This window comes from Marinobacter sp., from assembly GCF_041595835.1.
Classification (GTDB): Bacteria; Pseudomonadota; Gammaproteobacteria; order Pseudomonadales; family Oleiphilaceae; genus Marinobacter.
Genome location: NZ_JBFHJO010000016.1, coordinates 1 through 57,671, shown reverse-complemented (window position 1 = coordinate 57,671; position 57,671 = coordinate 1). Strand labels below are relative to the sequence as shown.

Sequence of the window (57,671 nt, the reverse complement as noted above, 5' to 3'; positions counted from 1 at the left end):
CTGACGGTTAAAGCGTTGGAAATCAGTGAACCGGTCCAGCGGGATGTTGATCAGAAGAAGGGCGTCCTGGCCTGGGATCGCTTAGTGCCTGCCGGCCAAACTATTAATGTGAAATCTGGCTTTGAAGTCCGGGTTCCGGAAGGGACACAGCTTCCAAGACTGTAGGGGGTAGGAGGAGTCTGCTGCATTCACGCAAAAGGTCATCACCTGCGAGACACTGGGGGCATGGACAACCGGCCTCCATGCTTCATACTATTCAGGGTAATCTGAACTTAAACATTATTTGGTAGCGCATGTCTGGTAAACGTTGTAATAAAGAGGGCTTCATTAAACGCGCCCTGGTAACCAGTTTTTTTTTCATCATCATATTCACGGTTATCGTGTATGGCGCTTTGCAGTATCAGGCGGCCCGGCAGGTTTCGGACTTAAAAGTTTCAGAGCAGGCTAAGGTAAAGCTGACCTCCGGGCTACTGGAACAGATTTTTGGCTACACGATTAATGATTTGTTTACGATCGCTAATCACCCTTCCACTGAGCGATTTAACCGTGAACGAGCAAAAGCTGATGAAGAACTATTACAAAAGATTTTCAGGGCTCAGCTTGAGCATAAGCCAGCGTATAACCAACTTCGATTTCTTGATAGTGAAGGTTATGAATTAATCCGGCTTGATAATTTGTTCGGGCGCACCCTCACGAAAAGTGATGGGGCCTTGCAGTTTAAAGGTAATCGCTATTATTTCGTTGAAACCCTGGCTCTTTCTGAAGGAGAAGTCTACGTATCCCCACTGGACCTCAATGTTGAGAATGGAAAAATCGATATTCCTTACCTGCCGGTGATTCGCTTCGGTGTTCGTGTTTCTGATGAGGAGACTGGTAACCAAGGCGTATTGATCCTGAACATGAAGGGTGAAAGCCTTCTGGAAACGTTCTCCTCAAGTATGGGCACTACCTATCCAGCTTTTTTGCTTAACGATGAGGGGGGCGTTCTTTTTGGCCCGAATAAGAATGATGAATGGGGCTTTGTATTCAACTTGCCGTCTGCTTTCGAGTCCTCTTATCCCGTGGCTTTAAAAAAGATTCTCGACAACGATAGTGGGGTTGTTGAAACGCCTGACGGCCTCTTCATCTTTGAGGCAGTTCACCCGTTAAAGCCATTCAATACGGATTCAAGGGCAGAGCAATACGCTTGGAAAGCGATTTCCTTCGTGCCCAGCAAAGCGTTGCCGTCTTCGAAGCTTTTTAATCATCCCTGGGTCCTCACCTTTTATGTTTCTGGCGTCTTTTTGATTGTTATTGTCTCTTTTTATCTGCAGTTTTTGCTGTTTAAACGCCGTGAGTTGAGACGGGAAAATGAGCATAAATCCAAACGGTTCTGGGAAATATCCAGTGCACTTGGAATCGGCCTGATCGTGATGGATAGTGATGGTCTCATTACTTACATGAACCCAGAAGCTGAACGCATTCTGGGTTGGGACTTCAATGAACTGGTCGCTAAAAAAGGGCACCAGATATTTCATGTTCATGACGGGGATGAATCCACCTGCTCTATCCTCAATGTGATGGGCTCACAGCAGCATTATCGCAGCAAAGATGAGGAGTTTCGTCGTAAGGATAATGTCATCATTCCTGTGATTCTGGATGCGGCTCCACTTACCAGGGATACAGGGGAGGAGGGGGTAGTCATCTCCTTCCTGGATTTTTCTGAAATCAAAACGTATCAGGAAAAGATTCAGGCGCTTGCTTATCAGGATATCCTGACGGCTTTGCCGAACCGCCGGGCTCTTGATGAACGCCTGCAGGTAGCCATCGAACTTTCAGAACGTCATGGGCGATATTTCGGGCTCATGTTTCTGGATCTTGATCAGTTCAAGGCTGTGAATGATACCTATGGTCATGATGCCGGCGACATCCTGTTGAAGGAAGTTTCGACGAGACTGAAGCATATCGTGCGAAAAAGCGATACGGTCGCACGTATGGGGGGCGATGAGTTCATTGTGTTATTGCCTGAGATTTCATCCGTGGAAAACCCCAAAGCCATTGCTGAAAAAATAATTCAGTCCCTTGCTGAGCCGATTATATTACCCCAGGGCGAAGCCCGTGTAGGTGTGAGTATCGGTATTGTTGTTGCCTGTGGAGCAGGCCTTAGCGGTGAAGAACTGATACAGAGTGCAGATGAAGCCATGTATGAGGCCAAGCGCAGGGGGAGGAATCAGTTTTTTATCAGAGATACGGCTTTGCCCGCAGAGCATGCCAGCGGATAACGTTGATCATTTATTCAGACGCATTGGCTCGCTAGCGTATGAACGTGTTCGCCATGCTGGTGATTGCTGCCCAGACCATCAGGAACTCTCTATGACTGTTGTACCATTCGAAGCTTTAGCATGTCCGCTGGACGCGATTCCCCTTGTACGAGAGGGGAGACTATGGCGGTGTGCAACGGGCCATAGCTTTGATATTGCCAGGCAAGGGTATGTTCATTTACTGCCGGTGCAAAACAAACGCTCACGGGATCCTGGTGACAGTAAGTTGATGGTGACCGCACGCCAGCGTTTTCTTGAAGCCGGATTTTATCAACCGATTGCCGATGCGGTTATCCAGACGGCCCTGGACGGTGTAGCCAGTGGCGCTACAGTAAGTTGTCTGGATGCCGGTTGTGGTGAGGGCTATTATCTGCGCCAACTGGCCTCCGCTGCTGGCGAGCACACTTTGTCTTTGCTTGGTTTAGATATTTCTAAGTGGGCAGTTTTGGCGGCAGCTCGTCAGGATGACCGGCCGAATTGGGTTGTGGGTAGTAATGCAAATTTACCGGTGCTTCCAGCTTCTCTTGATCGAATATTGTGTTTGTTCGGTTTTCCTGTGTATCCGGAGTTTGCTCGCGTACTAAAACCAGGCGGAAAGTTAATACAGGTGGATGCGGGCCAGGACCATCTTCGGGAACTGCGAGAAATTATTTACCCTGAAGTCAGAGCAGAATCTAAAAAAGTAGCAGAGGCCCCGGAAGGGTTTCGTCGAATCAGGACAGAAGATGTAAGGTTTTCACTGCATCTTGCGGGTTCGGAACCGATTACGGATCTTCTCGCGATGACGCCCCACCTTTACCGGGCCAGTCATGAAGGCCGGGAGCGGGCTTCAGTTCTTGAGTCCTTATCGCTCACGGTTGATGTCTGCCTGCATACCTTTGAGCGCAATGGCACTGATGACAGAGCTTAAACCGAATCGACTTCCGCGGCTGTTAGTGTGCGATATTGCCCGGGCATCAGCTCAGGGTCCAGTTGAATGCTTCCCATGCTCTCCCGGTGTAATGATGTGATGCGGTTGCCGACTGCACGAAACATCCGCTTTACCTGGTGGTATCGGCCCTCGTAGATGGTGACACGGGCCTGGCATTCGCTGAGTTCTTCAATATGGGCAGGGGAGGTTCTCAGCTGTTCATACTCGAACCAGATACCATCCTTAAAACGTTGATGTGCCTCAGCGGAAATGGGTGATTCGGTAGTGACTTTATACACTTTTGGTTTTTTTATGCGTGGCTCTGTTAGTCGGCGAGACCAATTACCATCGTTGGTCAATATCAGGAGGCCGGTGCTGGCACGATCCAGCCGACCCGCGATATGTAATGCAGTACGCAGGTTCATATCGATGAGTTCGACTGCCGTGGGGTGGGCGTCATCTACCGTAGCACTTAGATAGCCAGCAGGTTTATTCAGCATTAGATAATGGGCAGGGCACGCCGTTCGGATGGTTTCTTCGTCTATAGCCACTGTGCAGAACTGGCTGACTTCGTGCCGAGGCTCCCTGCAAATCCTTCCATTGACCTTAACGTGTCCCGTGGCGATCAGTGCGTTTGCGCGCTGACGGCTGATGCCATTCTGGTTACTGATGATCCGGGACAACTTCATCGGTGAGTTAGCCTGCTTAAATACCTGAATGGCTTTGGTCAGGGGTGCAATTAGGCACCGGTGCCTTTGGCTTTAAGTCGATAAAATTCTTCAGTTACCGCTGCTATAGCTTTCGGACAATACTCCCGTAAACCACCCAGCATGATTCGTTTGGATACATCACCTACGGGTTTCCCGCCTGACATCAGGTGGTAATCAAGGGTGACGTTGCCACGCTTTCCGACAGCTTCGAGATCGGTTTTGTTCAGCTCAAGCTCCGGGCTTGGAGTCTCCAGCTGGCTGAGCGACAGGCTCATGCTCTGGTACATGACCATTGGGCGATCCGGGTTAAACATTACGCCATGGGATTCCATAAGTGGTATGAGGGTGTGGGGGAAGTTTTTTCCCGAGGTAGAAACATAGCAACGGATAAACTCCTCAACGATTGTCTTATCAAAGGTACGATCGCCGCTGCGGTTTACTTCCAGGTAAACTTTACCCGCTTCGTCACAGACCTCGATGGTGCCGTCGTCACTTTCACGAAACTCCAGTGGCACCTCTGCACCGAGCAGGTTAAGGAACTTGAAGGTCATGTTACTGGATAAGCCAAATCGTGATAACACGATGGCAAAAAGAAGATCCCCGGGGACACAGAACCGACGGGCATCCGGGTCGTGAATCGGGTTAAAATCGCCGGCCACTTCCTTGGCAAAAAGGCTGGCCTGCGGAGCTGTAATGAAAATGTGCTTGTCCCGCACGGAGTAAAAACGGTCTAAAAACATAATATTCCTATCCTGATCGCAGAGGTTCCCCTGCGAGTTGGGAACCAACCAGTCCCCGTTTATGTTACAGGTAATTCTACGTTTGAATCGGGTATTTGCCGTTATAGCTATTCGTCATCTGCTTCAGCATCGCGCAGGCGGTCCTGACGCTCTCGCTCTTCTTCCTTCGCGGCTTCAATGACTTCCATTAGCTCGTCGACATCAGCACTTTCGGTATCGTGCTCAAAGCATCCAGTCAACTGGCTGTCGGGGTGCAGGTCACCTGATTCATACAAAGCCCAGATTTCTTTGCCGTAGTCTGTGTTCAGAAGTTCCGGAGCGAAGCGGCCGAAGTAGCGCCTCATGTTGTCTACATCTCGCTCCAGCATTCGTTCCGCGCTATTGTTTCCGGATGCATTAACAGCCTGGGGCAGGTCAATAATGACCGGTCCGCTCGGATCTAGCAGTACGTTGAACTCAGAAAGGTCTCCGTGGATCAAACCAGCACTAAGCATACGAACCACATCTGAAATGACCTTGCTATGGTAAACTCTTGCCTGCTCTGGTGTTAGTACCACATCGTCTAACCTTGGGGCAGCTTTGCCGTCTTCATCGGCAATCATTTCCATAAGCAGCACACCGTCGACAAAACCAAAAGGTTCCGGTACGCGCACGCCAGCTTCCGCCAGGCGGTACAGAGCATCAACTTCTGCGTTCAGCCAGGCATCTTCCTGTTCCTTCTGGCCGTAACGGGTTTTTTTACCCATGGCCCTTGCACGGCGCGTATTGCGTACCTTCCGGCCTTCCTGGTACTGCACGGCTTGTTTAAAGCTGCGCTTCTGGGCTTCTTTATACACTTTTGCACAGCGTACACTGTCGCCACACCGTACAACGAACACCTGAGCTTCTTTTCCGCTCATTAACTGGTACAACACTTCGTTCACCATGCCGTCATCGACAAGGGGCTGTAATCGCTTTGGTATTTTCATAAAACTTTGGGCTGCCTGATTATGTCTGGCCGGTTGATTATATTGGCCGGCATGTCTAAACGTATACTACCTCATATTGATGCTGTTACTCTGATGGTTGAGATAGACAATTAATTTCGATCAGGTTACCTATGTTGGGATCTGGTACAGACCTGAGGTAAACCTTAGCCGATGAAGTCAATTATTCCACTTGAGAGTTTTGTGGATTTGCTGCTGGATGCTCTATGCGTGGTCGACCGAGAGGGCATTATCCGATACGTGAGCTCTGCCAGTGAGAGGGTTTTTGGTTACCGGCCAAAAGAGATGGTTGGCAGACCTATTCTTGATTTTGTTCATCCGGATGATCAACAGAAAACGGCAGATACGGTGGTAGAAATTCTGCGCGGTGATCAGAAGCTGAACTTTGAGAACCGGTATATTCGCAAAGATGGATCCATAGCCCATATCATGTGGTCTGCCCGCTGGTCGGAAGATAAGAAGGTGCGTGTGGCTCTTGCGCGTGACGTCACAGAGCGCAAACACGCCGAAGCCCGGCAGGAAGCTATTTATGCGATTTCGGAGGCGGCACACAGAGCAGAAAGTTTGTCGGCATTGTTTGAGCGTATACACAAGATCGTTGACGATCTGTTGATAGCTCCGGCTTTTACAGTGGCTCTGAAGGCCGTGGAAAGTGACACACTGAATGTTCTGTATAACGCGGATAGAATTGAAGCGGGTATGTCACGAACTGATTATGATGCCGGATCGTTGTGCGCGCAGGTAGTGCAGGCGTCCGGAGCTGTGGCGGTAGGTCATGATTGCTTAGGTGTTCCGCTGGTGTCTTCTGAGGGGGTATTCGGGGCTATTTTGTTGCAGCGGCCTGCGGAAAGCATAAGTTTTTCCGACAAGGATCGAGGCGTACTTGAGTTTGTGGGGGAGCAGATTGCAGCGGCCATTGAGCGAAAAAAAATGCATTCCCAACTTGAGTACATGGCTAGTTACGATCAATTGACCGGGCTACCTAACCGGCATCTGGTTCTGGATCGAATGCAGAATGCTTTAACGAGGGTGGCCAGAGAGCAGGGCGTTTTGGCGGTTCTTTATCTTGATGTTGATAATTTCAAGGAAGTAAACGATACCTACGGCCATGGAGTAGGTGATGAGGTTCTGTCTTTTATCGCCACACGTTTATCGGACTCTGTCAGGGCCTCTGACACCGTCGGACGGTTGGGAGGGGATGAGTTTGTTGTGTTGCTCGATACCATTAAGCATCCCTCTGATGCAGTCCTGATTGCCGAAAAAATCTTCTCGTCTCTCAGCAAACCCTATGAGTTATCGGTAGCGACCCTTAACCTCTTTCCCAGTATTGGTGTTGCGTTTTACCCGGATCACGGTGAGGATCTTGAAACGTTACTCAGTTATGCTGACAGCGCGATGTACCTGGAGAAAAAGAGCAAAGCCTGAATTTGCTACTCCATGCTCTCCATAATTACCTGCATTCTCTCGGAAAGTTGGTTGCTAAGTTGTATCAACGTCTTCATTAATTCCGGAACCAGCTCCCTTTGGTCCTTTTTGTTTAATTCGTCGATGTCTGTTGCGCACTCATGAATCTGGGTATGGAGCGTACGTATGGAGGTGAGTTCGGACATGTCTGCCGGCTGGGCGTCTAGCCAGATTCCAAAGCGACAGTTGTGTGGGTTCATGTCTAAAGGCTGCCTGTTGCCTTGTAAATAATTACGGAAATGCTCTACCCACGCCCGGTGATCCACGCAAGCGTACAGGGCTGGCAACGCTTTGCGAGGTACGGGTTTTACGTTAGCCCAGCTGGAGGGGGCCCGCCATTGTTTACACCATGGTGCCAGGGCATCCTCACACATTGGTTTTGCGATGCCATAGCCTTGACCAAGCCCGCAGCCAATTCTCAGCAACATTTCCGCATGCTGATGTGTTTCAACACCTTCCGCGATCAACTCCCGCTTCAAGGCGTCGGCTAAGCGAATGATCCCGTCGAGAATCGTCAGATCGGCGGGATCCCGCAGTATCCCACTCACAAAACTCTGATCAATTTTTACGACTTCTGCTGGTAGCCGTTTGAAGTAGGTGAGTGATGAGTATCCGGTACCGAAATCATCAATGGCAATGCTGACACCGAGCGCCCGACATTCATTCAGAACATTGCTTACTTTCACCAGGTCTCCTAAAGCGGCGGTTTCAAGAATCTCCAATTGCAGCATGGACGGTGCGAGGTCTGGCCATGCCGATAATAAATTCTTCAAGCGCGCTACAAAGCCAGGATCTCGTAATTCTGTAGCACTAATGTTGACGCTGACAGGGATGCGTAAGCCTTGCTTTTGCCATTTGCTCATAGCACGTAAGGCAGTGTCTATGACCCAGAAACCAACTTCCAGCATCACTGGCGTATTTTCGATCAGGCTTATGAAGGCACCCGGTGCCAATAATCCCCGTTCAGGGTGTTGCCAGCGTATAAGTGCTTCCGCACCGATTATTTCACTGGTACGCATGTTCACTTTGGGCTGGTAATACAGGCAAAGTTCGTCGTTATGCAGAGCATGTCGGATGCGCTCGATGGTTTCGTGCTGACTCCGAATCGTTCTGTCCTGCTCGGCATCGAAAAGATGGAAGCGGTTTTTGCCTGCCACTTTGGCCAGATACATTGCCTGGTCTGCCTGGCGTAATAGTTGATCGCTGACGGTTATGTCCTGTTGAGGATAAAAGGTAACCCCCAGGCTGGCGCTTACCTGGGCAAGATTGTTATTCAGCAGCACGGGTTGGGAGGCCGCGCTCAATAGTTTTTTCAGGGATTGCTCGTAATTGCCGTCAGGTGACATGTCTATCAAAATCGCGACGAATTCATCGCCGCCTAAACGGGCTAATGTATCTTCTTTGCGAATGGACCTTTTCATACGCTGAGCAACAGTGACCAGAACGTGGTCTCCGGCATCGTGGCCATATGTGTCGTTTACAGCTTTAAAACCATCCAGGTCGAGGTACACGACGGCGAGCGTATTTTTTCGCCGCTCAACCATTGCCATAGCTTGTTCCAGACGGTCTGATAGCAGTGATCTGTTGGGTAGCCCGGTGAGAGGGTCATAATGCGCAAGGCGTTCGATTTCCCGTGCTTGTTCTTTTGCCTGGGTAACATCGGTGGTGATGCCAATCAGCCCTACAATTTTGTTGCTGTTTTCATCTTCGTACATGGGGGTCTTGATCTGTAGAAAGGTACCCGGTTTTCCTTGGATGGTTAGCTCCAGTTCCTCGGTTATCCGTTCTCCACAGAGTACGCGGGCATCCGCTTTTTCGATACGATCAAGGCTCGCCTGATCAAAAGCCTGTTCGCCACGGGTGCCAATCAAATCATCCAGAGATACGCCCATTTTTAACAATGCCGTCTGATTGGCGTAGGTGTACTTCAGGTTACTGTCTTTCATGTAGACAAATGTTGTCATCCGGTTCAGGGCATCCCGGAACCGTGAAGACTCTATTAGTGCCTGCTTTAAGCGTAATTCTGTTTTTTTCCGCTCAGTGATGCGGGCCATTGATCCATACCAGATAATGGACCCGTCTTTCTGGGCCTGGGGGATTGCATTGCCAATAACCCAGTGTAGTCGGCCGTCGGAGTGGATGACCCTGTATTCCTCTTGCCATACCGACAGTGTCTGAGCGGATTCCATAATACTTACCCGAATCCGTTCTGAATCCTCAGGGTGTAGAAGTTTTAACGCGGGAGCGCTGCTCTGCTGGACATCTTCAGGGTAAAGCCCGAAAACATCACGAATCCCCTGGCTGGCATAGGGGAAGCATGACCTGCCATCAGGATACAGTTTGAAGGAATACATTAACCCTGGAACCCGACTGGCGACGGTGTCAAAGCGGGTCGATAGCTCGCGAAGGTCCCGGGTAAGGCGTTTGGCGATTTTTTGGGCTTTTTCCTGAGTCCGGGTAAGGGTCAGATAGAGAGACAGAATCAAAATACCCACCAGCAAGAGGCCGGCCCCAACTAACCAGGCGATAAGCAATGACGGCCCGGAGGCTGAGTCTCTCGGGACAAATTCCAGCACCCATTTATGGCCGTTAAAGTCTAGCTCACGTCGTAGGCCTTGTGTGGAAGAGGTTTCAGGTAAGTCCGTGAAGAGCAGGTTGTCGGGAGCCACATGGTCGTCATAGACATACACGCCGATTGCCCTGCGTATGCCTGAATCACGCCCCCAGCCTTCGATAATGCCATCGAGGAGATCATTCATCCGAAATGGACTGTAAACCCACCCTAAAAGGTTGGCTCGCCGCAATTCTGGGGTCTGTAACGAGGCTCCATGCCGATAGACAGGTACATACATTAACGTTCCCGGCTGAGGGTCTATCTCTGTTTCCTGTACCAGGGTTACTTTTCCGGTGAGAGCTGCGAGGCCGGTATCACGGGCTTGTATCATGGCGGCGCGCCGGACCGGCTCGGAAAACATGTCGTAGCCGTGAGCACGCTGATTACGTGCATCGAAAGGCTCCAGAAATACAATGGCGCTATAAACGTCACGTTTACCTTCAGGAGTTACTGAGTAATTGTCAAAGCCTTCGCTGCGCATGAGGTTTTCGTGGCTGATGAGTTCATCAGGCCTGAGAACCGAGCTGAAACCAATACCCTGGACATTTTTCAGGTCGCCGGACGCGCGCAGGGTATCAACAAATTGTTTCCAGTCTTCCCGGGTAACTTCGTTGGTGGCTGCAAAGACGCCGGTGCCGGCTGTCAGAACTAATCGAAAGGAGCGAAGCCGTTCATGGAGTTTCAATGTTAATTGAGTCGCGGCAAATTCCTGCTGTTCATGATCCCGTTGGACTAAAAAATCCCGCATCCAGATGTAAGCCTGGGCTGAAGTTGCCAAAGTAATGAGCAGAATCAGCCAGGCGGTCAGTGGCATTCTGGCAATAAAGCGTCTGAAAACCATTTAGGGTCCTAGGGAGTGAGTTTGCCCGGTATTCTGAAACTTAGATGACGAGTTGTCTGAGTAATTCACTGGCAGCAACTTCCTGGCAACCTGACGTATTCTGACCAGCCCAGAGCGGGCTAAAGTCTCCCGAGTTTTTCGCTTCTGCCGCAGCCCGTAACGGGGCTATAGCCGTTGAGGCCATTGGGAACTCTGGAGCGCTCTCAGATATTGGGCCAAGCTCCTGAATAACTCGGTTCACAATGCCTCGGGCGGCACCGCCGGTGAATAGGTTAGTGAGAGCCGTATGCTGTGATCTGTATTTCAGAGCATCTCTGTGCACAGGTTTCGTGTTGGCTTCGTGGCAAAGCAGGAAGGCTGTTCCCAGTTGTACTCCTGCCGCACCTAGCCTGATAGCGGCTTGAACACCGGGTGAGTCGGCAATGCCCCCCGCTGCAATTACGGGGATATCGAGAGCTGCGACCATCTGAGGTACCAAAGCAAAAGTACCCATTTGCCTCGAAAGATCTTTACTCAAAAAATGCCCCCGATGGCCGCCCGCTTCAAGCCCCTGCGCGATAACGGCATCGGCGCCGTGCTGCTGTAGCCAAAGAGCCTCTTCCACGGTGGTAGCCGTTGAGAGAACCTTGGCTCCTGCCGCTTTCACGCGTTGTAGTAGCGTCAATTCAGGTAACCCGAAATGAAAGCTTACTACGGCCGGCCGGAACTCTTCAACGAATGTGGCGGCCTCAGAATCGAATGGCTTTCTACCAGCTCCGGCAGTAATGGCTGAAGTATCTATCCCTAATTCATCGTAGTAAGGCGCTAGCGCTTCTCTCCAGGCCAGCTCCTGCTGTTCGTTTGGCTCAGGTGAAGTATGGGCAAAGAAATTGAGGTTGAACGGATGACTGGTGCCGGCTTTTACTGTCTGGAGTTCTGACCGAAGCTCATTGGTGTCTAGCATGGCACAGGGCAGGGACCCCAATCCACCAGCATTAGATACGGCAATCGCCATTGCGCTACCCTGAACGCCCGCCATGGGTGCCTGGATAATGGGGAACTCAATGTTCAGAAGGTTTTGCAGGTTCATAGGCCGTGATCCTTTACCAAATAAACAAATTTAACTGCTACTGTGTTCGATTGTGCCATTTGATTGCAAGCTAATCAGTCATATTGATGGGGCTGGCGCTCGATTATCAGGCCAGAGCCTGGAAATGTTTTAGATGGCTGGGGTTGCTGCTAAGAATTGAGAGGGGGAGGGGATTTTATTTTGGTTAGAAATGAAAAAAGGCAGCCGAAGCTGCCTTTTTTATAACGCTAGAGGGCTGTAAATTACAGACCTACTACGTTTTCCGCCTGAGGACCTTTCTGGCCCTGAGTAACGGTGAACTCAACTTGCTGGCCTTCTGCCAGAGTTTTGAAGCCGCCGCCCTGGATGGCGCTATAGTGAACAAAAACGTCCGGGCCGCTTTCGCGAGTGATAAAACCAAAACCTTTAGATTCGTTGAAAAACTTAACAGTACCGGTAACAGTTGACATATATATAATCCTGAACTCAATCATTTTAATGTGCCGTCTAATCGTCTTAGTGACGTTAGATCAGCGGGTTGTGCGGAAACAAAAAACTTGCGTGATCAAAAACAGGACGATGCACTACTGAATACAACAGGTATCGGTCTTATTGATGAATGCTTTGCTAAATCTTTCCAACGACAGCCACTCTACTCCTACCGGAGCTGAATGCAAAGCTATTTTTTATAAGTAGTAACCGTTGAGTAGTGGTGGATGTTGCAAACTACAATGCGCGTATTCATAGTCGGCAATACGTTCCTTTTCGTAAGAATGTTTTTGGAAGGTTTCATTTACCGCGGGTATCCGGTGATGCTTCTGATCTTCCGGTACAGTGGCTGCAGCCGGTTGTACATTTCCAGATACACTTCGGAGTACAGCTTCTCATATAGGGCTGAAGCTTCAGTTGCAGGCTCAAACACCTGGCCTACCCGGGTCATTGCTTGCACTGCGGTTTTGAAATCGGGGTGAAGGCCAAGACCTACCGCTGCATCTATAGCTGCACCAAGACCTGATGTCTCGTATGTATGCGGACGCTCTGCCGGTAATCCGAAGATATCTGCAGTTAGCTGCATGGCGGCGTCACTCTGGGAGCCTCCGCCAGCTACCCGAAGACGTCGGATAGGTTGTCCATTCCGTTTTTCCAGGCGCTCCTTGCCTTCTCTGAGGGCGTACGCCAGGCCTTCAAGTATTGCTCTATACATATGTGCGCGGGTGTGTACGTCACCAAAACCGATAATTGAGCCTTTTGCTTCGGGGCCCGGCTGACGAACACCGGGGCTCCAGTAGGGCTGAAGCATCAGGCCCATTGAGCCGGGCGGTACGGAATTGACGAGTTCGTCGAAAAGGGTTTCGGCTTCTATGCCTTTTTGCTCGGCGATCTTCTGTTCTCGTAAACCAAATTCCCGCTTGAACCAACTCACCATCCAGAATCCCCGGTAAATCATAACCTCTGTCGAATAGTGTTCCTGTAATGCCGAAGGGTAGGGCGGCATAAAACGGGTTGGTTCAACATATTTGGGATTGGTGGTGTTAATGGTGGCTGTTGTTCCATAGCTCATGCAGGCTATGTCGGGTGTAAGGCCTCCTGACCCCAGAATCTCACAGGCCTTATCCGATGCGGCGGCAATAACAGGCAAGGATCTTGTTAGTCCGAGGTGTTTGGCCGCTTCTGGTAAAAGCCTGCCCAGCGGTTCCCCTGGCTTTACAAGTTCGGGCAGCATATTTCGTGTTATTGGCGTTACCTGCCATTTGAAATCCCGCGGGCCCGCCCACTGGTGTTTTTTGTAGTCGAAAGGAAGGTAGCCGACCTGGCTGCCCGTGGAGTCACGGTATTCACCCGTCAGCCGGAAGTTCAGATAGCCCGACAAAAGCAGGTATTTATGGGTGTTGGCCCAGATGTCAGGTTGGTTTTGAATTATCCAGTTAGCCTGGGTTTTTTCTCTGAAGCGCCGGATCGGTTCTTCGGCTCTGATGAGTTTAAATAACAGTCCCCATGGCCCTTTCACCGGGCCATTCACGCTGGCGTGGCGCTGGTCTAACCAGATAATGGCTGGCCTTAAGGGGTTCCCGTGTTTGTCCAGGTTTATTACTGTGCCACGTTGCGTGGTGACAGTAACTCCTGCTACTTGTCCGGGCTGTGCACTGGTGTTGCTCCATAGTGCACGGCAGGCCTGGCCCAGGTTTTGCCAAAAATACTCAGGGTGCTGTTCGGCCCATCCGGGTTGCTCTGAAAAATACGGCTCGATATCCTGTTTGCCCTTACCCAGAAGGTTGCCGTTCTTGTCGAATAACAACGCACGGATACTTTGGGTGCCGTTGTCGATGGCAAGAATGAGTGGTTCGCAGTCCATCTCAAAGCTCCCAGCTGTCAGGCAGGCTGTAAGCTTTACGGTACAGCTCCAGATAGCGTTCGACTTCTTGTTCCCAGTAAGCATCGCTCCAGCCCAGAAGCGACTGGCAGTATTCACGAACATCTGGCAAAAGTTGCTCTGCACCGTCAGGGCAGGTGAGGCCAAGTCGTGTTCGGCGCAACATTAAGTCGTCAAGATGGACAACCTGTTCATGTTGGCAGGCCCACTTAAGCTCCATCCATAGAGTGTTTGTGTTGCCCACCCGGTCATAGGCTTTATATTTCAATAAACCCGGGAGTTCCTGACCGTAAAATCCTTCCAGCCTTCTCCAGTTAAGGTGGCTGATTGGATCTGGTTTCGGTTGGTGTGGAGGTTTCGTGAAGACGGGGATTTGATCGTTTCTCAGTATAGATGAATCATTATTAAATGCTGTCAGTAAAGCTTCGCGGGCGATCTGGCGGAAGGTGGTCAGTTTTCCTCCAGAGATGCTGACCAGGCCGTTGTCATACCGTAAAGCATGCTCTCGGTTTTCTTTTGAGGGGGCTTTTCCTTGCCCGTCAGTAACCACGGGGCGTACGCCGGCCCAAGTGGACAAGATGTCGCAGGTCTGAATCCTTGCTTCCGGGAATAGCTGGGTTGAGACGTTAAGGAGATAGGCGACCTCAGGTTCAGTAATACTGGGCTCCAGATTCAGGTCTTCGTGGTGATCCAGGTCGGTTGTCCCAAGCACTGTCGTGCCCGACCAGGGAAAGGCAAAGACCGGACGTTCGTCGTTTGGATGTAGTAATGAGACGGCGCAGGTTACCGGTAAGCGCTGCCAGGGAATGACCAGGTGGCTGCCCCGAAGTGGGCGAATGTTTAATGGGTTTTGATGCTGGCCCTGTTTTTGAAGCCTGTCTGCCCATGCACCCGTAGCATTGATGACACGGTTGGTCTTGATGTGGATAGCGTTTTCAGGATTTTCGCCTTCAGGAATTAAGTCGATGCCGGATACGTGGCCATCCTTCCCTCGTGTTACCCGGGATGCGGCAACGTAATTAATGCAGGTTGCGCCATCCAGTTGCGCTTCTGCGATAAGTCTTTGCACTAAACGAGCATCGTCGGTCAGAGCATCGGTAAAGCTGCTCGCTGCGATCAGGTTTTCCTGAGTGAGCCCGGGGGCCCATTGTAAGGTTTGTGCTGGCGTCAGTTTCTGCCGGGTACGCGCGCCGGCGAGCCGGTCGTATACTGCGAGAAGTATCTGAAATAGCCGGGGGCCAGGAAATTTTCCGTGGTAATGAGGCATCAGGAATGGGATCTGGTCCACTAAACCGGGGGCTTCTTCCATCAGGCGTTCACGCTCACGCACAGCTTGCCTTGTCAGCCCTATATGACCGCTACCCAGATAGCGCAGCCCTCCGTGCACCATTTTGGAGGATCGGCTGGAGGTGCCCCAGGCAAAGTCTTTTTGCTCTACCAGTAGAGTGCGTAAGCCGCTACCTGCAGCTTCTCTAGCCGTGCCTGCTCCGCTAACGCCTCCGCCAACCACCACAACATCGAATTGCTTGGTCGCGCTTTTAAGCGCATTCAGCATATCTTGCCGCATCATAGTCCTCTCGTGCTCAATCTAGCAGAGTCGTTGGATTCAGGCGTTTTTCCGGGTCAAAACTGGTGGTTAGCGCCCGAATGGCGCGCATGCCAAGCTCGCCTTTTTCAACAGGTAAAAACGGCGCGTGATCTTTGCCGACCCCGTGCTGATGACTGATTGTTCCACCGTTACGCACAATGATTTCTGATGTTGTGTTTTTAAGATGTTGCCACCTTGCCAAGGTTTCCGGATAACTATCTGCAACCCGGAAAACGTACGTGGTATAGATTGAACAGCCTTGGCTGTAAAAGTGGGAAAGATGAGTGAAAACGTGAGATTTTTCGTGTTTATCATCCAGGCCCGTCCGCAGGCTCTCTTCCATTTTTTCGAGAAGTGTATCTACATTCTCCCAGTTCGTGGCGGTTTCCACGGTGTCAACGGCATAGCCCATTTGCCAGAGCGCTTCACGAAAATAAGGCATGGTGAAGCGTTTTTCTGCCCACTTGGAGCCCAGTTTGGTGCCGGTGTATACGCCATCGTATTCTTTACAAACCTTTCGCGCTTGTTTCAGGCTTGCCTCGCACTGGGCTTTAGAGCCGGTCACACCAAATGTCATCATACATTTGCCGTCATTGGTGCCGCGAATAGACAAATATTTTTCGAACAATCCGATCATTGTTGGATGTCCGGCTAAGGCAAGCTGGGTTTCTGTTTCAATAGCATTGCTGAGCCTAAGCATTGATAGCTGTATTCGGTTCTGAACAAGCTTTCTTGCTGCTGTACGCGCTTTTTCCCAGTTTGGGAAAAACACAACGTGGAAGCTTTCGCAGTCAGGAAGGCGAGTAATGCGCGCCTTTACTTCAGTGATCAGTCCTAAACGCCCTTCAGAGCCTAAAATCATTTCCCGAACATCAGGCCCAGCGCTGGATGCGGGAATAGTGGGAATCTCAAGGGTGCCTTGTAGTGTTTCGATACGACCGCCGGCAAACAACTGTTCGATTCGTCCATAGCGCAGGGACTGTTGGCCACTGGAACGGGAGGCTACCCAGCCACCAATGGTGGAGAGTTCAAACGATTGTGGAAAGTGACCAAGGGTATAACCATGTGCACGAAGCTGGGATTCTACGAGTGGCCCAGGAGTACCGGCCCCGAAAGTGGCTAACTGGCTCTCTCTATCTAAATCGATCAGGCGGTTCATTCTGGCCATACTTACCGTCAGGACGGGCTTGCCCTGATCAACCGGATTAATGTGGCCTGCGACGCTGGTACCTCCACCGTATGGGATCAAATCAATGTCATGTTCCTGGGCGTACTGAAGAAGGCTTCGCACATCAGAATTAGTGCAGGGAAATGCTACGCCGTCTGGAAAGGTGCCAATGTCACCGCTGCGTAGAGCCAGCCAATCGGGAAGGCTTTGCCCTCGGGCGTGTCGAATCCTTGTTTCCGGGCTGGTATCAATCAGCGTAATTAATGTATCAACAGAAGGAAGACGAGACGCCGGAACCCGGGGGCAGATTTCGTCGAGTGATACATCACTGAGAGCTGAGGGTCTTCCGATTCTGCTGGCAAGAAATTCCTGGCCACCCTCCGGGATATCCAGATTGAATTGATCATCACCCCATCCGTTCCAACGTCGCATCAGTTACTTCTCCATGAATACATTATTGGTTGGCATTCTATAGGTAGAGTGGGAAATCCGGATGTCGGTGTGCGACATCATCAATGTCATTTACCGACATCTGGTAAAAAGGGTCAGGGTTGCAGTGATTTGGTTAACCGGTGGTTCAGGTCTTGCCAGTGTTCAAGTTTTTCGGAATCGCCGATTCTTGGTCTGTCACCTGATGATTTGTTTAACCAGAGTCCGTCACCGTTAAAGCTGTAAACAGGTTCAAGATCAGTGCGTTGTGACGCAGTTTTAATCTCATTTATAAGATTGTCCAGGATCAGCGGTTCGGCATCGGGGGTTTTGTACCACGCCAGGACCATATGGGCCTGATTGAGCTCCAGAGCTTTAACGTAGACGATGCGAAGTTCTTCGTCTGGTACACCTATCTCGCGCAATGTGAGGTATTTGGCGATTGAGAAATCTTCACAATCACCGCCGTTAGTGGTCAGAAGTTCAACTGGGGTAGCCCAATAGTCCTCTTCACCCCAGTGGCCGATGTCGCTGACGAAATGAACCCGGTTGAAGAAGGAGTTTACTAACCGAAGTTGTCGATCGATCGGGGCATTCGCGGCAAGTATCTGCAGCCTTTGCCAGTTCTGGAGGCGCTGGTGTGCTTCCTGGCCAAAGTCTTTGAGTACGTAATCCATCAGCTTGTCGCTGAGCTCCAGGGCGCTAACAAGGGAGACAGCCACCAATAAAGGGAGGAGAAGGGAACGGCGGGGTAGGAGTCTGTCAGCCGTTACCATAGCCAGGCCTCAGTTATTGTTCCGGAGCCGCTCGCGCAATTGCTCCAGACGCTGCCGGATTTCCTCACGCCTCTGTTGTTCACCTGTGGATTGAGTGCCGGGAGTTCGCTGGGCTGCCTGCGGCTGAACTGCTGGTTCGCGATCGTCGTTGTCTGCCATCAGGATGCCTGTGGTTTCCTCGGTTTCAGGGAAATACAGGTTTTCAAGTTTCCCCTGGCGCTCAATGATCACGCGGTTAGGGAAAACGGTCCGAAGTGTGGCATTGCCAGGCAGCTCCCTGCCAACCAGATAGGCCTCGGTTTTGCCTTTGTCGTCTTCAATAAGTGCGCTGCCAGGAAACTCTCCCTCAGCAGCCAGAACACCTCGCAAGGAGAGCCTGAGATTGGTCTCTGGAAGGTTCTCTGTATTGGAATCCGCTGCTGTATCGTGTGAGGAGGGCGAGCCAAACATTGCCAGGCTGGCAAGATCCACGTGAGGGACTTTGTTAGCCAGTGTGGTCTGGATGACCGAACTCTGGCTTTGTTTCGGCAGAGATGCCCGCTTTTCTGCTTGCCAGAATTGGTATCCTTGCCACAGGGTAGCGCCCACCATGGCTGATGCGACAGCAAGAGTGAGAAGCAGTGGAGTCGTTTTGTTGTTGGCAAGCATGTATTGTCCTGAATACAGTCACGGGATCGTAAAAAGCCCACAGGTTATCAGACTGGAACTCTTTAGTGGCAGTATAGTGTATAGAGTTGTTTAGTGGTTCCCATTCCTGTGGTAGCCTTTTTGTAAGCTGACAGGAACACGGGTTAGGTGAGTACACTGGCCCTATAAAAAAACCAGTGACTAGACGGATGTTAAGAGGAAAAGCTTGATCACCGAGACCGATATTCAGCCGCAGGATTCGCCGCTGGGCAGACTTCCTTTCACCTTTGCAAAACGTAACGGCGTTATCCTTACCCGGAACGAAGAAGGTGAACCGGTTATCCTTGTCCGGCCTGGAGCCTCTCATACCGCGCTTGCCGAGGCAAATCGTGTAAGTGGTGGTCGTGCGCGTTTTACTTCCATAGAGCCCGGCCAGTTTGATCAGGCGCTTAATGCGGCCTACCAAAACGATTCCGCTGAAGCGATGCAGATGGTAGAAGGTATCGGCGATGATATGGATCTTGCCTCTCTGGCAGACTCAGTTCCTGAAACTGAGGATTTGCTTGAACAGGAAGATGACGCACCTATTATTCGCTTGATCAACGCGATTCTTACCGAAGCGGTTAAAACCAGTGCTTCAGATGTTCACATCGAAACTTATGAAAAACAGCTGATCGTGCGCTTTCGTATTGATGGTGTGTTGCGAGAGGTTGTGCAGCCTAAGCGTGCTCTGGCACCGCTACTTGTTTCCCGTATCAAGGTTATGGCTAAGCTCGACATCGCTGAAAAGCGGGTCCCCCAGGATGGACGAATCGCCCTCCGGGTAGCCGGCAGGGAAGTGGATATCCGGGTCTCGACGATGCCGTCTTCGAGCGGCGAACGAGTAGTGCTTCGTTTGCTGGATAAGCAGGCGGGTGCCATCCGCCTGGAGTCATTGGGTATGGGCGAGCAGGACCTGAAAGTCCTGCGTAAACTGATTCATCGCCCCTACGGTATTTTGTTGGTTACCGGACCTACTGGCTCCGGTAAATCCACGTCTCTTTATGCGGGACTTCAAGAAATTAACGATCGCAGCCGGAACATTCTGACTGTAGAAGACCCTATTGAATATAACTTGCCTGGAATTGGCCAGACTCAGGTTAATCAGAAAGTTGACATGACGTTTGCCCGGGGGTTGAGGGCGATACTTCGTCAAGACCCTGACGTGGTTATGATTGGTGAAATCCGTGACCTTGAAACCGCCGAAATTGCCGTGCAGGCCAGTTTGACCGGTCACCTGGTACTTTCAACGTTGCATACAAACACCGCAGTAGGGGCTATTACCCGACTGATGGATATGGGGATTGAACCCTTCCTGATTTCATCCAGCCTTGTGGGTATTGTGGCTCAGCGATTGGTACGAGTGCTCTGTGACCAGTGTCGTGAACCCTATATCCCGACCGAAGAGCACTGTGAGTTCTTGCAGCAGGATCCCGGTAACCCGCCTACTATTTTCCGCGCGAAAGGTTGCGAACACTGTAATCAGCTGGGCTACCGGGGCAGGGTTGGTATCTACGAAGTGGTGGAGATTACAGAGGCCATCAGTGCTCAGATTCACAAACGGGCAGGGGAGCTGGAGCTTGAACGAGAGGCTCGCAGACATAGCCCCAGTATCCACGCCGATGGCGTTAAGAAGATTCTGGATGGTGTGACCACTGTGGAAGAAGTTTTGCGCGTAACCCACCGGAGTCAGTAACCCATGCCAGCATATGAATATAAAGCGCTGGACCAAAAAGGTAAGCAAAAGCAAGGTGTGGTTGAGGCCGATGCGCCCAGAGCGGTAAGGCAGCAACTCCGTGAAAAAGGCCTCACGCCCCTGTCCGTTGAGCCAGCCGTTGAGAAAGAAACCCGTAACAACCCTCTGAGTAGTCGTGGAACGCTGAACGCTGCAGATCTCGCGCTGATAACACGGCAACTGGCGACTCTGATACAGTCCGGGATTCCGATCGAGCAGGCTTTAAGTGCCACGGCCCAGCAAACGGCCAAGCCCCGCATACGAGGTATGTTGATTGCCATTCGCTCGAAGGTAATGGAAGGCTACACGCTGGCGGACAGTTTCGGAGAGTTTCCCAAAGCATTTCCCCGGCTTTACCGTTCTACGGTCGCTGCGGGAGAACATGCAGGCCATCTTGATCTGGTGCTTAATCGTCTTGCGGATTACACCGAAAGCAGGCAGGAAGCCCGTCAAAAAATTCAGCTTGCCGCTATTTATCCGATCATTCTAAGTGTTGTGGCAATTTCTATTGTGGTGTTCCTGCTCACCTATGTAGTGCCTGACATTATCGAAGTGTTCCTGAAACAGGGGCAAGATTTGCCGGGCCTGACGATGGCCATGTTGGCCGTGTCGGATTTTTTAGGCGCTTTTGGTGTCTACCTATTAATCTTATTGGCATTGGTGGTCATTGGGTTCCGGATTGCGCTGACAAAACCGGCATTCAGGATAAAGTTTCATAAACAGCTTCTACACTTACCGCTTTTTGCCGGGATGGTCCGTGGTGTTAATACGGCCCGTTACGCCAGCACGCTGAGTATTCTTACTACAAGTGGTGTGCCTTTGGTGGAAGCCATGCGTATTGCGGGTGAAGTGTTGTCGAATGACTTCCTGCGCCAGGAGCTACGTGAAGCCGCCCGTAAGGTCAGCGAGGGTGGTTCACTGCACCGTGCACTTGACCAGACGGGTTACTTTCCGCCGATGATGTTGCACATGATTGCCAGTGGTGAGTCCAGTGGTGAACTTGACAGCATGTTGGAGCGTACTGCGCGAATGCAGGAAAATACGCTGCAATCTAAAATAGCGGCGATTGTTGGTTTGTTCGAGCCTATGATGCTGCTGATTATGGGTGTTGTTGTGCTAATTATTGTATTGGCAATTATGTTGCCGATTCTGAATATGAGTAATCTGGTGGGCTAAGCATAGTCCGGGGATCATCTGAAACGTGAAAATCAAGAACCACGAGTAAACGACGAGTGACATTATGAGTAAGAAACTGAACCGCAACATAGCCAGCGCCAAGGGTTTTACACTGATCGAAATCATGGTTGTTATGGTCATTCTTGGTCTGTTGGTAGCCATTGTCGCCCCCAATATCATGGGCAGAAGTGATCAGGCCAAAGTCACTGTAGCTGAAACTCAGTTGAGCAATATTGCTAATGCGTTGGACTTGTACCGTTTGGACAACAGCCACTACCCATCTACACAGCAGGGGCTGGAAGCCTTGGTTAGAAAGCCGAGCGGCAGTCCTGAACCTAAAAACTGGAATCCTGACGGTTATCTGAAGTCAGTTCCGGAAGACCCGTGGAATAATGAATATCAATACGTGAGTCCGGGCACATCAGGCGCTTATGACCTCTACTCATTTGGTTCGGATGGCCAGGAAGGCGGTGACGGTGATGCTGCGGATATCGTTTTCGAATAACGGGAAGTAATTTATTGTGCGCACCAGGGCGAGCCATTCCGGTTTTACACTGATCGAAATACTGGTCGTCCTGGTTATTGTCGGGCTGCTGGCGTCGCTTGCCGTTTTTAATATGGGGAGCAGTTCTCAACAGCGTGAACTCGAGAATAACGTCAGAGAGCTTTATCTGCTGATGCAGACGGCTTCCGAGCAGGCCATTCTTGATAATTTGGAGCTTGGCCTGTTGCTGGAGGAGGATGGCTACCGTTTTGTGGCTTTTCAGGACGATTCCGGTCAATGGAAACCTTCCGGTGAGCGGCTGTTCAAAAAGCGAATGTTACCGGAGTGGCTTACGCTTACCGAATTTGTGGAAAGCGACGCACCCCGCCTGGCTACCGCTGAGGATATACTCCGCCCCAACGTCGTGTTCTTTTCAAGCGGCGAAACAACCCCCTTCGAGATTGAATTCACCATTGGCAGAAATTCTGACCTGATGCATGTGATTGCCTCTGATGGCGTATCCGAGCTGGAATGGCGACGGCCAGGTTCCGGAGATGAGCAATGAACAGGCGAACCAAAGGATTTACGCTGCTTGAGGTACTTGTTGCGCTGTTGGTTTTTAGTCTGATTGCGACGGCTGCAGCGGAAGTGGGGAGTCAGTACATTGCAGGTTTTGAGCGGGTTCGGGACAAAACCCTGGCTGGCTGGATTGCAGAAAACCGCATCAATGAGCTGCGATTGCAGGAAACACTACCGGGTACATCTGAAAACTCTGTTGATACAGACTTTGGCTCGTATCGTTGGCAGGTGACCACGGTTGTTCAGGATACGGCAGAGCCCTCTATGAAACGGGTCGAAGTGACTGTGGCCAAGTATCCGGCAGAAAAGGATACACCGTTCCCGATACACACGTTGTCTGCTTTCCTGGGAGCTAAGTAATGCAGGCCGGCGGCACCTCAAGAGCACAGATGGGCTTCACCTTGATGGAGATGCTCATCGCTGTAACCATTACTGCTGTTATTGGCCTGGGCGTATGGCAGGTGGTTAGTGGTGTAGTGAGCGCCAGAGATAGAGTCAACGAACTGGCCGATCAGTTTGATGGACTGCAAAAAGCCATGCTACTGCTTGAGCGGGACATTACCCAGGTTGTGAACCGGTCATCCCGAGATGTCTACGGTGATTTTACACCGTCGCTTTCTTCCCGGGATGATGCCTTCAAGTTATTGATCACGCGCCAAGGCTGGCGGAACCCGTTAGGCCTCCGGCGCAGCTCTCTTCAGCGTGCGGGGTGGGAGTTCACCGGCACAGAACTTCGGCGCCGTTACTGGCCGGAGGTTGACCAGGGGCAGGAGGACAACAGCCGAGACGTTTTGCTTCTGGACAATGTGCTCGAATTTCAGGTTCGGTTCCTTGACGAGGAACATAAGTGGCATAACCAGTGGCCGTCCGATGAGGTGCTGGCTAATACGGATCAGGGAGCACGGCCAGACATAGCATTACCTATAGGCCTGGAAGTTGTGCTTGAGCACGAACGTTTTGGTGAGATCGTTCGCTTATTCAGCCTGCCAGATTTTGTACAGGATCAGGCTCAGGCTGTCGTCAACCAGCAGCTGGAGGCAGTAACTGAATCCGGCACTGATGAAACAGCCGAAGAAAGCTCGGAGAATACTCCGTGAATCAGTTTCAGGGGTTTGGAATCAAACGTCAGGCCGGTGTTGCGCTGATTATGGTGTTGCTGGCCATGGCGCTCGTTGTCATGCTGGCAACTGGTATGATGAAGCAGCAGAGCTTACGGGTTTATAAAGCCAGCCACTATCTGGCGCAGCAACAGGGCCTCAGTATTGCACTGGGTGCTGAAGAGTTCGCCAAAAGAATTCTGGTTCGCGATTACGAAGAAGATCAGGAAAACAGCCTGATGGTGGACAGCCCGGATGAGTTCTGGGCCATGCACGCAGCCATTCTGCCGCTTGACGAAAACGGTGTTGCGGAAGTGCAGATCGATGATCTTGGCGGGCGCATAAACCTGAATGATTTAGTTGCCCCGAATGGGCAGGTGGATCCTCTCACTAAAGACCGGGTGTCTCGGCTGTTAATTGCGCTGGGCATTAATGATTTGCATGTTGATACGCTGATTGACTGGATAGATGCGGACGATCAGACCGCAAGTGCCTATGGTGCGGAAGACGGCCAGTATCTGATGGCGGAGCCCGGATTTCGGGCAGCCAACCAGCCCTTTACGTCAGTCACTGAGCTTCGGTTGATTGAGGGCATGACAGAAGAGATATATGCAGCTCTGCGCCCACATGTGACGGCGCTGCCCGTAAGCGGCATCGGTATCAACGTAAACAGCGCAACCGTGCCGGTGCTGATGTCACTTCATTCGGAACTGAATGAAGCGCAGGCTGAATCGATCATCGCAAAGCGTGAAGAAGAGCGCTTTGAGAACCTTCAGGACTTTCTGGCGATGCCCGAATTTTCGGGATTAGGGCTTAAAGCCAACGGTTTAACTCTTCAAACCAGGTTTTTTGAAGTTGTATCACGGATTACCTACGATAATCGTGTCGTAAATATGATTAGCACGGTGTTTCGTAATCCGGAAGGTGAGGTCCGGACTGTTCATAGGGATACCGGACAAAAGAACAGGATCTCCAAGGAACCTTACACTTTCTCAGAAGGATAGCCATGTCTTATCGTCTTTATGTACGGCCGTTACCGCCATTTGCGGACCCGGAGCAGAACCCGGAGGCTCAACTTTATTGTTGGGTGTTGCTTGATGCTGGCGGCGATGCTCAGGCGCATGGCAGTGCTGACCCTCGCGAAACTATTGAGCAGACATTAGCGCAAAACGCTCTCGACAAGGTGTTATTGACAGGTCTTGTTCCTGGTGATGAAGCTACGTTTTGTGTGGCTGATATTCCCGCTAAGCAAAGCCGCTTCATACAGCAGGCATTGCCCTACGCGGTTGAGGAACAAATCGCCCAGGATATCGAAACTGTGCATCTGGCTTTGGGGCCGCACACATCGGAGGGATATCTGGTTGCAGCTATAGATAACGCTGTGATGCAAAAATGGCATAGTCTGTTTTCAGGCTGGAACCAGGTGCGTTTGGAGGCTATTTATCCAGATGCCTCGTTGTTGCCAGCACCGGAATCCGGCTGGATGATGTGTCTGGATGGCGATTTCGTGATGATGCAAAGTCAGCGCGGCGAGTGGCTCAGAATGCAGGTCGATAATTTGCCTTTATTTGTCATGACCATGGCCACGCCTTCCTCAGAAGAGGTTGTTGCAGAAGTTCCAATACAGTTATATGGGCTCAAAGCAGAACTGGACCATCAGCAAACATTGATCGATCAGTTGTCCGCCGCATCTGGCAGAATGAGTGTTCATCAGAAACCTCTGGAATTTTCTGTATTGGAATTTCTGGCCTGGGCGCACCATCAGCACTTGTGCCAGCCAGTGAACCTGTGCCAGGGCCAGTTTTCTGTCAAAATTTCAGGTTCAAACCCCTTCAAACCCTGGAAACCGTTGATTGCCGTTGCGTCGCTCTGGTTTGTCATTCAGCTAGGACTGGATATCGGCATGGGCATGTATCACAAACAGCAGGCTGAAGATCTTCGGGCTGAGGCTATGGCAATTTACCGGCAGGCTTTCCCGTCAGACCGCAGAACTCATGCTGGGAATGTCCGCCGGGTTATAGAGGGCCAGCTACGGGTGGCAGGGTCTCAGGGGCTGGATGCTGATTTCATTACCCTGATGAAATTTACCGGTGATCAGTACAGCCGCTTGCCGGGCTCTGGTGCCGTTACGTTTAATTCAATCAACTACAGCCGGAATCGCGGTGAGTTGGTGGTTGATATAAGGGCGGACAGCTATGATCGGCTGAGCCGTTTGCGTAACGGACTGGCAAACGAGGGGCTGCAAGCCCAGATTGGCTCGGTGGTTAATGAGTCAAATGGTGCTCGCGGCCGCTTGACGGTTTCAGGAGGGTGAACAGATGCTGAAGCGGATAAAAGATCTGCCGGCTATTGGTAAATTGGTTGCCAGATACGATCAATTGCCTACCAGAGATCGGCAGGCGCTGCTCGTTCTGACCGTGGCGTTGGTTGTTGCGATACTGTATTTTGGCATTTGGCGGCCAGTGGCTGAGTATCATGACCGTGCAGTTGCCAGTCGCGATAATGCAGGTGCGTTGCTGGCCTGGATGCAGGCCAACGAAGCAACCATCAAAAGTCTTGGTACTTCAGGTGGCGGAGGCTCTGTTGCGACAGGTGTCGAAAAGCCTGAGGATGGCCGTGCACTGATGGCGTTGGTTACCCGCTCGGCGGGTGAAGCCGGGCTTTCATTGCAGCGCTTCGAACCGACGGGTGATGATGCTATAAGGGTATGGATGGAAGCGGCCCCGTTTGCCGATGTTGCAGCCTGGCTTGAGCGCCTGGATGCTCAGCACGGAATAATTATCGAGCAAGCCGCGATGGACAGAGGTAATGAACCCGGTAAAGTCTCAGTCAGACTCACTCTGGCCATTTGATCCGACCAATCTATTGAAAGAAAAACAGGAGTTCCTGTGTCTGAGAACCACGATTTTGACCTGATTATCATTGGTGCCGGTTCTGGCGGTGTTCGTCTGGCAAGAACGTCTGCGCAAAAGGGGGCGAAGGTAGCGGTAGTTGAATCGCGTTACCTTGGTGGAACTTGTGTAAACGTTGGCTGTGTTCCCAAAAAACTATTCGTTTACGGTGCTCATGTCAGGGATGATCTGGAAGATGCAGGGGGGTATGGCTGGAGCATACCGACTGAAGATGTAACCTTTGACTGGCCAACACTTGTCGCCAATAAAAATGCAGAAATCGAACGCCTCAATGGTATTTATGGGCGCATGCTCGAAAATGCGGGTGTGACTATTATTGAAGGCACAGCCAGCATTGTTGATCCTCATACTGTTGCGGTAGGGGATAATCAATACAGTACAAAACATATTACAGTAGCAACAGGAAGCTGGCCTGTCGTACCGGATATTCCTGGCAAAGAGTGTCTGCTGACCTCCAATGAAATGTTCTACCTCCCGCAGCTACCCAAACACGCGGTTGTCTGGGGCGGAGGATACATTGCTGTAGAATTTGCAGGGATTCTGGCAGGGCTGGGTGTTGAAACCACATTGCTATACCGGGGCGATTTGTTCTTGCGAGGCTTTGACGGGGATGTCCGACGATTTGCCGAGCAGGAAATCCGGAAAAAAGGTATCGACCTGCGTTTCAACGTCACAATCAACTCTATCGAGTCGGATAATGCGTACTATAAGGTCAATCTGAGTGATGGTGCGACTTTAGAGACTGGACTGGTTATGGCAGCAACAGGTCGCCGTCCACTGGTTGATGGTCTTGGCCTTGAAAACGTTGGTGTAGAGCTTAACAACTCGGGTCACATTGTTGTTGATGAGCATTTTCAGACGGCTGTTCCTTCCATTTCAGCGTTGGGTGATGTTATTGGAACGCCTCAGCTGACGCCGGTAGCTCTGGCTCAGGCCATGGTTTTGACCCGGCGTTTATTTGGTGATGGTCAAGGTGAGATGGATTACAGCTCAATTCCTACAGCCGTATTCTGTCAACCCAATATAGGCACGGTAGGGTTGACCGAAGAGGAAGCCCGTGAGGCAGGGTATAGTCTGCGAATCTACCGTTCCGAATTCCGGCCGATGAAATACACACTCAGTGGTCGTGATGAGCGATGCCTCATGAAACTGGTGGTTGATGATAAAACTGACAAAGTATTAGGCGCTCATATGGTTGGCCCGGATGCTGGTGAGATCACCCAGGGACTGGCCGTTGCTATCAAGGCGGGAGCTACCAAGGAGCAATTTGATGCCACTCTGGGCATTCATCCGACGTCCGCAGAGGAGTTCGTGACGATGAGGGAGCCGGTGGCATAACCATAACCTGGCCGGCTTGGTTTACAGATAATGTAAGGGCAGCCGGTCAGTTATTCGTTCTCGTGTTCCTGAAAGTCTTCTTTTCCCGGCAGGTCAAAGGGAATTTCAAATCGAAATGAAGAGCCCTGTCCCATGTCGGATTCTAAATGCACATACCCACCCATCAGCTCAACCAATCGTTGAACCAGTGACAGGTTGAAACCTGCTCCGCCGTATGTGGAAGTGCTGTTTCCGTGATGATTATCGGAACTGGTGAATGCACTGTGCAGGTTGCCTGAAGCCATCATGCTTGTACTGGAGTCGCGAACGGTACAGGTAATCAGAACGTGTCCAGAGTCAACCTCGACCCAATTTGTCCGAACAGAAATGAAGCCATCGTTGGTGAGTTCCAGTGAATTATCAAGCAGGCCCGCGAGAACTTGCCGGACTCTGGGGGCGTCACCCACAACCAATGGTGTTTCTGGCCAGTCACCCAAGAAATGTAAATCTAACGCAAGCTCCTGCTGCTCGGCCGCGTGCCGGTACGATGCAATACAATTTGTAAAAAGTGTGCGCAAGTCAAATATCTTGGCATCCACCGCCATACTGCCACTGTTAAGGTTTGCATAGTCCAGCATGTCGGAAATAACGGTTAGCAGATCCTGTGCGGATTGCTTGGCTGTATTGAGGTAATCAGATTGCCGTGTGCTTAAAGGTTCCTGCTTGATATGATCGATCATTCCAAGGACACCAAGTAACGGCGTGCGTAGCTCATGACTCATGGTAGATAGAAACTCTGATTTTACCCGACTAGCATGCTCTGCGTTATCTCGTGCAGTTTCTGAAATGGCGAGGGTATGGTCTCTGGCGGTTTGCAGGTTTTTGAGGTGTTGAGCGAGCTGATTAAGTTGTTCCTGGATATCAGCGATTTCTTTGGCAACACCTTTACGAACGACTGGTTCGACGCTGTAATCGCCGACAATTAATTTTTCAACTCTGCTGACAAGTTGTTGCATAGGACGCAATATATTGCCCAGGAACACGTTAATCAGAAGAATGATAAGCAGCAGCATTCCTCCGCCTACCATGATGGATGACCACCAAATGTTTCGTTGCCTGATTTCAAGCGCTTTGGGAGTTATTCCGACCTGTACGGTTCCAACCTTGACGGCTCCTGAGCTGGTATTCCACCCTGACTGATACCAGTGAGTTGTATTATCATCACCCAGTGCCAGGGGTTCCTGAAGAATCTCAGCTTCATACACGTTAAATCCATGGTCTCTGTGGGCTTCAGCGGGCCTGGCTACTTTGCTGACGAACCCGAGCTCTTCACCTATCACATCCGTTACCTTGATCCAGTCCGCATCGCTGTGTTGCAAAGACTGAGCTAAAACCTGTTCAAGAGCAAAACGGTTGCCAGAAAAGATTGCGTATTCAAGTACTGGAGCAAGGTTGTCTGCCAGCATTTGACTGTTTCGGGACATATCGTTTCGAGCATCATCCAGGCGCACAGAGGTGAAAAAGGCCATCAGGACAATAAACATGAGTACTGCCGGCAATGCGCCCAGAAGCAGTAATCGGCGAGAGAGAGTCATTGATCTAGTCCAGTCATTTGACTGACTCCTGTGCGGGCTGTCGGAGAAGTTCCTCTACAGTCTTTGAAAGATACTGGCGATCCGGTAAAGGAATGTTCAGAGATCTTCCAACCTGCTCATTAACTTCGACGCTAAATACGTCCGGGTGATCAGGAGCTGGGAAAATTCCAATATCTAAATAGCTTTCAAGGAATTCAGCAGCTTTTTTAGCCATGGAGGAAAAGGGCGGATAACTCGATGCAAGGGCCCCGGCTTTAACATAGGCTTGGCTGGGGCCAATCAGAATCTTATTACGTCGATACGCTGTCAGAAGGATATGTTTAATATTTGTCGGATTGTAAATCTTATGGTCGGGCCCACCTAGCAGGAAGTCCCCGTAATTCAGTGCTCGAACAAGAGTCGAAATTAATTGCGTTTTGTTATCGACGATAAAAACCTGGCCCTGAAGGCCGTAACTTGGCAGCACGTCTATCAGTGAATCATAGATATCAGCGTTTTCCGGGCTCGCCATGATCGCCACTTTGGTGGCTTGCGGAAGGATGGCTTTACCCGTAAGGGCTTGACGCACCAGCGGTACATTATAGAAAACTGCCGTAATTCGTCCTTCTGAGGTACGGGCATAATCGGATATGAAATCATCTTCAACCAAGGTTGCGATGATCCTGGCATTTGGGTTGCTCTGGTGAACCCGAGTGAACGCATCAGGACCAATGGTAATAACTGGCTCGTCATTAAGGTAAGGCAGCTGGTTATCGGAAAGGGGAGTTAGTGCAAGATCGCTTCGGATATGACCGGCAATGAGGTCGGTAACATGTTTGTCCAGGGCTGGATTGCCTGAACTGGCTACAAACGCGACCCGGGGAGCATTTCCGTCAGGGAATGCATAGGAATTTATGGACCAGGCAAATAAAAGTATGAAAGCCATGAGCCAGGGCGGCACTGCTTTACACATATCTCCAGTTTTGCCTGATCCTTCAGAGTGCAGTTTTAGGTTCATACCATCCTGATTGGCAATCTGTTTTGATATTGACCTGTTCCATCCCGAATCAAAACCGGACACCCGCTTCAAGGAAGAACTGGTTGTGATCTTCAATGTTATTGTCAGAACTCAGTTCCGGCTCACGGTTCAGATAGTGCTGCATGGTGAAGGCGACCTCTGCGTTATAGCCGTGCTGGAAGAAGTGCTTGGCAATACGCGCATCTATTCGCTCAAACTGGTTGTGAGTCCGGATGAACTTGTCTGCCCAGTAAAAGGCAGAGGAAATTTTTAAATCAAAGGGCAGGTCCTGGATGATAGTAAAACTACCTGAGTGCCTTACCGACATCCGAGTGAGAAGCTCTGCCTGGTAGTCTTGCTCAGCGATGTCTATGTCACCCGATGCGTCGACAATAGGTTTTCCGGTGTACCAGGTGTCCTGATCAAGGTATCCATAGCTGGCGCGCAAAGTCGTACTTGGATATTCCAGTGTAGCTTCCACCTCAAAACCTTTCTGGTCGACCGCAACATTGTTGCCAAGAGTCCAGTTTTTGAGCTGGATTACACCACTGATCATATCGCGCATCTGATCTTTAAACCCGCGAACTTCCAGAGAAAGCAATGCGGTATTCATGGGGAACTGACCGAAGTAACTTATCTCCCTTGAAATAATGCGTTCCTCTTCCAGCCGCTCACCTAGAGTCGACAGCTCGGGGGCCTGGGCAGAATCAGCAATTGTGATCCGTCGGCCTTCAAGATCCGAATAGATGCCCGGCGTGACGTTGGTTAGTGTGTATCCTGTATGGGGATCTTGTTCAAAGTCATCCGGTGTGCGGATTGCTTTTGAGAACACAAACCGAAAAGCGTGCCGGGTGTTGATAACGAAGTTAGCCGCCAGGCGGGGGGAAAAGTAGCCTTCATCTGTAGTACTGGACCGGGTCCAGTCACCTCCGGTGTTCAGTGTCAGCCAGGGCCAGGGGGTGTATTCCAGATTGCCGAAATAGCGAGACTGATAGCTATGGCTTCGGCCATTAAAGTAGGTTTCAGAACGCAGGGTATCTTTACGAAATCCCGCACCAGAAACTAGCTTCAGGTCATTATTGAAAATAAGTGTGTCCTGAAATTCAACCTCTAGCCGTGTGTCCTCGTAATCCCCATTAATATTTGCCCGCAAAGGAATTTCACCCTCTGTTGCAACCTGGCAAGGCCTGACCTGGTTTTCGTCCTGATAATAAAGTGTCGGGCTATCAGGATCTCGTAAACAGTTAACGGCAGCTTCACCAAACTCTACGGCATACCTTTCCTGACGTTTGAAATTTTCAACACTGGCCATGATATGGAAAAAGTGAGTTTCTGAGGTGCTATAGTTCAGTTGTGACTGAAGGTAGTAATCCCGTATATTAATATTTGGATGTTCAACAGGGTTTGTCGACCCGCTCTTTTCCCGGTCCTGATATTTAATGCCGTCTACGACCCCCGCCATAAACTGGATATCCATTTTCGGACTGAACTTCAGGCGGGAATCATAAGAGAATGAGTTGATGTCGTGTCCATCATTAAATGGAGCCCTTTCATCACCGGAAATTGACTGGTAATCAAATCCATCAAATTTCCGTTTTTCGTATGTCAGTCGCCAGTCGGTGTCAGCTCCGACGCCACCCAGCGAACCAAATGTACGTAAATGATTTCTGGAACCTCGGGTTACCCGGAGTTCTGAACCCGCAGTATCTGCCGGATCACGGGTAATGATATTAATGGTGCCAAGAAAGGCGTTAATGCCGTAGGCTGCTGAGTTAGGCCCCCGGGCAACTTCAATCCTTTCTATCATTTCCAGCGGGACTGGCATGGTTTCCCAGTCCATGTCCGACAGGGTGGCCCGGTGAGCAGTCCGACCATTGACAAGCACCTGCATGCGCCGTTGTTCATAATGAACCGTGCCGTGATAGGTGACGACGGGCTGGTGGCTTCCGACAAAGTTGATCACCATGCCTGGCACCAATCGAAATACTTCGTATAGATTAACGATGCCCAGATCTCTGATCTGATCACCCGTAATAACCGTCGTACTTCCGGGAACGCGGGTTTTGGGCTGACGTAGCCGGGTCGTCGACAGCACTTCAGGAATATCATCGTGGAAGGCGAAAAGATCATCACTGTAGTCTTGCTCTATAGTGATGGCTACCGCCGGTGCCGCGGCTGAAAGGCACAGGGAGCTGACAAGAAGTGCGCTGCTGAGATACTTGCCCAACGTTTGCGCCTGTATGTCAGTCAGGTAATTCGTCTCGGGCATGGGACTCGTTCTATAATTACCTAATGAATTGGAGTTTAGTTGTATTTCTCCTGTAATCCTAGGAGAACCAAAGCCATTTGTCTCTAAAAAATTTATTGAGGCTACATATTTGGAGTGATCGTTTTATGAGCTGCTGGGAGATTCTGGGCATTGAACCGACTGGTGACCGCGAACAAATTCGCCAGGCCTATGAACGCCAGATGAAATTTGCTTCAAGCGAGGAGGCGCAAAGATTGGCCGACGCATACAGGGAGGCCTCCGGGCATGAGCCCCAACTCAGGGACCCTGTAGCTCCTCAGCCATCTTCAGTGGCTGGCGACAAACTGGATGCTAATGAGTCTCAGATTGTGCGGGAAGTCATCATTCAGATAAAAGCGCTGATGAACGATCCCGGACGGCAGCAGGATGCCGGTATCTGGAAAGCGATTCTGTGTGAGCCGCCAGCTGATCAGTTACCGCTGAGAAGGGAAATAGGTCAGCAACTTGAATCCTGGATTCGCCCCCTGGCGGAGAATGGTTCATTTTCCCAGCCAGTTGCTCGATTTCTTGGCGAGTGGTTTGAATGGTTCAGTGTTCAGGATGTGGCCAATGAGTCTGATCCCCGCAATTACCCGGAGCCAGAGTTGGCTGAACAGGCAACGGAAGAAGACCAGGTACCGCAGATGGTCAACTTCTGGCCCGCAGTTATAGGATGGATTATTGGCTTAGTGATTCTGACCATGCTCTTTGGTGGTATGGGCGGCTGACGCCAACTCTATTTTTACCCTATACCTTTGGGCCAGCATGGCCCCCACAATGACCTGGATCTGGTTGTAACACATGATGGGTAACACGATCATGCCAAAGCCTGGGTGGCCGGAAAACAATACTTTGGCCATAGGTAAGCCCGAGGCCAGGCTTTTTTTAGATCCACAAAACACCACGGCGGCTTCGTCTTCAAGGCTGAAGCCCAGTTTCCTGACCATTGTTGTTGCTATCAGGATGAACAGGCCCAGAAGTCCAATACACAAGAGTATAGCCAGGGCGACAGCCTGAATGGGAAGGTTCTGCCACAAACCGCTGACCACTGAATGAGAAAAGGCAGAATAGACGATGATCCAGATAACGCCTTGGTCATAGCGCGCCATGAGCGATTCATTCCGGCCCAGAATGCCACCCAACCATGGCCGCATGGCGTGGCCGATAGCAAACGGAAGTAAGAGCTGAAGGATAATATCTTTAAGCGCTTCTGCAATGGAAAAGTTTCCATCGCCTGAGGTAGATACCAGCAGCAACAGCAGAAAAGGCGTAAGCATCATACCGAAAACATTGGACGCTGCTGCGCTACAAATTGCAGCAGGTACGTTGCCTTTTGCCATGGCGGTATACGCAATAGAGGAAGATACCGCAGAAGGCAAAACTCCGAGATACAGAAATCCAAGCCCCAGATCTTTTGGCATCCATTCCGGAACTATGGCGCTAAGACCATTAATGGGTAGAACCACCAGTGGGAAAAATACAAATGTTAGCGAAGTAATCAGGATATGCAGGCGCCAATGAGTAGCGCCATCGATGATCTGCTGGCGGGAGAGAGCTGCACCGTGGAAAAAAAACAGCATGGCAACCGCCAGGGTGCCAATAGTGGCAAGCGCCTCAGCAGCTTCTCCAATAACGGGTACAAATGACGCCAGAACAATAGCGCCCAGCAGCAACAGGGTGAAGGTGTCAATGCGGAACTTCATGGTGCGCCTTTTATGTCGTCAGTTACTGACATCCGGGTCTGTGAAAATGTAGTCAGCCGTATCGACCGAGCGCGTTGCAAACCGGTAACTGAATGTGAAACCGGGCCAGTTTGCGGTGTTTTGCCCCTGAGCATTCATATACCAAGAGGTACAGCCAGTATCCCAGAGACTTCCTTCCAGGCCTTTTTGGACAACCTGACAATACCGTGTTTGACGATCTTCCCGAACATCCATTGCTGCACCCGGATATTTGGCCAGCGCATCGAGTGCGCTGACAACATAGCGAAACTGTGATTCGAGCATATAGAGGATGGAATTGTGTACCAGGTTCGTGTTGGGGCCATAGATCATGAACAGGTTAGGAAACCCGCTCACCGTAATGCCTTTAAACGCTTTGGCGCCTCCTGCCCAGACATCATTCAGTGAAGATCCGTCTCGACCGTATATCTTTAAAGGTGACAAAAACTCACTGGCACGGAAACCCGTGGCGAAGATGATGGCATCTGCTTCTCGATGTTTTCCGTCTTCTGTTATAACACCTGTTTCATCAATTTCAGAAATTCTATCGGTTATCAAATCAAGGTGCGGTTGATTGATGGCTGGATACCAATCATTGGAAATCAGTATCCGTTTACAGCCAAATTGGTAGTCTGGAACAATATTTTTGCGCTTTTCCGGATCTGCTACGTGGGTTTGCGCTTCCTTGATAGCCTGCTGGGAAAAATAATCCAATATTTTGTTAAACCGGGTAAATGCCAGAGCGCGAGTTTCGTTTTTTATGTAAATCATTGACCGGTATAACCGATCCCAAAAAGGCATTTTCTGGAATAGCGATTGTTCCGTTCCGGAAAACTTACGGTCAGGCTTGGGCAGCACCCATGCCGCTGAGCGTTGGTACAAGTCAAGCCGGGAGACTTTCGTCACAATAGCTGGAACAAACTGTATGGCGCTGGCACCGGTACCGATGACGGCAACGCGCTTGCCGGCCAGATCGTAGTCATGATCCCATCTGGCAGAGTGGAAGAGCGTGCCTTTATAGCTTTTGAGGCCGGGAAAATCAGGAATAGCAGGGCGATTCAGTTGCCCGGTTGCAGTGATTAAAACTTGAGCACTGAACGTGCCACCGGATTCAGTCTTGACTGTCCATTGATTCGTTTTGCTGTTGAAGCTGGCCTCGGCCACTGCCTGATTGAAGTGAATGTGCGAGGCCAGTTCATACTTGTTGACGCAGTGCTCCATGTACGCCTGAATTTCCGGCTGGGCTCCGAATTTCCGGCTCCAGTCGTGTTTCGGTTCGAACGAATAAGAATAGAGGTGAGACTGCACATCACAGGCAGCCCCCGGGTAGGTATTATCGCGCCATGTTCCGCCCACTCTGGACGCCTTTTCCAATAAGACAATGTCACTATAACCGGCTAGTTTTAGCTGAATGGCAATGCCTATTCCGCCAAACCCGGTACCAATGATAATGACCGATGGTTTTTGTTGGTGACGCCGCTTCATGGTTACTGCCTGATTGTTTTTGTATAGCCAGACTATAACCCCCAAACCAGACAACAAAAAGCCCCGACCAATGGGTTAGATTGAGGGGGCTTTGAAGAAAAGCGTTTTCTGAAGGCCTGAATTACATATTGCTGGCGTTGGCCGCGTCTTGATAATTCCAGTTGACGGTTCGTGGCTGATGGCTGTCACCAACAAAGATATGCCCGACGTTTGGCACCGCATACCAGAGTTCTCCTCGGGTCGGGTTCTGTAAGGCAAACTCTGTATGGCTCATGCCTGTTTCCCAAAGCTCGGTGGCTTGCCAGCCCTGTGGGGCCAACTCAATGCGAACCTCAGATCCGATCAGACTGATGGACTCAATGCGTAAGGGAAGCCGTGCATTGGCGCTGGGAGATCTGGATAGCTGTACCTCATGGGGGCGTAAATACAGCTGAGCCTCCTGATCACCCCTGGCGCCGGGAAGTGAAACCCAAGCGTCGCCTTGAACCAGTTTTTGATTTTTTATCACGCCTGAAAATACGTTAACGTGGCCAAGAAAATCAAAAACAAAGCGGCTGTCTGGCCGGGCATATAGTTCGGTCGGGCTGTTAACCTGTTCGACTTTACCCTGACTCATGACCACGACCTGATCAGAGAGCTCTAAGGCTTCTTCCTGATCGTGCGTCACAAAGATGCTGGTGAAATGGTATTCATCATGCAAAGCACGCAACCACCGCCGAAGATCTTTACGAACTTTGGCATCCAGAGCACCAAAGGGCTCATCTAACAATAGAATGCGAGGCTGTGTTGCCAGCGCGCGGGCCAGTGCCACGCGTTGCTTCTGCCCACCTGAAAGTTGCGCCGGGTAACGGTCGGCCAATTGAGGCAACTGGATCATCTCCAGAAGCTTCTCAACGCGCTCAGCGATTTCCTGTTTGGAAGGGCGTTGTTTACGTGGCAGCGACTCCAGCCCAAAAGCAATATTTTGTGCAACAGTGAGATGACGGAACAGAGCATAGTGCTGAAATACAAATCCGATGTTTCTGTCACGCACATGGAGCTTACTGACATCGTCACCACCAAAAAATACACGGCCAGTATCGGCAGATTCCAGGCCGGCGATAATTCTCAATAATGTTGTTTTACCCGAACCGGAAGGTCCGAGTAGAGCCGTGAGTTTACCTTCAGGGATTTCCAGAGAAACGTCTTTAAGCGCCTGGAATTGTCCAAAGGTTTTATGAATTTTCTCGATGGTGATGCTCATTTCAGACATCTCCTTTTTCCAGCGCGGAATTTTCTGATTTGGCCTGTCGCCACTCCACAAGTGCCTTGGCCACCAATGTAAGGATGGCGATGGCCGCCAGTAATGAAGCGCTGGCGAAGGCCCCAACGATGTTGTAGTCCTGATACAGCAGCTCGACGTGAAGGGGAAGAGTGTTGGTCTGGCCACGAACATTTCCTGAAACTACCGACACTGCGCCAAACTCACCCACCGCCCGGGCATTTGTCAGAACGACTCCGTAAATAAGGGCCCACTTGATATTGGGCAGCGTGATTTTTCGGAAAATACGCCAGCCAGAGGCACCTAAAACCACTCCGGCTTCCTCTTCATCACTACCTTGCTGTTGCATGAGAGGGATGAGTTCCCGGGCTACAAATGGGCAAGTTACAAACACGGTGACCATCACAATGCCAGGCCAGGCGAACATGAGCTGCAGATCGTGTGTGCTAAGCCATCCGCCGAGCCAGCCGTTACGGCCATAGAGCAACAGATACAGCAAGCCAGCAACAACAGGAGATACGGCAAACGGGATGTCAATCAAGGTGATCAGTAGCTTACGGCCCGGAAATTTGAAGCGGGTTACCGACCAGGCCAGTGCAGTGCCGAAGACCAGATTCAGCGGGACGGTCAGTAACGCCACGAACAGTGTTAAACCGATAGCGTGAAGAGTGTATTCATTCAGAATGTTACCGGCAAAAGTGCTCCAGCCAGCGCTCATTGCCTGAGCAAAGATCACCACGATGGGTATGACCAGGAAGGTCATTGTGAGAATAAGTGCCAAGCTGATCAGTGATCGGCGAACCCAGGGCTGATCGCCTACCCGGCGTTTATTATCGGATGTCATTTACCGACCCTCCAACCGACGCAGGTAGCGGCCCTGCCAGAGGTTAATGGCAAACAGTAATATCAGAGATGCCAGCAGAACCATGGATGCAATGGCACTGGCCGCTGCGTAATCGTATTCCTGCAAGCGAATGAAAATCATCAGACTGGTGACTTCACTGACATACGGAGTGTTACCGGCAATGAAAATAATGGCACCAAACTCACCCAGGCTGCGGGTAAAGGATAGAGCAACTCCGGTAACCAATGCCGGCCAAACGGAAGGAAAGATCACTTTACGGAAGACTCTGCCATCCGAAGCGCCAAGGCTAACTGCGGCTTCTTCATCAGCGGGGGACAGTTCCTCAAGTACAGGCTGTACTGTGCGTACGACAAAAGGAATGCTGGTGAAGGCCATTGCCACAACAATACCAATTGGCGTAAACGCAACTTCAATACCGATCTTATCCAGCCATTGTCCATACCAGCCGTTTTGAGCAAAAAGTGTCGCTAAGGTAATGCCGGCAACAGCCGTGGGAAGAGCAAAAGGTAGGTCTACCACTGCGTCAATCAGCCGTTTGCCCGGAAATTCATACCGCACCAACACCCAGGCAAGAAGTAGTCCGAACACGCCATTAAATAGGGATGCGGTAAAAGCGGTCCAAACAGTGACTTTGTAGGATTCAACAACCCGGGGATCGGTAATCGTGAACAGGAACTGGTCCCAGGTCATGCCTGACGTTTCTACAACCAACCCGGTTAACGGCAATAAAAGTACCAGGCTGACAAAAAACAGCGAAATGCCAAGGCTCAGACCAAAGCCCGGTAATACCCGCTTGTTGCGACGGGTAAAGCGCCGCACAGGGGCGACGCTTGCTGGAGCGGATACAGACATCTGAGTCACTTACCGCCGACGCTGAAGCTGATCCAGCTTGCCACCGCTGGCGAAGTGAGTCTGCATTGCATTTTCCCACCCACCAGCGATCTCTTCGATAGATTTCAGTTTCAATTTACGGAAACGGTCAGCGTTTTCCTTTAAGACGGTTTCGTCATGTACCCGGTAGTTGAAGCTCGCTAACAGACGTTGAGACTCCTCCGAATAAAGATGGCCCAAGTATTCTTTAGCGAGTTTTTCTGTACCGTTTTGTTTCGTGTAGTCATCAATCCAGGTAACTGGAAATTCAGCCAGGAAACTCACTTTCGGGGTAACGACTTCGTATTCGCCTTTCAGGCGATCAGCGATGTTCAGTACCTCGGATTCAAAGGTCAGCAGGGCGTCACCAATGCCCCGCTCAACGAAGGTGGTGGTGGCACCGCGACCACCGGAGTCGAAAACACGAACCTGACCGAGGAAGGTTGCGAGAAAGTCATCGATCCGGGCTTGATCATCGCCGAATTGGTCTTGTGCATAACCTAAAGCGGCCAGGTAGGTGTATCGGCCATTGCCTGAGGTTTTGGGGTTCGGCATAACCGTGGCCACGTCTTCGCGCGCCAGATCATCCCAGTTTTGAATGTTTTTAGGGTTACCCTTGCGAACCAGAAATGCCATGGTGGAATAGTAAGGTGAACTGTTGTTCGGGAAACGCTCGGCCCAGTTTTCAGGAATCAGACCGCCACGCTTGTACAGAATGTCGATGTCTGTCACTTGGTTAAAGGTGGCGATATCGGCTTTCAGGCCTTGAATGATTGCTTGAGCTTGCTTGGATGACCCGGCATGAGATTGGTTGATCTCAACGGTTTCTCCGGTTTTTTCTTGCCAATGCTTCTGGAACTCCACGTTGTAGGCAGCGAAAAGCTCACGAGCAATATCATAAGAGGTATTGAGAAGCTCCCGGTCAGCGGCCAGAGCCGGCTGGGCAGAGAGTAGGGCAGCACCAAGCGCGAAGCCTTTAAACAGTTTTTTCATCGTGAGCTCCTCAGAATCTATAAGTAAATCTGAGGAGCAATCTAACAGAGGCTGCTAAGAACGAAAAATATTAAAAATAAATATTGAAAGAGATAAATAGAATATGGGAATTAATATCGAAGAAGCGCCGACCCCCAGGTAAAACCACCTCCGAATGCTTCAAGAAGTACGACTTCACCTCGTTTGATACGGCCATCGCGAACGGCCTCATCAAGAGCTAAGGGTATGGATGCCGCCGATGTATTACCGTGACGATTAACAGTAACCACAACCTGTTCCATCGACATACTGAGTTTTTTGGCTGTGGCGGAAATGATTCTGAGATTGGCCTGATGCGGAACCAGCCAGTCGATATCTGACTTCTGCATTTGGTTCGCTTTCAGTGTTTCATCTACAATTTGGCCAAGCGTGTTTACCGCCACTTTGAAGACTTCATTGCCTTTCATTTCAACAAAAGCCTGCCCGGCTTTAATTGCGTCAAAATCGTTAGCAACGCCACAAGGTACGTGTAGAAGCTTTTCATACCGCCCATCGGCATGAAGGTGCGTAGAGAGAATACCAGCCTCTTCGCTGGCCTCCAGTATCACCGCACCGGCGCCATCACCGAACAAGACGCAGGTAGTTCGGTCTTCCCAGTTAAGAATTCTTGAAAAAACTTCTGCACCGATCACCAGGGCTTTTTTGGTGGTGCCGGTGCGAATGAACTTTTCAGCTGTAGCAAGGCCATAAACAAAACCACTGCACACTGCCTGAATATCGAAAGCAGGACAGCCCTGAATTCCAAGTCGTGCCTGGAGGATGCAGGCACAACTAGGGAAAACCTTGTCGGGTGTTGTGGTGGCGAAAATGATCAGGTCAATATCTGAGGCCTTAATGCCAGCCGCCTCTATAGCTCGCAAAGCTGCCTGCTCTGCTAAATCCACAGTGGTTTGGCCGGGCAGGGCTATGTAGCGCTGTTCGATGCCTGTACGTTCACGAATCCACTGGTCAGAAGTATCAACCTTCTTTTCCAGGTCAAGATTGGTAACGACGTTGTCCGGCAGGTAAGAGCCGGTTCCGGCAATGCGTGCATAAGTCATGCGATGCGTCCAAAGTCAGGTTCGATAACAATAACTCCCATGCTAACGCCGCGCCCCCGTATTGGTTATTAGCGGTTCGTCTCAACCATCGATGAGCGCCATGGAAATAGCTCTCTTAAAGAAAATTATGTGTTTTTCTACTGAGCTCACGGTACTCGGAATCAAATATGGCTAACGTCTTGTGTAACGATGTGTAAAATTAGCCTGAAAACCTCACAGGGACGAAACAATGACTGCTCGAGACTTGTACTCCAAAGCTAAATTCACTGCGGCTGCGGCTGTTTGTGCCGTCGCACTGTCCGGGTGTTTACCCGGCACAATTGCCACAACCGTAGGAACTGGTTACGTGTATGAGCAAAAACAGGATCATAAGTACAAACACGATGTGGAAAGGGCTGTAGATCAATACCTGATTGATCATGCTAATTCGCCCTGCAAAAATGGCGAAGAGCGGGTGATGGAATCAGCCATTGAGATCATCAAGGAGCACCGTCTGACCGGTGTTGACGATGTGATCGATCGTCTTACTTCAATCTACAACGATGACAGTCAGCCAGATAATATAAGGGCCGGCGCCCTTTATAACATTGCGGTTCTGGAGTCGCGTCGACAGTCACCGAACAAAGCCCGGGCCCGGGATAATTTCAAACAACTCTATGTTGAATTCCCCAACGAATATCGCTGTATTTTTGAGGAATCCGAATGGCGGAACCAAATGATTGAGCAGCAACTTCTGTTGCCTGGCGAAACCGTGGATTCGTTTTTGGAAGATGCCCTCAGAGACGTTGAACGGCGCCAGCAGTAAGGCTCAGAGCTACCTTCATGGCAGGTGGGGGCAGTGGTAAATTTTCAGAGCCTACCTGAATCATGCTATTTTTGAGGAAGAAAGATCTGAAAATCCAGATCTGAGAACTCAAAATTGGCGGGTTGAATCTATGAACGTAATAATCATCGGCGCCGGAATTATGGGCACCACTCTTGCTGTTATGGCGAAAGAGTTGGCGCCCGACCTGGATATCACCGTTCTGGAAAGGCTCGACGGCCCCGGAGCTGGAAATTCCTGGGCATTCAACAACGCCGGCACGGGCCATGAGGCGAACTGCGAACTTAATTACACGCCTGTGGATGAAGAGGAAATTTCGGTAGAAAAAGCCTTGAAAATCCACGCCCAGTTCAATATTGCCAAGCAGTTCTGGGCTTATCTGGTTAAAACCGGCGCCATTCAGGATCCTAAAACCTTCATCAACCAAACCAAGCACTGCACCATTGTTTCGGAGTCCGCGATTGAAGAACTCCGGCTGCGGTTCACTGAAATGTCGGCCCACCATTTCTTTGAACACATGCGTTATTCAGAAGACTTTGATGAAATTAAGAGCTGGATTCCTTTCACGATGGAAGGCCGGCCGCGTCATGAAAAAATGGCTGCAACCGTCATTGAAACGGGTACTGATGTCAATTTTGGTGCACTGACAGAACAGATGGCGGCATACGCCGTGCGTGATTTAGGAATTAAAGTTGAGTATGGAACCCATGTTAAGCGCGTTCACAGGAGCCCGACGGGAAGGTGGGTTATAGAGGCTGAACATAACGGTGCCCAGATTCAGCATAAGGCCGATGTGCTTTTCGTTGGCGCTGGAGGCGGGGCATTTCCTATACTTAAGAAGAGCCTGCTGCCGTTCCGAAGCCGGTTCACCGGCTTTCCGGTGGGCGGCCGTTTTCTACAAACGCCGATCAGTGCTGAACAAGCCGAAACCTACCGGGCGAAAACCTATGGTCGTGCTAAAGTCGGCGCTCCGCCTATGTCTGTACCGCATTTGGATTTGCGTCTGGTGGATGGGCAATATTACTTGTTGTTTGGTCCGTTCGCGTCTTTCAAACCCGTTCTGGAAAAGGGCAGGGGATTCCTCGATTACTTTACCTCACTTCGCCTGCATGATATCCCAGGCTTGATTAACGTGACCCTGGATCACTTCCCGCTGGTTAAGTATCTGATTTCCGAGAGCTTCAAAGGTAAGAACAGCATGCTTAAGGAGCTCGACAGTTTTGCTCCGGGCTTGAGCGAAAAGTTTGACTGGGAGCCCATTGAAGCTGGCCAACGCGTTCAAATTATTAAAGATGGCGCTTTGCAAATGGGGACTGAGTTGGTTGTGTCTACAGACAAAACCTATGCCACTTTACTCGGAGCCTCGCCAGGTGCATCCGTTTCACCTGAAGTTATGCTGCGCTGCTTAGAGCAGTTGCTTCCAGCTATTTTTACTAATGACGACGCCAAGGCAAAGAAAGCTGAGATTTTCCCGGAAGAGGATCTTGATGCGTTAATAAACAACCCGGATCATTACCGGGAGATTCGCGATGCGGTAAACCAACGGCTCGGAATAACGCAGCGCGCGGAATAATAAGTCAGAGGAGTTATCCTGGCGATCACTCCTCTGATGTTTTGACATTTTCCTGACAAAACCTCCACATAGCCGTGACACCGCCTGAGCTAACGTAACGGCTCAATGTCAGAACGACTCTAAGTCGTCAATGTGGTGGTTATGTCATGAGTACATTTTTATCCCGCCAGCTACAGGGATTTATGGCCGCTGGCGGCCTGGCTACGCTGTTTCACTGGTTGGTTATGGCGGCCTTGATGGGCGTTGGGTTTTCGCCAACGAACGCTACCGCCAGCGGAAGCATTTTCGGGGCGGCCTTAAACTACGATCTTCAACGGCGAATGGCGTTCCGCAATGCTGGTCCACACAGGGTCACTTTGTGGCGCTATATCAGCTCCTGTCTTGTTGCATGGTTGTGCAACCTCACCTTCTTTTTCCTGCTCAATCGCATTCTGGGGCTTCCTGTCACTTTGTCCCAGGTTGTAACCACCGGGTTTGTCGCTGCAATAAATTACGTTGTTTACCAGAGGCTGGTTTTCCATGAACAAACACGCTGAGTTTCCCGTTGTTCCTCCAGACGGACGTTTGTTATCTCTTGTGGTTCCTGTATTTAACGAACGCCCGATGTTGCCACTGTTCTTTGAAAGAGTATTTGCGGTACTTGCTGCGTTAGACCTGCGCTGGGAAATTGTTCTGGTTGATGACGGTAGTGATGATGGCAGCGCCCAGTACATTCGCAGCGTTATCGATCGATCGCCTGGCGTACGCCTTGTTAAGCTGAGCCGAAACTTTGGCAAGGAAGCTGCGATGACTGCCGGGCTTGAACATGCAAAGGGTGATGCTGTAATCGTTCTGGACGCAGATTTACAAGATCCGCCTGAACAAATCCCGGCCATGGTTGACTGTTGGCGGTCAGGTGTTGACGTGGTACTTATGCAGCGCCGCTCACGAGCCGGCGAAACTGCGTTTAAACGCTGGAGTGCACACCTGTTTTACCGACTGTTAAATCTCACAAGCAGAACGAATATCCCGGTGGATACCGGTGACTTCAGGTTGATGAGCCGAAAAGCGATGGATGCTTTGCTGGCGCTGAAAGAACGCAATCGTTACATGAAAGGCCTGTTCGCCTGGGTCGGTATGCCGACTCAGGTCATACAATATGACCGCGAACCAAGAGCGGCGGGCGAGACAAAATGGGACTACCCCGGCCTGGTAGGACTGGCTCTGGAAGGGTTAACTTCGTTTTCCGTGTCGCCCCTGCGTTGGGCTACGGTGATTGGGCTCATTGCGGCCAGTCTGGGGGCTGTTTTTGGTGCCTGGATTGTGGTCAAAGCGTTAATGCTGGGTGATGCCACCAGTGGTTATCCTTCACTGGTGGCTGTCATCAGCTTCTTGGGCGGAATTCAATTAATAAGTGTAGGCATTGTAGGTGAATACGTCGGCAAGACCTATATGGAATCGAAGCAGCGGCCGGTGTACCTGACAGAAGAAGTGATAGAAAACCAGGAAAGCGTGCGTCAACAGGCCAGGCACCAAACCGCAGGGGCGCGTCATGTCAAAGCGGTTTAATCTTTGGTTGTTGATATTGATTGCAGTACTCGTTAGTCGTTTTATCGGTATGGCCTTGTTTCCTTTTGCAGATACCACTGAGCCTCGCTACGCGGAAATCGCTCGTTTGATGGCTGAAACGGGGGATTGGATTACACCCTGGTTTGAGCCAGGCGTACCGTTCTGGGGCAAGCCGCCTTTATCTTTTTGGGCCCAGGCCGCGGCAATTAAGATGTTTGGGGTTTCAGAATTTTCTCTGCGATTCCCATCGTGGCTGGTCACTCTTGGCATGGTCTGGTTGGTCGGACGACTGGCTCGGCAACTGTGGAGTGTTCAGGTGGCTCGGTGGAGTTGTCTGGTTTTCGCAACGATGGCTCTTACTTATATCAGTGCAGGTGCCGTTATGACCGACGCCTTTTTAGCACTGGGAACGACCCTTACTTTGGTCAGCTTTGGTTTGGTAATGGCAGGAGAGGGCGGGGTATGGCGCTGGGCATTCTTCTTTGGATTGGTTATAGGGCTCCTGTCTAAAGGGCCCTTGGCACTGGTACTTACAGGGATTCCTGTCGTGTTGTGGTTACTGCTCTCATGGCGGGAAGCAATCAGTAATCTTCGACGGTTACCTTGGTGGCGTGGCTCGCTGTTAACTGTTTTGCTGGTTTCTCCGTGGTACCTGCTGGCTGAGATGAAGACCCCCGGGTTTCTTGATTATTTTATTGTAGGCGAGCATTTTCGCCGGTTTTTGGACCCGGGATGGTCAGGAGACTTATACGGCAGCGCCCATAAACAACCCAAAGGTATGGTATGGGTGTTCTGGCTTTGGGCTTCGTTTCCCTGGGGCGTTGTTGCTCTGGCAAGCCTGATCCCGAGGTGGTTCAGAGGTAAACGAAATGGGAGCGTAGGCAAAACAATATTAAATCCAGGCGTTAGCTTTTTGCTGGTCAGCGCACTGTCGCCGATGCTGTTTTTTACGCTTGCAGGTAACACGCTCTGGACATATATACTGCCATCGTTGCCGTTCACGGCTATTCTTATCGGCCGTTGGGCGGCGGAATGTGAGTCTTCCTTGTTATCGTGGATGCGGCTTGGCTTGGTGGCATTTGTCCCGGTATTGCTGACTGTCTTTGTCGGCCTGGCCGTCACCGGATGGATGCCTCTCAAGACAGAAAAGGCGCTGGTAAGCTATTATCAACAGATAAGGGAGACCGGCGATAGCCCTCTGATCTATCTGAATGACTTGCCATTTTCAGCTCGATTCTACTCAACCGGAACCGCACTGCAGTTGGTCGAGGGTGAGTTAAGCGACTTGCAGGCCGCAAACCTGTTTCATCACTTGTATATTGTTGTTCCAGAGACCTGGACCGATGAAAACGTCGCTGAATTATTTGGCTCAGCTACAAAGCTTATGGGAAATAGTCGCCATCAATTGCTTGTCATTGAGGGAACACCCGGTGATGAACAGCCGGTGTCTGACGCCAATGGAGCTCGTTCGAATGACATCTAACCAATCTCCTCTGAGACTGTTAATTGTCGAAGATCAGGTAGATCTTGCGGAAAACCTATTCGAATTCCTGGGCGAGGAGCGTTACATACTGGACTTCGCCGCTGATGGTTTGACCGCATTGCATCTGCTGGCCACTCAAAGCTATGACGTTATCGTACTTGACCTGATGCTCCCCGGTGTCAATGGATTCGATATTTGTCGGCGCATTCGTCAAGACCTGCAATGCCAGACTCCTGTCATTCTGATGACCGCCCTGAGTACCCTTACCGATAAAGAAAAAGGGTTTGATTGCGGTGCTGATGACTATCTTGTCAAACCGTTCGAATTGCGCGAGTTACAGCTTCGGATAGACGCGCTGCACAGACGCCATGCGCCGCAGAGGCCTGTCTTGGTTGCTGGCGATATCCGGTTTGACCCCGGCACTCTGGAAGTTGAACTGCACGGTTCTAAAACCGCGTTGACCGGCACTCCCGCCCGTTTGTTTGAGCTTCTGGTTCGGGCCTATCCGAGCTTTATCAGTCACGAGGCATTAAGTGATGCATTGTGGGGCGGGCGTCACGGAGAAACGGAAGGTAACAGTCTTCGTACTCACATCTATACTCTTCGCAAATCATTGCAGTCAGGTTTGGGTTGCGGGCTTGTAAAAACGATCCATGGTCGAGGCTACAGCCTGGAAGGCTCTATGAAAGAAGTTGAAGACACACAATGAAGCCATCTTTGACTTCGCGCCTGGCTCGCACTCTGCTTATTCTGATTGTCGTCACGACTGTAATCTCGATGTTTATTCTTGAGGTGTTTGTTGATGACGTTGAGGACACGATTCTGGAACTGGAGCTGAAGGCAGAAGCCACGTATTTTACGGCACAACTCCAGGAAGGGCATTTTCAGCCTATAAAAACAGCACAGCTGGAAGTGGTTTTTCTCCCGGACGGTGATCCTGAAACCCTGCTTCCTGAGTATTTTCGGGGTCGTCAGTTACCACTTTCCGAAGAGATCGAGGTGGGAGAGACAACTCTGTTGATTCACGGCGAGCAGTTGCTGGAGCCTGATGGAAAGCTTTTCCTGGCTCAGGATATTACGATTATGGAGAATCGTGAGGCTCTGGTTCAACTTGTATTGATTGGTGTGGCTGGCTTCATGCTCTTGATCGGCATTTTTGTTGCGCGTGCGGGTGCTGGGTATCTGGTGCGCCCCTTCAAGAAGTTAACTCGTGAAGTTCTGAGCACCACTCCCGGCAGCTCCATGCAGCAAATCACTACAGATTTTCGGGATCAAGAGTTCTGCGAGATTGCTGAAGCATTTAACCGGTTTCTATCTGAGCTTGAACATCATATTGAGCGGGAAAAATCGTTTGTAAAGCTCGCCAGTCATGAGCTACGTACTCCTCTCGCTGTGATGAGTGGCGCTCTGAATGTGTTGGAACAACGACAAAGTTTGTCTTCAGCGGATCAGAAAACACTGACCCGTATCCGCCGGGCTATGCAAACCATGCGCGACGATACTGAGGTGCTTCTAGAGCTGGCCCGGCGTGAAACCTCCGAAGGCGATACCCGAACCATTATGTTGCAAGATGTCATCCAGAACACCATTGATGACCTTGAAAATGGATATCCGGAACATGCTGGACGAATTACTTTTCACAACAATAGCCCAGGGCTGAGAACCAAAACTCATCCTGCGCTTATACGCATGTTACTACGTAATCTGTTACAGAATGCGCTGCGGCACACTCATAAAGAAGTGGACATAAGCGTCGTTGGAAACACAATCACAGTGCGGGATTTTGGTACCGGGCTTCCCCCAAAAATAGCTGAACACCTGAATATCACTAAAGGGCCCAGCTCAGTCAGCTCCCGGGCCGGAGAGTTCAGCAACACTACATTTGGTTTGCTGATTGTCCGGTTGGTTTGTGAGCGGTTAGGATGGGAACTGGATATTACTCAGTCAGATAATGAAGGTACCGAGTTTGTGATACACGTTCACAATCTGGCCTGATGAGCTGTAACATGGGGCATAAGGGTATGCGACGATAAACGAGAGGCATAATGGTCATTCGAAATGTACCGTAACAGAGATATTATTGCCCGTCTTCGGGAACGTGTTCCTACATTCGAGTGCGTGCCTGGATGCCACGATTGCTGTGGCCCGGTCACAGCATCTTCTGAAGAGATGTCGCGTCTGCCAGTGAAGTCGGATGCTGAACATGAAACTGCATTAGAAGAGTTCAATTGCGTACACCTTGGCCCTGATGGCTGTACTGTGTACGAGGAACGCCCGTTGATTTGCCGGTTGTTTGGAACAACTCCCCGCATGCCTTGCCCGAACGGTCGTCGCCCGGAAACCGCGGTAGATTCGGAGACTGAGCATCAGATTCATCACTACATCTCAAACACCCGGCAAGTGTTGGTGTGATTTAGCGGCCAGTACTGTGTGCTCGCTGCCATCATTGCCCATTCTCCGGCCTCACTTTCAGGAGACACGGGGTTTAATCGGCTGAATTGAAAATCCCGTATTCAGTCATATGGTCAATAAGCGCATGGCATTGTTGCTGAAGGTGATCCCTTAGTAGCCGCATGGCGGGCGTAATGGATTGGCGTGTCGGGCAGATAAGCCATAGTTCGGACGCCGGTGGTGTATATCGGGGCATGACATTGACGACTCGGCCCGCGAGCAAGTCATCTGACATGTCCAGGCAGGACTTCACTGCCACGCCTTGTCCGTCGACGCACCAACGACGCACCAGATCGCCATCGTTGGATGCCCGGTTGCCTTTCATCTTTATCCGGATTTCCTCACCGTCGCGGTTGAAAGGCCAAACGTTGTAAGGGATGTCTTGCAATTGGTAAAACAGACCGTTGTGGCCTGCGAGATCGTGAGGATGAGTTGGCGTTCCGTGCCGGGACAGGTAGTCAGGCGTGGCGCAAAGCAGCCGTGGTACATCGCAGATCTTGAAACCATAAAGGTTGGCATCGTTAGGAGAGCCGTACCTGAGGGCCATATCAACTGAATCCCGGAAAAAATCCACATTGCTGTCAGTAATCTGGATCCGCAAACTCAAGCCTGGATGATCCGCCATCAACTCATCGATCCAGGGAACTACTCTGTTTCGTCCAAGGTCAGATGACACTGATAGCCGGATCTCTCCTTCCACTGCTTCCGTGCCGGAACGGATATTTGTCCGGGCGTTTTCCAGTAAATTCAGTGCCTGCTGACATTGCGGTAAATATTTTTCACCTGCGGATGAGAGGCGCAGCTGGCGGGTGGAGCGAACAAACAGTTCGACCCCCAATTCCTGTTCTACGCGTTTAACAGCGGCGCTGGCTGTCGCTGTTCGCATATCCAGGCTGGTCGCAGCGGCCGTGATATTACGGAATTCCGCCACTTTCAGCACCACGGTAAGATCGTTGAAGTTCATTATCAAATAATTTTTGAATATGTTTATGTGATTAGGCTGTTTTAAGCAGTATAAATAAGCATCACACTGGTCGCCACTCGTAAATCACTGTGGAGAAAAGTATGAAAGCCGTTGGATATACTAAATCACTACCGATTGAAGATTCTCAGTCATTGCAAGATGTAGAGCTGCCTCAGCCCGTCGCTGAAGGGCGCGACCTGCTGGTTCGTGTCAGGGCTGTTGGTGTGAATCCTGTCGATTTCAAAGTGCGTCAACAGGCCTCAGCAGAGACCGGTCAGGTTAAAGTCTTGGGCTGGGATGCAGTCGGAGAGGTTGTGGCGACGGGCGAGGATGTTTCATTATTCAAGCCTGGCGATCAGGTATATTATGCGGGGGACATCACTCGCCAGGGTAGCAATGCAGAGTATCAGATTGTTGACGAACGTATTGTCGGCCGAAAACCTGCGAGCCTGAGCGATGCGGAGGCGGCAGCGTTGCCTCTGACAACCATCACGGCCTGGGAAATACTCTTTGACCACCTGGGGCTTGAGCAGCAGAATCCGGAAAATGCTACTCCGACCGACGACGTGATCCTGGTGATTGGCGCCGCAGGCGGCGTTGGTTCCATCCTGGTTCAGTTAGCCAAGAAACTAACGGGAGCCACCGTGGTGGCCACGGCCTCCCGGGCGGAGTCTCGTCAATGGATAGAATCATTGGGTGCAGATTTTGTGGTGAACCATCGCGAGCCGCTGCAGCCGCAGATCGAAAAACTGGTGTCCGAGGGTAAAATCGCGACGATCTCCCACGTGGCCAGCCTGAATGCCACCGATCAATACTTCGATGATTATGTTGCGGTACTCCGGCCATTTGGAAGAATTGCCATGATTGACGACCCGGCTGCACTGGATGTGATGAAAATCAAACAGAAGAGCCTGTCTCTGCACATTGAATTCATGTTTGCGCGTTCCATGCATAACGCTGATGATATGCAGGCCCAGCATGACCTGTTGGATAAAGTCTCGGGCCTTGTGGATCAGGGTTATATTCGCACCACCGCCGGGAAGAATCTGGGGGCAATTAATGCGGAACATCTGCGCGCCGCTCATGCAGAATTGGAAACGGGAACGGCCGTGGGCAAGATCGTTCTGGAAGGATTCGAGTAAACAATTACTTTAAGTAATAAATCTAAGTCTCTGATAAAACGGGAGTTCGTTTTGGCAAAACCTCAGGCACGGGAACTCAGTGTACAAAGGCGTTCATGGGTGACCAAAAATATGCTCAGGATCACTTTGGGTGGAGATGCGCTGAAGGACTTTCCACAAGGGCAGGAGAGTGCGTACATCAAGCTACTGTTTCCACAAGAGAGTAGTGATGAACGACCATTGATGCGCACCTATACCATCCGACAGCAGCGGCCTGACGAAATCGACGTTGATTTTGTTATGCATGATGAGCATGGCCCAGCTTCGGCGTGGGCCAGTGAAGCTGAACCCGGAGACAAAATTCTGGTGGCCGGTCCTGGTGCCCGGAAGCTGATCAGTCAGGACGGTAACTGGTATTTGCTCGTGGCTGACATGACGGCCCTCCCGGCACTCAGCGTTAATCTGGAAAATCTCCCTGCCGATGCCCGAGGTTATGCAGTAATTGAAGTGCGCGACGAAGCAGACATTCAGTCGTTAACGCACCCGGAAGGGCTGGCTATTCACTGGGTCATCAACCCTTCACCATGTCCTGAGGGGCGGCCCCTATTGGAAAAAGTGCAGGTTTTACCCGCTCTGCCAGGTACCCCGTCAATATGGTCGGCCTCTGAATTCGGATCAATGCGGGCGTTAAGGCAGTATTTACGTCGGACCTTTGATGTTCCGAAGGCACAGTTCTACGTATCCAGCTACTGGAAGATTGGCCAAACTGAAGATGGCCATAAACAGGTAAAACGACGTGACAGCGAGGAAGATACTGACGCGAGTTGATGCTGTCAGTTTAAATCTCAACAACCACGCGATGAATGTTCTTCGCAAGAGAGGATGTGTAATGCCACCCAATCCGCTCGCTGAGAGTTGTCGTCAGCTCCAGCCCCAGCCCGTAGCCGGTGATGTCTGACGATTTTTTGGGGGCATTGTGCGCATCAGGTTGTACGGGGTTGCTGATCTCAATGCGATTTCCCCGCTGCTCAATAACAACCGTTCCTTCCCAGCAATGTTGATAGGCATTTCGGATCAGGTTACCCAGAATAATACGCGCCGGAACCAGCGGTACGTTGCAGTTACAGGGCAGGGTGCTGATTTCTGTGGTGACTGGCTTCCCGGCCAGCAGGTATGTCATTTCGGCCGCCAGTTCACGTATGAGCTCTGGTAAGTCGACAACCTCGGGCTGAAGCGGGGTATCCGGTTCATGGTTCAGCCAGAGCAGTGTTTCCGTAAGGTGTTTCATGGTCAGGCTGGCTCGGTCGATCCGGTCAACGATCTCTTGTTCGTTCGCGATTATTTCACGTTTTTGCGCCAGTTTTCGCTGTAACTCTATATTGGAGCGAATGGTGCTTATCGGTGTCCGGAGCTCATGACTGGCGTGCCTTAGAAATCGGCGTTCCCGGTCTACAGCTTGTTGAACTGAGGAAAGGCTGTTGCGGATCAGTTCTGCCATTTCGTTAAGTTCGGGGTACAAAAAGTCCGGCACAGGGCGCGAAAGTTTTTCGTTGTCCAGCGAATGGGTCCATGCACGCAGCGCGGCCATCGGGCGAGATACGTGGCGCAGTAGTAGCCAGGAAATAATGACAATAAACGTGATCACCAGAATGCTTACGGTCAGAGTAAATAACCGGTTTTGCCGGGCAGCCTGGGGGAGTACTGTAGATGCTTTCGGATGCGTTAGCTTCTGACTCAGATACAATGGGCCGTATGCGGTATCGTAGCGCATTGCAAAGATGATGAAGCCCGGGTGACTGAACCAGGAGCTGTCTTCTTTTTTGAGTAGCTGGCCTGAGTCACCTGGTCCATTTGGAAATGCACTCTGGACATAAGCTGGCAAGCTATTCCATTGGCTCGCTACGTCAAAACCACTGAATTCTCTAATCTTCTCTATTTCCCTCACACCAATCACTTCATTGAAGGTTCGGGCGGTTTTTTCCATATTGCCTGCCATGGCTGCATCCAGTCCCCGGATGAAATGGTCTTTGGCAACCAATGAGTAAGCGGCTACCAGAATGAGCCCCAATGCCAGAAAGGACGATATCAGAACGGTTCTGAGGCTAATCCTTGTGTTAAACATTCGTCTTGCCCGTTCCGGGTGGTTTAATAGCAAATCCGGCGCCGCTAATGGTGTGAAGAAGAGGTTCGGAAAACGGTCCATCAATCGCTTTGCGAAGATTATAAATGTGAACTTTCAGGCTGTTGCTATCCGGATGGTCATCCCCCCAGGCAGCATCCATCAATACGCTTCTTGATACAGGGTGCGGTGATGCGCGCATCAGGCATTCCAGTAAGCGCCAGCTGGTGGGTGAGAGCTTCACTGCAAGGCTGCCCCGGAACACACTCCTCTCACTGAGGTTCATCTGCAACTCACCACAGGTGAGCATCTGTATCTGGCCGCTTCTTCGGTTCGCGAGAGCCCGGACTCTGGCGACCAGTTCCTCCATATCAAAGGGTTTGATCAGATAGTCATCCGTGCCGGCATTGAACCCCTGAAGCTTATCATCCAGCTGATCACGTGCCGTCAGCATCATGACGGGGGTATCATTTCCCTGATCCCGTAAACGTTGGCAAAGCCCGAGTCCATCCAGACGAGGCATGTTGATATCGAGTAACAGAACATCGTAATTGTTCTGCTTTATCAGGTTGTACCCGGCTATGCCATTGCTCACATGGTCACAGATAAACCCCTCCAGCTCCAGATACTGAACCAGTGTCTGGGCCAGATCCAGGTCGTCTTCGGCCAGTAACAGTTTCAGCATGGATCTGCCTCTTGTTTATCCGGGGTTACAGTAAACCACCGACGGAATTCTGTGAGCCGTTCGGTCACGTCGTGTTGAATGGCCACAAGAACCGGGATCAGGATCAATGTAATTACCGTTGCGAACATAATCCCGTATCCCAATGCAACGGCAGCTGGTATCAGAAACTGGGCCTGAGCCGAGGTTTCGGATAACAGGGGGGCAAGACCAGCGAAGGTGGTAAATGATGTCAGCAACACGGCCCGGAGGCGACTCCTGCATGCTTTGCTGATGGCTTCAATCTGGTGGTCAGCATCTGGTTTAAGTTCATTGTATCGGGATACCAGCAAAAGACTGTCATTCACCACCACACCGCTCAGAGCAATAATGCCATTCAGGGACAGAATACTGATAGAGAGGTCGTTCAGCCAGTGTCCCAGAATAGCCCCGACGATCCCGAACGGGATGGCAGTCATGATCAGGACTGGCTGAATATATGACTTCAGAGGAATAGCCAACAGCATATAGATGACCAGCATGGCGATCATGAATACGTGCGCCATAGAGGTCTGGGTTTCTGCCTGCTGCTCGGCTTCACCGGCAAAACTGATATCAAGCCCCGGATACTGGCGCTCCAGCGGTGGAACCAGTTCTTTCTGCAGGCTGGCCACGAGTTCTGATGCAGACAGAATGTCTTTATCCACATCGGCAGAAAGATACAGGGCTCGTTTGCCATCAATGCGGGTAATGGTATCCCGGGCATAGCCATAGGTCACGGTGGCAACACTAGACAACGGTAGCACGGTACCATCGTTGGCTCTGATGCGCGCATTCAGCACATCGATTGGGTTTTCCCGCGCGCCTTCCGGGTAGCGCACTTTCACTTCGACCTCGTCGTTACTTCGTTGGAAACGTTGAACGACCTGGCCGCTAAATGCCTGCAGAACCTGGCGGGCCAGTGTATCCGTAGTCAGACCAAGAGCCTGTCCCTGAGCGTTGAGTTCGAGGAGCAGGCGAGGCTGACTGGCTTCGATATTATCTTCAATTCCGCTGACCGCCGGAATTTTAGTGAGTTGTTCTTTGATATCCCGCCCAGCGGCAGTCAGCAGATTGTCGTCAGAGGCCCTCAACTCAATACGAAGGGCATCTACCATTACTGGCCGGCTGGCGACACTCAGAGTTCGAACGCCTTCAGGCAGTCCCGCACGTTGCTTCCAGAGGCGGGAGAAGGCATTGATGTCGTAGGGAGCATTCGATGCCAGTTCGACCGTCACTTTTCCAGACTGATCGCTTTCAGAAAGTACCTGAAGATTCGCAATGCCGGTGTCTGTCTCTGTTGTTGCCTGCTCAATGAGCTGTTTGTCGATCTCATGGGCTTTTTGTTCCAGAGACAGCAGCGCAGAATGGGTGAGCCCAAAGCTGGCGTCGGTCTCCATGGTAATCTCTGCTCTGATGGTGTCGCCCGGTATGTCCGGGAAAAAGCTGGTTCGAACGGCACCCGTGAATGGCATGGCCATAACCAGTGCAAACATCGCAACAAATAGCACAACAACGGCATACCGATACGCCAGTGCCCACTCGATAACCGATTTATAAATACGGTCGTTGAACCACTGCAATCCGGAATCTGCTCCGTGCTGAATCCGTCGCCAGGTTTCAAGGAGCAGGTTACTACTGGCTCTCCGGTGGGTGTTCAGATGTGCCAGGTGAGCCGGGAGGATGAGTTTGGATTCAACAACCGACAGTAACAGACAGATAGTCACTACGGCTGCGAACTGGGCATAGATCTGCCCCAGCTTTCCACTGAGATTCGACAAAGAATAGAAGGCAACCACGGTTGTGAACACACCAAACAGTGTGGGCACGGCTACCCGCAGAGTGCCCCGGATAGTATTTTTCAGGGTATCGCCTTCCTGATTCCGAACGGTATAGACGCTTTCGCCCACCACCACGGCATCATCCACCACGATCCCCAGGGCCATGATGAATCCGAAGGTTGTGAACTCATTCAGTGACAGGCCGGCAAACCGGTCCCCCATAAAATACAGGGTTCCGAAGAAGATGAACGGCAGGCCCATGGAAACCCAGAATGCTACGGTCAGGTTGAGAAAAAGAGCGAGAAGCACGAACACCATGACGATGCCGGTGAGGGCGTTACTAATGAGCAGATCAAGTCGTTCAGTGATAAAACTGCTGCGGTCATACCAACTGGTGAGCTCTACTCCATGAGGCAGGTTTCCGTTGCTATGCCATTGTTCGACCACTGATTTGGCAGCCTCAACCGTCTCCGTGATGTCATCCAGGCCGGTAGTGATCACTTGAAGGGCCACACTGTTTTCGCCGGAAAACCGGGAGAGCACGGCGGTGTCATCGTCATAGGTGTCGTTTATCGACGCGACCTCACCGAGTTTTACGATGGTGCCATTGGTGCTGGTGACAAGTGGAATCCTGGCAAACTCTTCCTTAAGGTAAGCCTGTTGTGAGGCTTTAAGCTGCAGATAGACCTGCTCATTTCTTAAAACCGCCGTCATCGTGCTGGAGGAGCCCTGATTGATCGCATCCTCAACATCAGACAGCGACAGGCCGTAGGACTGCAGTCTTCCTTCATCAATCTCAATTGCCATCATGGGGTCCAGCCAACCCGATTTGCTGACCCGACTGATATCGGGCATGGCAAGGAGATCGGATTTCAGTTCTTCAGCCAGTTGTTGCAACGTGTGCCGGTCTGCATCGCCATGGAGCTGTATCCAGAGAGAATGCTCTTCCCGTTCAGCTTTCTCAATGACCGGACTCTCGGCGTCTGCGGGGAATGTAGAAATAGCATCCACCTTGTTTTTTACATCCCGCAGCAGCTCATCCAGGTCGTAGTCGCTTTTCTTTTCTACGGTGACCCTGGTACCGCTCGCGGTCGATGTGCTGGTGATGTCCTTGATACCGTTGACATCTTCCAGTTGTTCTTCAATCTTGATTGCCAACCCTTCTTCCGATTGCTGGGCTGAGCCACTGTTGTAGACGACGGATATCGTCAGGCTGTCGGGTTCTGTGCTGGGAAAAGCTTCTTTTCGAAGGTCTCCCATTTGGAGAACGCCCAGGCCGATGACCAGAATCAGCAAAAGATTGGCCGCCACCGGATTGTTGGCAAACCAGGGAATGATGCCTTTATTCCAGTTAAGATCAGTCATCGGAGGTCTCCACAGGATTGACCGCCATGCCCGGCATGTAGGTGCTTAAAGGGTGCGCCAATACGTTGACGGGTTGGCCATAGAGCGATGATGGGGGGCGGATATAAATTGCCTGTTCGTCACTGGCCACCGGAGCAGAAGAGAACCTGGCTAGGATGCCATCAGTTTCGTACCAGATTTCGCCTCGCTGGCTGAGGGATGAAGCGGGGAGTCGCCACAGGTTGTTCAGTTCACGGCCTTGAATTTCCGCTCTGACAAAAGTTCCCGGGGCTAATATCTCAGCCTGCTCCAGCGGGCGATCTACTGCGGCAACCAGTGATTGCTGGCGGGTGGTGTCGTCCAGGTGACGCTCGGCGCGCTGAATATAACCGCTCCATTGTTGTCCGGTTTCAACAGAAATCAGGGCGACCGGCCAACGGCCTTTGTTCAGTACCGTAATGTTGGGGAGATTGTGCCAGTCCTGTTGAGATAGAGGCAGAGAAATTTCAACCCTGTCGGCACTGTAAAGCTCCGCAATCTCTCCTCCGGCTTGCAGATAACTACCTGGTGACACGTTGCGACTGACGATCAGTGCGTCGAACGGTGCCCTGATCAGAGTTTGAGCCAGATCTTTTTTGGCGCTGGCCACAGCGGCTTCAGCAGCAGACACTGCAGCTTTTGCTTCTGCTACCTGGGGCTG

At 51.0% G+C, this 57,671-nt stretch carries 51 protein-coding genes (1 of these 51 running past the window's edge); 25 read left to right on the top strand and 26 right to left on the bottom strand.

Features of this window, described 5'->3' with window-relative positions:
* The 3 genes from ABYA77_RS07815 to ABYA77_RS07805 all read left to right on the top strand — a co-directional run.
* A protein-coding gene (locus tag ABYA77_RS07815; RefSeq protein ID WP_372965396.1) for a DUF4139 domain-containing protein crosses the window boundary here: on the top strand, positions 1-165 show its 3' end. 1,395 nt of this gene lie to the left of the window's left edge; 165 of the gene's 1,560 nt are visible here — the last part of the coding sequence; its start codon lies off the left edge, out of view; it ends in the stop codon at positions 163-165.
* Positions 166-293: 128 nt separating this feature from the next.
* Positions 294-2,261 (top strand): diguanylate cyclase domain-containing protein, encoded by a 1,968-nt coding sequence (locus ABYA77_RS07810; RefSeq protein ID WP_372965395.1) that lies wholly within the window; start codon positions 294-296, stop codon positions 2,259-2,261.
* A gap of 91 nt (positions 2,262-2,352) precedes the next feature.
* Entirely contained in the window at positions 2,353-3,210 is an 858-nt protein-coding gene (locus ABYA77_RS07805) for a putative RNA methyltransferase (protein WP_372965394.1), read from the top strand.
* Here ABYA77_RS07805 and ABYA77_RS07800 read toward each other — a convergent pair.
* From ABYA77_RS07800 to ABYA77_RS07790, 3 genes are all read right to left on the bottom strand, one after another.
* The gene (locus ABYA77_RS07800; RefSeq protein ID WP_372965393.1) at positions 3,207-3,899 is read right to left on the bottom strand and encodes a pseudouridine synthase; all 693 of its coding nucleotides are present in this window, start codon (positions 3,897-3,899) and stop codon (positions 3,207-3,209) included. The genes ABYA77_RS07805 and ABYA77_RS07800 overlap by 4 nt on opposite strands.
* 50 nt (positions 3,900-3,949) lie before the next feature.
* Positions 3,950-4,660, bottom strand: coding sequence for a DUF3581 family protein (locus tag ABYA77_RS07795; RefSeq protein WP_372965392.1), 711 nt, complete (start codon positions 4,658-4,660; stop codon positions 3,950-3,952).
* A gap of 107 nt (positions 4,661-4,767) precedes the next feature.
* Positions 4,768-5,628 carry a PA4780 family RIO1-like protein kinase gene (locus ABYA77_RS07790; protein ID WP_372965391.1) on the bottom strand — a complete coding sequence of 287 codons (861 nt, stop codon included), beginning with the start codon at positions 5,626-5,628 and terminating at the stop codon, positions 4,768-4,770.
* A gap of 171 nt (positions 5,629-5,799) precedes the next feature.
* Here ABYA77_RS07790 and ABYA77_RS07785 point away from each other — a divergent pair, with 171 nt between their 5' ends.
* The gene (locus tag ABYA77_RS07785; protein ID WP_372965390.1) at positions 5,800-7,071 is read left to right on the top strand and encodes a diguanylate cyclase domain-containing protein; all 1,272 of its coding nucleotides are present in this window, start codon (positions 5,800-5,802) and stop codon (positions 7,069-7,071) included.
* Positions 7,072-7,076: 5 nt separating this feature from the next.
* Here ABYA77_RS07785 and ABYA77_RS07780 read toward each other — a convergent pair whose 3' ends face one another.
* The 8 genes from ABYA77_RS07780 to ABYA77_RS07745 all read right to left on the bottom strand — a co-directional run bounded on the left by ABYA77_RS07780 (position 7,077) and on the right by ABYA77_RS07745 (position 18,593).
* The gene (locus ABYA77_RS07780; RefSeq protein ID WP_372965389.1) at positions 7,077-10,565 is read right to left on the bottom strand and encodes an EAL domain-containing protein; all 3,489 of its coding nucleotides are present in this window, start codon (positions 10,563-10,565) and stop codon (positions 7,077-7,079) included.
* A gap of 40 nt (positions 10,566-10,605) precedes the next feature.
* The gene (locus ABYA77_RS07775; protein ID WP_372965388.1) at positions 10,606-11,634 is read right to left on the bottom strand and encodes an NAD(P)H-dependent flavin oxidoreductase; all 1,029 of its coding nucleotides are present in this window, start codon (positions 11,632-11,634) and stop codon (positions 10,606-10,608) included.
* A 242-nt stretch (positions 11,635-11,876) separates the two neighbouring features.
* Positions 11,877-12,083 carry a cold-shock protein gene (locus ABYA77_RS07770; protein ID WP_303289679.1) on the bottom strand — a complete coding sequence of 69 codons (207 nt, stop codon included), beginning with the start codon at positions 12,081-12,083 and terminating at the stop codon, positions 11,877-11,879.
* Positions 12,084-12,406: 323 nt separating this feature from the next.
* Positions 12,407-13,966 (bottom strand): FGGY-family carbohydrate kinase, encoded by a 1,560-nt coding sequence (locus tag ABYA77_RS07765; RefSeq protein WP_372965387.1) that lies wholly within the window; start codon positions 13,964-13,966, stop codon positions 12,407-12,409.
* Between the two features lies 1 nt (position 13,967).
* The gene (locus ABYA77_RS07760) at positions 13,968-15,554 is read right to left on the bottom strand and encodes a glycerol-3-phosphate dehydrogenase/oxidase (protein WP_372965386.1); all 1,587 of its coding nucleotides are present in this window, start codon (positions 15,552-15,554) and stop codon (positions 13,968-13,970) included.
* A gap of 13 nt (positions 15,555-15,567) precedes the next feature.
* The gene (locus tag ABYA77_RS07755) at positions 15,568-17,172 is read right to left on the bottom strand and encodes an FAD-binding oxidoreductase (RefSeq protein ID WP_372965385.1); all 1,605 of its coding nucleotides are present in this window, start codon (positions 17,170-17,172) and stop codon (positions 15,568-15,570) included.
* A 113-nt stretch (positions 17,173-17,285) separates the two neighbouring features.
* Entirely contained in the window at positions 17,286-17,945 is a 660-nt protein-coding gene (locus ABYA77_RS07750; protein ID WP_372965384.1) for a transglutaminase-like cysteine peptidase, read from the bottom strand.
* Between the two features lie 9 nt (positions 17,946-17,954).
* Positions 17,955-18,593, bottom strand: coding sequence for a type II secretion system protein N (locus ABYA77_RS07745; protein WP_372965383.1), 639 nt, complete (start codon positions 18,591-18,593; stop codon positions 17,955-17,957).
* A 205-nt stretch (positions 18,594-18,798) separates the two neighbouring features.
* On the opposite strand from ABYA77_RS07745, the gene gspE reads away from it, so the two are divergent.
* The 10 genes from gspE (at position 18,799) to gorA (ending at position 27,932) form a co-directional block, all read left to right on the top strand.
* Positions 18,799-20,307 (top strand): type II secretion system ATPase GspE, encoded by a 1,509-nt coding sequence (gspE, locus tag ABYA77_RS07740; protein WP_372965382.1) that lies wholly within the window; start codon positions 18,799-18,801, stop codon positions 20,305-20,307.
* A gap of 3 nt (positions 20,308-20,310) precedes the next feature.
* Positions 20,311-21,522: a type II secretion system inner membrane protein GspF gene (gspF, locus tag ABYA77_RS07735; RefSeq protein WP_372965381.1), complete on the top strand. Its 1,212-nt coding sequence runs from the start codon at positions 20,311-20,313 to the stop codon at positions 21,520-21,522.
* A 64-nt stretch (positions 21,523-21,586) separates the two neighbouring features.
* Positions 21,587-22,027, top strand: a complete 441-nt coding sequence (gspG, locus tag ABYA77_RS07730; RefSeq protein WP_372965380.1) for a type II secretion system major pseudopilin GspG — start codon at positions 21,587-21,589, stop codon at positions 22,025-22,027.
* A 16-nt stretch (positions 22,028-22,043) separates the two neighbouring features.
* Positions 22,044-22,571, top strand: coding sequence for a type II secretion system minor pseudopilin GspH (gene gspH / locus ABYA77_RS07725; RefSeq protein WP_372965379.1), 528 nt, complete (start codon positions 22,044-22,046; stop codon positions 22,569-22,571).
* Positions 22,568-22,945 carry a type II secretion system minor pseudopilin GspI gene (gene gspI / locus ABYA77_RS07720; protein WP_372965378.1) on the top strand — a complete coding sequence of 126 codons (378 nt, stop codon included), beginning with the start codon at positions 22,568-22,570 and terminating at the stop codon, positions 22,943-22,945. The genes gspH and gspI overlap by 4 nt, the downstream gene beginning before the upstream one ends.
* Complete coding sequence (gspJ, locus tag ABYA77_RS07715; RefSeq protein WP_372965377.1) at positions 22,945-23,682, top strand: type II secretion system minor pseudopilin GspJ; 738 nt, start codon at positions 22,945-22,947, stop codon at positions 23,680-23,682. Before gspI ends, gspJ begins: the two co-directional genes overlap by 1 nt.
* Positions 23,679-24,686: a type II secretion system minor pseudopilin GspK gene (gspK, locus tag ABYA77_RS07710; protein WP_372965376.1), complete on the top strand. Its 1,008-nt coding sequence runs from the start codon at positions 23,679-23,681 to the stop codon at positions 24,684-24,686. The genes gspJ and gspK overlap by 4 nt, the downstream gene beginning before the upstream one ends.
* A 2-nt stretch (positions 24,687-24,688) precedes the next feature.
* Entirely contained in the window at positions 24,689-25,996 is a 1,308-nt protein-coding gene (gene gspL, locus ABYA77_RS07705; RefSeq protein WP_372965375.1) for a type II secretion system protein GspL, read from the top strand.
* A gap of 4 nt (positions 25,997-26,000) precedes the next feature.
* Positions 26,001-26,534, top strand: a complete 534-nt coding sequence (gspM, locus tag ABYA77_RS07700) for a type II secretion system protein GspM (protein WP_372965374.1) — start codon at positions 26,001-26,003, stop codon at positions 26,532-26,534.
* A 36-nt stretch (positions 26,535-26,570) separates the two neighbouring features.
* A complete protein-coding gene (gorA, locus tag ABYA77_RS07695; RefSeq protein ID WP_372965373.1) occupies positions 26,571-27,932 on the top strand; it encodes a glutathione-disulfide reductase in 1,362 nt (453 codons plus the stop codon).
* Between the two features lie 50 nt (positions 27,933-27,982).
* Here gorA and ABYA77_RS07690 read toward each other — a convergent pair whose 3' ends face one another.
* The 3 genes from ABYA77_RS07690 to ABYA77_RS07680 are packed head-to-tail and all read right to left on the bottom strand — an operon-like array spanning position 27,983 to position 32,772.
* The gene (locus tag ABYA77_RS07690; RefSeq protein WP_372965372.1) at positions 27,983-29,506 is read right to left on the bottom strand and encodes a sensor histidine kinase; all 1,524 of its coding nucleotides are present in this window, start codon (positions 29,504-29,506) and stop codon (positions 27,983-27,985) included.
* A gap of 13 nt (positions 29,507-29,519) precedes the next feature.
* Positions 29,520-30,503 carry an ABC transporter substrate-binding protein gene (locus ABYA77_RS07685; RefSeq protein WP_372965371.1) on the bottom strand — a complete coding sequence of 328 codons (984 nt, stop codon included), beginning with the start codon at positions 30,501-30,503 and terminating at the stop codon, positions 29,520-29,522.
* A gap of 49 nt (positions 30,504-30,552) precedes the next feature.
* On the bottom strand, positions 30,553-32,772 hold the full coding sequence (locus ABYA77_RS07680; RefSeq protein ID WP_372965370.1) for a TonB-dependent receptor plug domain-containing protein: 2,220 nt from the start codon (positions 32,770-32,772) through the stop codon (positions 30,553-30,555).
* A gap of 125 nt (positions 32,773-32,897) precedes the next feature.
* Between ABYA77_RS07680 and ABYA77_RS07675 the strand changes: the two genes are divergently transcribed.
* The gene (locus tag ABYA77_RS07675) at positions 32,898-33,518 is read left to right on the top strand and encodes a J domain-containing protein (protein WP_372965369.1); all 621 of its coding nucleotides are present in this window, start codon (positions 32,898-32,900) and stop codon (positions 33,516-33,518) included.
* Here ABYA77_RS07675 and ABYA77_RS07670 read toward each other — a convergent pair.
* The 7 genes from ABYA77_RS07670 to ABYA77_RS07640 all read right to left on the bottom strand — a co-directional run bounded on the left by ABYA77_RS07670 (position 33,477) and on the right by ABYA77_RS07640 (position 41,064).
* The gene (locus tag ABYA77_RS07670; protein WP_372965368.1) at positions 33,477-34,493 is read right to left on the bottom strand and encodes a bile acid:sodium symporter family protein; all 1,017 of its coding nucleotides are present in this window, start codon (positions 34,491-34,493) and stop codon (positions 33,477-33,479) included. The genes ABYA77_RS07675 and ABYA77_RS07670 overlap by 42 nt on opposite strands.
* Positions 34,494-34,511: 18 nt before the next feature.
* Complete coding sequence (locus ABYA77_RS07665; RefSeq protein WP_372965367.1) at positions 34,512-35,996, bottom strand: flavin-containing monooxygenase; 1,485 nt, start codon at positions 35,994-35,996, stop codon at positions 34,512-34,514.
* A gap of 121 nt (positions 35,997-36,117) precedes the next feature.
* Entirely contained in the window at positions 36,118-37,239 is a 1,122-nt protein-coding gene (locus ABYA77_RS07660) for a sulfate/molybdate ABC transporter ATP-binding protein (protein ID WP_372965366.1), read from the bottom strand.
* Position 37,240: 1 nt separating this feature from the next.
* Positions 37,241-38,101, bottom strand: coding sequence for a sulfate ABC transporter permease subunit CysW (cysW, locus tag ABYA77_RS07655; RefSeq protein ID WP_372965365.1), 861 nt, complete (start codon positions 38,099-38,101; stop codon positions 37,241-37,243).
* Complete coding sequence (gene cysT / locus ABYA77_RS07650; RefSeq protein WP_372965364.1) at positions 38,102-38,974, bottom strand: sulfate/thiosulfate ABC transporter permease CysT; 873 nt, start codon at positions 38,972-38,974, stop codon at positions 38,102-38,104.
* A 9-nt stretch (positions 38,975-38,983) separates the two neighbouring features.
* Positions 38,984-39,985, bottom strand: coding sequence for a thiosulfate ABC transporter substrate-binding protein CysP (gene cysP, locus ABYA77_RS07645; protein WP_372965363.1), 1,002 nt, complete (start codon positions 39,983-39,985; stop codon positions 38,984-38,986).
* Positions 39,986-40,095: 110 nt separating this feature from the next.
* Positions 40,096-41,064 (bottom strand): beta-ketoacyl-ACP synthase III, encoded by a 969-nt coding sequence (locus ABYA77_RS07640; RefSeq protein WP_372965362.1) that lies wholly within the window; start codon positions 41,062-41,064, stop codon positions 40,096-40,098.
* A 229-nt stretch (positions 41,065-41,293) separates the two neighbouring features.
* On the opposite strand from ABYA77_RS07640, the gene ABYA77_RS07635 reads away from it, so the two are divergent.
* The 8 genes from ABYA77_RS07635 to ABYA77_RS07600 all read left to right on the top strand — a co-directional run bounded on the left by ABYA77_RS07635 (position 41,294) and on the right by ABYA77_RS07600 (position 48,903).
* Positions 41,294-41,869, top strand: coding sequence for a hypothetical protein (locus ABYA77_RS07635; protein WP_372965361.1), 576 nt, complete (start codon positions 41,294-41,296; stop codon positions 41,867-41,869).
* A gap of 130 nt (positions 41,870-41,999) precedes the next feature.
* Positions 42,000-43,460 (top strand): malate:quinone oxidoreductase, encoded by a 1,461-nt coding sequence (locus tag ABYA77_RS07630; protein WP_372965360.1) that lies wholly within the window; start codon positions 42,000-42,002, stop codon positions 43,458-43,460.
* Between the two features lie 146 nt (positions 43,461-43,606).
* Positions 43,607-43,996 (top strand): GtrA family protein, encoded by a 390-nt coding sequence (locus ABYA77_RS07625; RefSeq protein WP_372965359.1) that lies wholly within the window; start codon positions 43,607-43,609, stop codon positions 43,994-43,996.
* Complete coding sequence (locus tag ABYA77_RS07620) at positions 43,980-45,008, top strand: glycosyltransferase family 2 protein (protein WP_372965358.1); 1,029 nt, start codon at positions 43,980-43,982, stop codon at positions 45,006-45,008. Before ABYA77_RS07625 ends, ABYA77_RS07620 begins: the two co-directional genes overlap by 17 nt.
* A complete protein-coding gene (locus ABYA77_RS07615; protein ID WP_372965357.1) occupies positions 44,992-46,491 on the top strand; it encodes an ArnT family glycosyltransferase in 1,500 nt (499 codons plus the stop codon). Before ABYA77_RS07620 ends, ABYA77_RS07615 begins: the two co-directional genes overlap by 17 nt.
* Positions 46,481-47,200 (top strand): response regulator transcription factor, encoded by a 720-nt coding sequence (locus ABYA77_RS07610; protein ID WP_372965356.1) that lies wholly within the window; start codon positions 46,481-46,483, stop codon positions 47,198-47,200. The genes ABYA77_RS07615 and ABYA77_RS07610 overlap by 11 nt, the downstream gene beginning before the upstream one ends.
* On the top strand, positions 47,197-48,486 hold the full coding sequence (locus ABYA77_RS07605; RefSeq protein WP_372965355.1) for an ATP-binding protein: 1,290 nt from the start codon (positions 47,197-47,199) through the stop codon (positions 48,484-48,486). Before ABYA77_RS07610 ends, ABYA77_RS07605 begins: the two co-directional genes overlap by 4 nt.
* Positions 48,487-48,549: 63 nt before the next feature.
* Positions 48,550-48,903, top strand: a complete 354-nt coding sequence (locus tag ABYA77_RS07600; RefSeq protein WP_372965354.1) for a YkgJ family cysteine cluster protein — start codon at positions 48,550-48,552, stop codon at positions 48,901-48,903.
* Positions 48,904-48,976: 73 nt separating this feature from the next.
* On the opposite strand, the gene ABYA77_RS07595 is transcribed toward ABYA77_RS07600, so the two are convergent.
* Positions 48,977-49,906, bottom strand: a complete 930-nt coding sequence (locus ABYA77_RS07595; RefSeq protein WP_372965353.1) for a LysR substrate-binding domain-containing protein — start codon at positions 49,904-49,906, stop codon at positions 48,977-48,979.
* A gap of 101 nt (positions 49,907-50,007) precedes the next feature.
* Between ABYA77_RS07595 and ABYA77_RS07590 the strand changes: the two genes are divergently transcribed.
* Both ABYA77_RS07590 and ABYA77_RS07585 read left to right on the top strand, forming a co-directional pair.
* A complete protein-coding gene (locus tag ABYA77_RS07590) occupies positions 50,008-51,048 on the top strand; it encodes a zinc-binding alcohol dehydrogenase family protein (protein WP_372965352.1) in 1,041 nt (346 codons plus the stop codon).
* 51 nt (positions 51,049-51,099) lie between these two features.
* Positions 51,100-51,855: a siderophore-interacting protein gene (locus ABYA77_RS07585; protein ID WP_372965351.1), complete on the top strand. Its 756-nt coding sequence runs from the start codon at positions 51,100-51,102 to the stop codon at positions 51,853-51,855.
* Positions 51,856-51,865: 10 nt separating this feature from the next.
* Here ABYA77_RS07585 and ABYA77_RS07580 read toward each other — a convergent pair whose 3' ends face one another.
* The 4 genes from ABYA77_RS07580 to ABYA77_RS07565 all read right to left on the bottom strand — a co-directional run.
* Positions 51,866-53,149 (bottom strand): sensor histidine kinase, encoded by a 1,284-nt coding sequence (locus tag ABYA77_RS07580; protein ID WP_372965350.1) that lies wholly within the window; start codon positions 53,147-53,149, stop codon positions 51,866-51,868.
* The gene (locus tag ABYA77_RS07575; RefSeq protein ID WP_372965349.1) at positions 53,142-53,831 is read right to left on the bottom strand and encodes a response regulator transcription factor; all 690 of its coding nucleotides are present in this window, start codon (positions 53,829-53,831) and stop codon (positions 53,142-53,144) included. Before ABYA77_RS07575 ends, ABYA77_RS07580 begins: the two co-directional genes overlap by 8 nt.
* Positions 53,825-56,992: an efflux RND transporter permease subunit gene (locus ABYA77_RS07570; protein WP_372965348.1), complete on the bottom strand. Its 3,168-nt coding sequence runs from the start codon at positions 56,990-56,992 to the stop codon at positions 53,825-53,827. The genes ABYA77_RS07575 and ABYA77_RS07570 overlap by 7 nt, the downstream gene beginning before the upstream one ends.
* The coding region (locus ABYA77_RS07565; RefSeq protein ID WP_372965347.1) for an efflux RND transporter periplasmic adaptor subunit at positions 56,985-57,671 on the bottom strand (687 nt) is incomplete at its 5' end. The genes ABYA77_RS07565 and ABYA77_RS07570, both read right to left, overlap by 8 nt.

Excerpts from the sequence above, each read along its gene's own strand:
- ABYA77_RS07810 (WP_372965395.1), top strand. The coding sequence starts at position 294 with ATGTCTGGTAAACGTTGTAATAAAGAGGGCTTCATTAAACGCGCCCTG.
- ABYA77_RS07805 (WP_372965394.1), top strand. The coding sequence starts at position 2,353 with ATGACTGTTGTACCATTCGAAGCTTTAGCATGTCCGCTGGACGCGATT.
- ABYA77_RS07800 (WP_372965393.1), bottom strand. The coding sequence starts at position 3,899 with ATGAAGTTGTCCCGGATCATCAGTAACCAGAATGGCATCAGCCGTCAG.
- ABYA77_RS07795 (WP_372965392.1), bottom strand. The coding sequence starts at position 4,660 with ATGTTTTTAGACCGTTTTTACTCCGTGCGGGACAAGCACATTTTCATT.
- ABYA77_RS07790 (WP_372965391.1), bottom strand. The coding sequence starts at position 5,628 with ATGAAAATACCAAAGCGATTACAGCCCCTTGTCGATGACGGCATGGTG.
- ABYA77_RS07785 (WP_372965390.1), top strand. The coding sequence starts at position 5,800 with ATGAAGTCAATTATTCCACTTGAGAGTTTTGTGGATTTGCTGCTGGAT.
- ABYA77_RS07780 (WP_372965389.1), bottom strand. The coding sequence starts at position 10,565 with ATGGTTTTCAGACGCTTTATTGCCAGAATGCCACTGACCGCCTGGCTG.
- ABYA77_RS07775 (WP_372965388.1), bottom strand. The coding sequence starts at position 11,634 with ATGAACCTGCAAAACCTTCTGAACATTGAGTTCCCCATTATCCAGGCA.
- ABYA77_RS07770 (WP_303289679.1), bottom strand. The coding sequence starts at position 12,083 with ATGTCAACTGTTACCGGTACTGTTAAGTTTTTCAACGAATCTAAAGGT.
- ABYA77_RS07765 (WP_372965387.1), bottom strand. The coding sequence starts at position 13,966 with ATGGACTGCGAACCACTCATTCTTGCCATCGACAACGGCACCCAAAGT.
- ABYA77_RS07760 (WP_372965386.1), bottom strand. The coding sequence starts at position 15,554 with ATGATGCGGCAAGATATGCTGAATGCGCTTAAAAGCGCGACCAAGCAA.
- ABYA77_RS07755 (WP_372965385.1), bottom strand. The coding sequence starts at position 17,172 with ATGCGACGTTGGAACGGATGGGGTGATGATCAATTCAATCTGGATATC.
- ABYA77_RS07750 (WP_372965384.1), bottom strand. The coding sequence starts at position 17,945 with ATGGTAACGGCTGACAGACTCCTACCCCGCCGTTCCCTTCTCCTCCCT.
- ABYA77_RS07745 (WP_372965383.1), bottom strand. The coding sequence starts at position 18,593 with ATGCTTGCCAACAACAAAACGACTCCACTGCTTCTCACTCTTGCTGTC.
- gspF (WP_372965381.1), top strand. The coding sequence starts at position 20,311 with ATGCCAGCATATGAATATAAAGCGCTGGACCAAAAAGGTAAGCAAAAG.
- gspG (WP_372965380.1), top strand. The coding sequence starts at position 21,587 with ATGAGTAAGAAACTGAACCGCAACATAGCCAGCGCCAAGGGTTTTACA.
- gspI (WP_372965378.1), top strand. The coding sequence starts at position 22,568 with ATGAACAGGCGAACCAAAGGATTTACGCTGCTTGAGGTACTTGTTGCG.
- gspJ (WP_372965377.1), top strand. The coding sequence starts at position 22,945 with ATGCAGGCCGGCGGCACCTCAAGAGCACAGATGGGCTTCACCTTGATG.
- gspL (WP_372965375.1), top strand. The coding sequence starts at position 24,689 with ATGTCTTATCGTCTTTATGTACGGCCGTTACCGCCATTTGCGGACCCG.
- gspM (WP_372965374.1), top strand. The coding sequence starts at position 26,001 with ATGCTGAAGCGGATAAAAGATCTGCCGGCTATTGGTAAATTGGTTGCC.
- ABYA77_RS07690 (WP_372965372.1), bottom strand. The coding sequence starts at position 29,506 with ATGACTCTCTCTCGCCGATTACTGCTTCTGGGCGCATTGCCGGCAGTA.
- ABYA77_RS07685 (WP_372965371.1), bottom strand. The coding sequence starts at position 30,503 with ATGAACCTAAAACTGCACTCTGAAGGATCAGGCAAAACTGGAGATATG.
- ABYA77_RS07680 (WP_372965370.1), bottom strand. The coding sequence starts at position 32,772 with ATGCCCGAGACGAATTACCTGACTGACATACAGGCGCAAACGTTGGGC.
- ABYA77_RS07675 (WP_372965369.1), top strand. The coding sequence starts at position 32,898 with ATGAGCTGCTGGGAGATTCTGGGCATTGAACCGACTGGTGACCGCGAA.
- ABYA77_RS07670 (WP_372965368.1), bottom strand. The coding sequence starts at position 34,493 with ATGAAGTTCCGCATTGACACCTTCACCCTGTTGCTGCTGGGCGCTATT.
- ABYA77_RS07665 (WP_372965367.1), bottom strand. The coding sequence starts at position 35,996 with ATGAAGCGGCGTCACCAACAAAAACCATCGGTCATTATCATTGGTACC.
- ABYA77_RS07660 (WP_372965366.1), bottom strand. The coding sequence starts at position 37,239 with ATGAGCATCACCATCGAGAAAATTCATAAAACCTTTGGACAATTCCAG.
- cysW (WP_372965365.1), bottom strand. The coding sequence starts at position 38,101 with ATGACATCCGATAATAAACGCCGGGTAGGCGATCAGCCCTGGGTTCGC.
- cysT (WP_372965364.1), bottom strand. The coding sequence starts at position 38,974 with ATGTCTGTATCCGCTCCAGCAAGCGTCGCCCCTGTGCGGCGCTTTACC.
- cysP (WP_372965363.1), bottom strand. The coding sequence starts at position 39,985 with ATGAAAAAACTGTTTAAAGGCTTCGCGCTTGGTGCTGCCCTACTCTCT.
- ABYA77_RS07640 (WP_372965362.1), bottom strand. The coding sequence starts at position 41,064 with ATGACTTATGCACGCATTGCCGGAACCGGCTCTTACCTGCCGGACAAC.
- ABYA77_RS07635 (WP_372965361.1), top strand. The coding sequence starts at position 41,294 with ATGACTGCTCGAGACTTGTACTCCAAAGCTAAATTCACTGCGGCTGCG.
- ABYA77_RS07630 (WP_372965360.1), top strand. The coding sequence starts at position 42,000 with ATGAACGTAATAATCATCGGCGCCGGAATTATGGGCACCACTCTTGCT.
- ABYA77_RS07625 (WP_372965359.1), top strand. The coding sequence starts at position 43,607 with ATGAGTACATTTTTATCCCGCCAGCTACAGGGATTTATGGCCGCTGGC.
- ABYA77_RS07620 (WP_372965358.1), top strand. The coding sequence starts at position 43,980 with ATGAACAAACACGCTGAGTTTCCCGTTGTTCCTCCAGACGGACGTTTG.
- ABYA77_RS07615 (WP_372965357.1), top strand. The coding sequence starts at position 44,992 with ATGTCAAAGCGGTTTAATCTTTGGTTGTTGATATTGATTGCAGTACTC.
- ABYA77_RS07610 (WP_372965356.1), top strand. The coding sequence starts at position 46,481 with ATGACATCTAACCAATCTCCTCTGAGACTGTTAATTGTCGAAGATCAG.
- ABYA77_RS07605 (WP_372965355.1), top strand. The coding sequence starts at position 47,197 with ATGAAGCCATCTTTGACTTCGCGCCTGGCTCGCACTCTGCTTATTCTG.
- ABYA77_RS07600 (WP_372965354.1), top strand. The coding sequence starts at position 48,550 with ATGTACCGTAACAGAGATATTATTGCCCGTCTTCGGGAACGTGTTCCT.
- ABYA77_RS07595 (WP_372965353.1), bottom strand. The coding sequence starts at position 49,906 with ATGAACTTCAACGATCTTACCGTGGTGCTGAAAGTGGCGGAATTCCGT.
- ABYA77_RS07590 (WP_372965352.1), top strand. The coding sequence starts at position 50,008 with ATGAAAGCCGTTGGATATACTAAATCACTACCGATTGAAGATTCTCAG.
- ABYA77_RS07580 (WP_372965350.1), bottom strand. The coding sequence starts at position 53,149 with ATGTTTAACACAAGGATTAGCCTCAGAACCGTTCTGATATCGTCCTTT.
- ABYA77_RS07575 (WP_372965349.1), bottom strand. The coding sequence starts at position 53,831 with ATGCTGAAACTGTTACTGGCCGAAGACGACCTGGATCTGGCCCAGACA.
- ABYA77_RS07570 (WP_372965348.1), bottom strand. The coding sequence starts at position 56,992 with ATGACTGATCTTAACTGGAATAAAGGCATCATTCCCTGGTTTGCCAAC.